General features: G+C 60.5%; 58 protein-coding genes, 1 tRNA gene and 1 pseudogene (1 of these 60 cut by a window edge). 25 read left to right on the forward strand and 35 right to left on the reverse strand.

Going from position 1 to position 55,533, the window contains the following annotated elements:
* The 8 genes and pseudogenes from ACXYMO_RS03215 to fabD all read right to left on the reverse strand — a co-directional run.
* Positions 1-207, reverse strand: a pseudogene (locus ACXYMO_RS03215) (ATP-binding protein); the annotation flags it as partial.
* On the reverse strand, positions 143-487 hold the full coding sequence (locus tag ACXYMO_RS03220) for a hypothetical protein (RefSeq protein ID WP_458877210.1): 345 nt from the start codon (positions 485-487) through the stop codon (positions 143-145). The gene ACXYMO_RS03220 and the pseudogene ACXYMO_RS03215, both read right to left, overlap by 65 nt.
* Positions 488-709: 222 nt before the next feature.
* A complete protein-coding gene (gene mltG / locus ACXYMO_RS03225; protein WP_458877211.1) occupies positions 710-1,861 on the reverse strand; it encodes an endolytic transglycosylase MltG in 1,152 nt (383 codons plus the stop codon).
* Positions 1,861-3,120 (reverse strand): beta-ketoacyl-ACP synthase II, encoded by a 1,260-nt coding sequence (gene fabF, locus ACXYMO_RS03230; protein ID WP_458877212.1) that lies wholly within the window; start codon positions 3,118-3,120, stop codon positions 1,861-1,863. The genes mltG and fabF overlap by 1 nt, the downstream gene beginning before the upstream one ends.
* 192 nt (positions 3,121-3,312) lie before the next feature.
* Complete coding sequence (locus tag ACXYMO_RS03235; protein WP_458877213.1) at positions 3,313-3,852, reverse strand: GNAT family N-acetyltransferase; 540 nt, start codon at positions 3,850-3,852, stop codon at positions 3,313-3,315.
* A 139-nt stretch (positions 3,853-3,991) separates the two neighbouring features.
* Entirely contained in the window at positions 3,992-4,225 is a 234-nt protein-coding gene (locus ACXYMO_RS03240; protein WP_037309926.1) for an acyl carrier protein, read from the reverse strand.
* Positions 4,226-4,431: 206 nt separating this feature from the next.
* Entirely contained in the window at positions 4,432-5,169 is a 738-nt protein-coding gene (fabG, locus tag ACXYMO_RS03245) for a 3-oxoacyl-ACP reductase FabG (RefSeq protein WP_458877214.1), read from the reverse strand.
* Between the two features lie 58 nt (positions 5,170-5,227).
* Positions 5,228-6,166, reverse strand: coding sequence for an ACP S-malonyltransferase (fabD, locus tag ACXYMO_RS03250; RefSeq protein ID WP_458877215.1), 939 nt, complete (start codon positions 6,164-6,166; stop codon positions 5,228-5,230).
* A gap of 165 nt (positions 6,167-6,331) precedes the next feature.
* Here fabD and ACXYMO_RS03255 point away from each other — a divergent pair, with 165 nt between their 5' ends.
* Positions 6,332-7,573 carry a cytochrome b/b6 domain-containing protein gene (locus ACXYMO_RS03255; RefSeq protein WP_458877216.1) on the forward strand — a complete coding sequence of 414 codons (1,242 nt, stop codon included), beginning with the start codon at positions 6,332-6,334 and terminating at the stop codon, positions 7,571-7,573.
* 74 nt (positions 7,574-7,647) lie between these two features.
* Here the strand turns inward: ACXYMO_RS03255 and ACXYMO_RS03260 are convergent, their stop codons facing one another.
* Complete coding sequence (locus ACXYMO_RS03260) at positions 7,648-8,220, reverse strand: YceI family protein (protein WP_458877217.1); 573 nt, start codon at positions 8,218-8,220, stop codon at positions 7,648-7,650.
* Between the two features lie 191 nt (positions 8,221-8,411).
* A complete protein-coding gene (locus ACXYMO_RS03265) occupies positions 8,412-8,930 on the reverse strand; it encodes a hypothetical protein (RefSeq protein WP_458877218.1) in 519 nt (172 codons plus the stop codon).
* Between the two features lie 274 nt (positions 8,931-9,204).
* Between ACXYMO_RS03265 and rpsF the strand changes: the two genes are divergently transcribed.
* From rpsF to rplI, 3 genes are read left to right on the forward strand one after another with little or no spacing between them, the layout of a single operon-like run.
* Complete coding sequence (rpsF, locus tag ACXYMO_RS03270) at positions 9,205-9,558, forward strand: 30S ribosomal protein S6 (protein WP_458877219.1); 354 nt, start codon at positions 9,205-9,207, stop codon at positions 9,556-9,558.
* A 29-nt stretch (positions 9,559-9,587) separates the two neighbouring features.
* Positions 9,588-9,815, forward strand: coding sequence for a 30S ribosomal protein S18 (gene rpsR, locus ACXYMO_RS03275; RefSeq protein WP_005852865.1), 228 nt, complete (start codon positions 9,588-9,590; stop codon positions 9,813-9,815).
* A gap of 12 nt (positions 9,816-9,827) precedes the next feature.
* Positions 9,828-10,472: a 50S ribosomal protein L9 gene (gene rplI, locus ACXYMO_RS03280; protein ID WP_458877220.1), complete on the forward strand. Its 645-nt coding sequence runs from the start codon at positions 9,828-9,830 to the stop codon at positions 10,470-10,472.
* Positions 10,473-10,566: 94 nt separating this feature from the next.
* Here rplI and ACXYMO_RS03285 read toward each other — a convergent pair whose 3' ends face one another.
* Positions 10,567-10,983, reverse strand: a complete 417-nt coding sequence (locus tag ACXYMO_RS03285; RefSeq protein ID WP_458877221.1) for a DUF1330 domain-containing protein — start codon at positions 10,981-10,983, stop codon at positions 10,567-10,569.
* Positions 10,984-11,141: 158 nt separating this feature from the next.
* Here ACXYMO_RS03285 and ACXYMO_RS03290 point away from each other — a divergent pair, with 158 nt between their 5' ends.
* The gene (locus tag ACXYMO_RS03290; protein WP_458877222.1) at positions 11,142-11,624 is read left to right on the forward strand and encodes a transglycosylase SLT domain-containing protein; all 483 of its coding nucleotides are present in this window, start codon (positions 11,142-11,144) and stop codon (positions 11,622-11,624) included.
* Between the two features lie 66 nt (positions 11,625-11,690).
* Here ACXYMO_RS03290 and tig read toward each other — a convergent pair whose 3' ends face one another.
* Both tig and ACXYMO_RS03300 read right to left on the reverse strand, forming a co-directional pair.
* The gene (gene tig / locus ACXYMO_RS03295) at positions 11,691-13,022 is read right to left on the reverse strand and encodes a trigger factor (RefSeq protein WP_458877223.1); all 1,332 of its coding nucleotides are present in this window, start codon (positions 13,020-13,022) and stop codon (positions 11,691-11,693) included.
* A 201-nt stretch (positions 13,023-13,223) separates the two neighbouring features.
* Positions 13,224-13,308 (reverse strand) — tRNA-Leu (locus ACXYMO_RS03300).
* A 198-nt stretch (positions 13,309-13,506) separates the two neighbouring features.
* Between ACXYMO_RS03300 and ACXYMO_RS03305 the strand changes: the two genes are divergently transcribed.
* On the forward strand, positions 13,507-14,019 hold the full coding sequence (locus ACXYMO_RS03305) for a Hint domain-containing protein (RefSeq protein WP_458877224.1): 513 nt from the start codon (positions 13,507-13,509) through the stop codon (positions 14,017-14,019).
* Here the strand turns inward: ACXYMO_RS03305 and ACXYMO_RS03310 are convergent.
* A complete protein-coding gene (locus tag ACXYMO_RS03310) occupies positions 14,016-15,725 on the reverse strand; it encodes an NAD(P)H-hydrate dehydratase (protein ID WP_458877225.1) in 1,710 nt (569 codons plus the stop codon). The two genes, ACXYMO_RS03305 and ACXYMO_RS03310, sit on opposite strands and share 4 nt — an antisense overlap.
* Before the next feature lie 169 nt (positions 15,726-15,894).
* On the opposite strand from ACXYMO_RS03310, the gene ACXYMO_RS03315 reads away from it, so the two are divergent.
* From ACXYMO_RS03315 to ACXYMO_RS03340, 6 genes are all read left to right on the forward strand, one after another.
* On the forward strand, positions 15,895-16,233 hold the full coding sequence (locus ACXYMO_RS03315; RefSeq protein WP_458877226.1) for a P-II family nitrogen regulator: 339 nt from the start codon (positions 15,895-15,897) through the stop codon (positions 16,231-16,233).
* Positions 16,234-16,270: 37 nt separating this feature from the next.
* The gene (gene glnA, locus ACXYMO_RS03320; RefSeq protein ID WP_458877227.1) at positions 16,271-17,674 is read left to right on the forward strand and encodes a type I glutamate--ammonia ligase; all 1,404 of its coding nucleotides are present in this window, start codon (positions 16,271-16,273) and stop codon (positions 17,672-17,674) included.
* 151 nt (positions 17,675-17,825) lie between these two features.
* Entirely contained in the window at positions 17,826-18,266 is a 441-nt protein-coding gene (locus ACXYMO_RS03325) for a hypothetical protein (protein WP_458877228.1), read from the forward strand.
* Between the two features lie 160 nt (positions 18,267-18,426).
* A complete protein-coding gene (locus tag ACXYMO_RS03330; protein ID WP_458877229.1) occupies positions 18,427-19,566 on the forward strand; it encodes a hypothetical protein in 1,140 nt (379 codons plus the stop codon).
* Positions 19,567-19,663: 97 nt separating this feature from the next.
* Positions 19,664-20,464, forward strand: a complete 801-nt coding sequence (locus tag ACXYMO_RS03335) for a lytic murein transglycosylase (protein WP_458877881.1) — start codon at positions 19,664-19,666, stop codon at positions 20,462-20,464.
* A gap of 257 nt (positions 20,465-20,721) precedes the next feature.
* The gene (locus ACXYMO_RS03340) at positions 20,722-21,591 is read left to right on the forward strand and encodes a hypothetical protein (protein ID WP_458877230.1); all 870 of its coding nucleotides are present in this window, start codon (positions 20,722-20,724) and stop codon (positions 21,589-21,591) included.
* A gap of 52 nt (positions 21,592-21,643) precedes the next feature.
* Here ACXYMO_RS03340 and ACXYMO_RS03345 read toward each other — a convergent pair whose 3' ends face one another.
* The gene (locus ACXYMO_RS03345; protein WP_458877231.1) at positions 21,644-22,384 is read right to left on the reverse strand and encodes a heme-dependent oxidative N-demethylase family protein; all 741 of its coding nucleotides are present in this window, start codon (positions 22,382-22,384) and stop codon (positions 21,644-21,646) included.
* A gap of 138 nt (positions 22,385-22,522) precedes the next feature.
* Here ACXYMO_RS03345 and dddP point away from each other — a divergent pair, with 138 nt between their 5' ends.
* On the forward strand, positions 22,523-23,863 hold the full coding sequence (gene dddP / locus ACXYMO_RS03350) for a dimethylsulfonioproprionate lyase DddP (protein ID WP_458877232.1): 1,341 nt from the start codon (positions 22,523-22,525) through the stop codon (positions 23,861-23,863).
* On the opposite strand, the gene ACXYMO_RS03355 is transcribed toward dddP, so the two are convergent.
* A complete protein-coding gene (locus tag ACXYMO_RS03355) occupies positions 23,860-24,651 on the reverse strand; it encodes a GGDEF domain-containing protein (RefSeq protein WP_458877233.1) in 792 nt (263 codons plus the stop codon). The genes dddP and ACXYMO_RS03355 overlap by 4 nt on opposite strands.
* 173 nt (positions 24,652-24,824) lie before the next feature.
* Here ACXYMO_RS03355 and ACXYMO_RS03360 point away from each other — a divergent pair, with 173 nt between their 5' ends.
* Positions 24,825-26,039 (forward strand): bifunctional alpha/beta hydrolase/OsmC family protein, encoded by a 1,215-nt coding sequence (locus ACXYMO_RS03360; protein WP_458877234.1) that lies wholly within the window; start codon positions 24,825-24,827, stop codon positions 26,037-26,039.
* 50 nt (positions 26,040-26,089) lie between these two features.
* Here ACXYMO_RS03360 and ACXYMO_RS03365 read toward each other — a convergent pair whose 3' ends face one another.
* From ACXYMO_RS03365 to ACXYMO_RS03380, 4 genes are all read right to left on the reverse strand, one after another.
* Complete coding sequence (locus ACXYMO_RS03365) at positions 26,090-26,650, reverse strand: adenylate/guanylate cyclase domain-containing protein (RefSeq protein ID WP_458877882.1); 561 nt, start codon at positions 26,648-26,650, stop codon at positions 26,090-26,092.
* Entirely contained in the window at positions 26,560-27,414 is an 855-nt protein-coding gene (locus ACXYMO_RS03370; RefSeq protein ID WP_458877235.1) for a GAF domain-containing protein, read from the reverse strand. The genes ACXYMO_RS03365 and ACXYMO_RS03370 overlap by 91 nt, the downstream gene beginning before the upstream one ends.
* A gap of 191 nt (positions 27,415-27,605) precedes the next feature.
* Complete coding sequence (locus ACXYMO_RS03375) at positions 27,606-28,205, reverse strand: biotin transporter BioY (protein ID WP_458877236.1); 600 nt, start codon at positions 28,203-28,205, stop codon at positions 27,606-27,608.
* Positions 28,206-28,288: 83 nt separating this feature from the next.
* Positions 28,289-28,717: a DUF6314 family protein gene (locus ACXYMO_RS03380; protein WP_458877237.1), complete on the reverse strand. Its 429-nt coding sequence runs from the start codon at positions 28,715-28,717 to the stop codon at positions 28,289-28,291.
* A 132-nt stretch (positions 28,718-28,849) separates the two neighbouring features.
* Here ACXYMO_RS03380 and purB point away from each other — a divergent pair, with 132 nt between their 5' ends.
* From purB to ACXYMO_RS03415, 7 genes are all read left to right on the forward strand, one after another.
* Positions 28,850-30,154: an adenylosuccinate lyase gene (purB, locus tag ACXYMO_RS03385; protein ID WP_458877238.1), complete on the forward strand. Its 1,305-nt coding sequence runs from the start codon at positions 28,850-28,852 to the stop codon at positions 30,152-30,154.
* 261 nt (positions 30,155-30,415) lie between these two features.
* Positions 30,416-30,577, forward strand: a complete 162-nt coding sequence (locus tag ACXYMO_RS03390) for a hypothetical protein (protein WP_458877239.1) — start codon at positions 30,416-30,418, stop codon at positions 30,575-30,577.
* A 102-nt stretch (positions 30,578-30,679) separates the two neighbouring features.
* Positions 30,680-31,213 (forward strand): tetratricopeptide repeat protein, encoded by a 534-nt coding sequence (locus ACXYMO_RS03395; RefSeq protein WP_458877240.1) that lies wholly within the window; start codon positions 30,680-30,682, stop codon positions 31,211-31,213.
* A gap of 113 nt (positions 31,214-31,326) precedes the next feature.
* Entirely contained in the window at positions 31,327-32,388 is a 1,062-nt protein-coding gene (locus ACXYMO_RS03400) for a flagellar motor switch protein FliG (RefSeq protein ID WP_458877241.1), read from the forward strand.
* 30 nt (positions 32,389-32,418) lie between these two features.
* Entirely contained in the window at positions 32,419-33,387 is a 969-nt protein-coding gene (locus tag ACXYMO_RS03405; RefSeq protein WP_458877242.1) for a DMT family transporter, read from the forward strand.
* A gap of 131 nt (positions 33,388-33,518) precedes the next feature.
* Complete coding sequence (locus ACXYMO_RS03410) at positions 33,519-34,334, forward strand: FkbM family methyltransferase (protein WP_458877243.1); 816 nt, start codon at positions 33,519-33,521, stop codon at positions 34,332-34,334.
* 10 nt (positions 34,335-34,344) lie between these two features.
* Positions 34,345-35,232, forward strand: coding sequence for a lysophospholipid acyltransferase family protein (locus ACXYMO_RS03415; protein WP_458877244.1), 888 nt, complete (start codon positions 34,345-34,347; stop codon positions 35,230-35,232).
* A gap of 60 nt (positions 35,233-35,292) precedes the next feature.
* Here the strand turns inward: ACXYMO_RS03415 and ACXYMO_RS03420 are convergent, their stop codons facing one another.
* A complete protein-coding gene (locus ACXYMO_RS03420) occupies positions 35,293-35,994 on the reverse strand; it encodes a DUF1223 domain-containing protein (RefSeq protein WP_458877245.1) in 702 nt (233 codons plus the stop codon).
* A 233-nt stretch (positions 35,995-36,227) separates the two neighbouring features.
* Here ACXYMO_RS03420 and acnA point away from each other — a divergent pair, with 233 nt between their 5' ends.
* On the forward strand, positions 36,228-38,975 hold the full coding sequence (gene acnA / locus ACXYMO_RS03425) for an aconitate hydratase AcnA (protein ID WP_458877246.1): 2,748 nt from the start codon (positions 36,228-36,230) through the stop codon (positions 38,973-38,975).
* Positions 38,976-39,109: 134 nt separating this feature from the next.
* Here the strand turns inward: acnA and ACXYMO_RS03430 are convergent, their stop codons facing one another.
* From ACXYMO_RS03430 to yajC, 10 genes are all read right to left on the reverse strand, one after another.
* Positions 39,110-39,652, reverse strand: coding sequence for a DsbE family thiol:disulfide interchange protein (locus ACXYMO_RS03430; protein ID WP_458877247.1), 543 nt, complete (start codon positions 39,650-39,652; stop codon positions 39,110-39,112).
* Positions 39,645-39,803, reverse strand: a complete 159-nt coding sequence (gene ccmD, locus ACXYMO_RS03435) for a heme exporter protein CcmD (protein ID WP_458877248.1) — start codon at positions 39,801-39,803, stop codon at positions 39,645-39,647. The genes ACXYMO_RS03430 and ccmD overlap by 8 nt, the downstream gene beginning before the upstream one ends.
* Positions 39,800-40,531 (reverse strand): heme ABC transporter permease, encoded by a 732-nt coding sequence (locus ACXYMO_RS03440; protein ID WP_458877249.1) that lies wholly within the window; start codon positions 40,529-40,531, stop codon positions 39,800-39,802. Before ACXYMO_RS03440 ends, ccmD begins: the two co-directional genes overlap by 4 nt.
* A gap of 45 nt (positions 40,532-40,576) precedes the next feature.
* Positions 40,577-41,233, reverse strand: a complete 657-nt coding sequence (ccmB, locus tag ACXYMO_RS03445; RefSeq protein ID WP_458877250.1) for a heme exporter protein CcmB — start codon at positions 41,231-41,233, stop codon at positions 40,577-40,579.
* Complete coding sequence (gene ccmA, locus ACXYMO_RS03450; protein ID WP_458877251.1) at positions 41,230-41,844, reverse strand: heme ABC exporter ATP-binding protein CcmA; 615 nt, start codon at positions 41,842-41,844, stop codon at positions 41,230-41,232. The genes ccmB and ccmA overlap by 4 nt, the downstream gene beginning before the upstream one ends.
* A gap of 94 nt (positions 41,845-41,938) precedes the next feature.
* Positions 41,939-42,292 carry an Mth938-like domain-containing protein gene (locus ACXYMO_RS03455; RefSeq protein ID WP_458877252.1) on the reverse strand — a complete coding sequence of 118 codons (354 nt, stop codon included), beginning with the start codon at positions 42,290-42,292 and terminating at the stop codon, positions 41,939-41,941.
* A 10-nt stretch (positions 42,293-42,302) separates the two neighbouring features.
* Positions 42,303-43,067 (reverse strand): sulfite exporter TauE/SafE family protein, encoded by a 765-nt coding sequence (locus tag ACXYMO_RS03460; protein WP_458877254.1) that lies wholly within the window; start codon positions 43,065-43,067, stop codon positions 42,303-42,305.
* Positions 43,060-44,028 (reverse strand): protein translocase subunit SecF, encoded by a 969-nt coding sequence (secF, locus tag ACXYMO_RS03465; RefSeq protein ID WP_458877255.1) that lies wholly within the window; start codon positions 44,026-44,028, stop codon positions 43,060-43,062. The genes ACXYMO_RS03460 and secF overlap by 8 nt, the downstream gene beginning before the upstream one ends.
* Position 44,029: 1 nt before the next feature.
* Complete coding sequence (gene secD / locus ACXYMO_RS03470) at positions 44,030-45,691, reverse strand: protein translocase subunit SecD (protein WP_458877256.1); 1,662 nt, start codon at positions 45,689-45,691, stop codon at positions 44,030-44,032.
* A gap of 33 nt (positions 45,692-45,724) precedes the next feature.
* Entirely contained in the window at positions 45,725-46,009 is a 285-nt protein-coding gene (gene yajC / locus ACXYMO_RS03475) for a preprotein translocase subunit YajC (RefSeq protein WP_458877257.1), read from the reverse strand.
* A 615-nt stretch (positions 46,010-46,624) separates the two neighbouring features.
* Between yajC and serS the strand changes: the two genes are divergently transcribed.
* Together serS and ACXYMO_RS03485 are read left to right on the forward strand one after the other, a co-directional pair.
* A complete protein-coding gene (gene serS, locus ACXYMO_RS03480; RefSeq protein ID WP_458877258.1) occupies positions 46,625-47,917 on the forward strand; it encodes a serine--tRNA ligase in 1,293 nt (430 codons plus the stop codon).
* Positions 47,918-48,082: 165 nt separating this feature from the next.
* A complete protein-coding gene (locus tag ACXYMO_RS03485) occupies positions 48,083-48,796 on the forward strand; it encodes a hypothetical protein (protein WP_458877259.1) in 714 nt (237 codons plus the stop codon).
* Between the two features lie 9 nt (positions 48,797-48,805).
* Here the strand turns inward: ACXYMO_RS03485 and ACXYMO_RS03490 are convergent, their stop codons facing one another.
* From ACXYMO_RS03490 to ACXYMO_RS03505, 4 genes are all read right to left on the reverse strand, one after another.
* The gene (locus tag ACXYMO_RS03490; protein ID WP_458877260.1) at positions 48,806-49,798 is read right to left on the reverse strand and encodes a fatty acid desaturase; all 993 of its coding nucleotides are present in this window, start codon (positions 49,796-49,798) and stop codon (positions 48,806-48,808) included.
* 1,091 nt (positions 49,799-50,889) lie between these two features.
* Positions 50,890-52,356 (reverse strand): ribosome biogenesis GTPase Der, encoded by a 1,467-nt coding sequence (gene der / locus ACXYMO_RS03495; RefSeq protein ID WP_458877261.1) that lies wholly within the window; start codon positions 52,354-52,356, stop codon positions 50,890-50,892.
* Positions 52,357-52,407: 51 nt separating this feature from the next.
* The gene (locus ACXYMO_RS03500) at positions 52,408-53,751 is read right to left on the reverse strand and encodes a PQQ-like beta-propeller repeat protein (RefSeq protein ID WP_458877262.1); all 1,344 of its coding nucleotides are present in this window, start codon (positions 53,749-53,751) and stop codon (positions 52,408-52,410) included.
* A gap of 74 nt (positions 53,752-53,825) precedes the next feature.
* Positions 53,826-54,500 (reverse strand): tetratricopeptide repeat protein, encoded by a 675-nt coding sequence (locus ACXYMO_RS03505; RefSeq protein WP_458877263.1) that lies wholly within the window; start codon positions 54,498-54,500, stop codon positions 53,826-53,828.
* Between the two features lie 263 nt (positions 54,501-54,763).
* Between ACXYMO_RS03505 and ACXYMO_RS03510 the strand changes: the two genes are divergently transcribed.
* Positions 54,764-55,533 carry the 5' portion of an efflux RND transporter periplasmic adaptor subunit gene (locus ACXYMO_RS03510; protein ID WP_458877264.1) on the forward strand. 478 nt of this gene lie beyond the right edge of the window, so the window shows 770 of its 1,248 coding nt (coding positions 1-770); its start codon is at positions 54,764-54,766; its stop codon lies off the right edge, out of view.

Here is a 55,533-nt window from a genome sequence, read left to right on the forward strand (position 1 = left end):
TCTCTTCCCCCTTTCCCCCCCCCCCCCCCCGCGCCCGCCCAGAATGGCCCATGTGCGCCAATCGCCTTCTGGCGGCAACTGATGCGGCATGGCCCAGAATTCGAACAAAAAAGGGAGAGCGTAAAGCTCTCCCATCTCCAACTCATTCAAGAATGTCTCGCGGATGTTTGCAGGTGCGCAGGCGAGCCAATCTGCACCCGATGTCAGATCGGGCCTGATCAAGGTCGATGGCGAATCCGCCTTGCGCGATTCCTGCTTGCCTTTCTCGCTGTTCAACAAGGCTGGCCTCTACTTTCTGGCAGGTTCTGACCAGCGTATCCACCGCCGCCACCTGCCTGCTACAGTTTGAAAAGTCTGTTTCCTCCCCGGCTTGCATATTTTGACACAGAATTTCCGCCTGCTGCCGCACCTTGCGGACCGTTGCGTGCAACGACCGAAGCAATTCCGCGGTTTGGGACAGTCTGTCTTCCGGGGTTATTAAAGTCATGTTTGCCTGAAACCTCACGTGCTGGGGTTTCCGTTCGAGAGAAACGAAAAACGGCCGTCAGGACGATGTCCCGCAGCCGTTGCCCATTTCTTCTAGCATGTCACAATTTATACTTTGGACCGTCCCGGAAGTCAAGGATTTTCACCCGGACGCCGCCCGCTAAGCGTACGGTGTAATTAACAAAAACCTAATTCGGCTTAGCGAAAATCCGGGCGAGTACACTCAGTTTTTCGCCCGGTCCGCCTCGATCTCGCGCCACTTGGCCACGTTGCGATTATGTTCGTCCAGCGTCGCCGCAAATGCGTGCCCACCCGACCCATCGGCAACAAAGAACACGTATTCGGTCTCGGCCGGGCTCACCGCTGCCTGCAGGCTTGCCAACCCGGGGTTGGCAATCGGTGTCGGCGGCAGACCTTCGATGACATAGGTATTCCAAGGCGTCGCCTTGCGCAGTTCGCTCTGGCGCAGGCCTCGGCCCAGAATGCCCTGGCCTTTGGTCAGCCCGTAAATCACCGTCGGGTCCGTCTGCAGGCGCATGCCCTGGTTCAAACGGTTGACGAACACGCTTGCCACCTCGCGGCGTTCTTCGGGAATGCCGGTTTCCTTTTCGATGATCGACGCCAGGATAAGCATCTCCTCGGGGCTATTCAGCGGCACATCCCGATCCCGCGATTCCCAGGCTTCCGCAATGCGCTGTTCCTGCACCTCGGCCATCTTGGCCAGCACGTCCTGTCGGGCGGTCCCCACAATCACTTCGTAACTGTCAGGCGCCAGCGTCCCCTCGGCCGGAACCTTCACCTCGCCCTCCAGGAGATCCATGGCATTCAAAGCCTGAACCACCTGCCAGCTGGTCACGCCTTCGGCCAAGGCCACACGATAGCGCGTATCGGGTTCTGCGCGTTTTTCGGCAAAGGCTTCGGGGGTCTCGCCAGTCAGCGGATCAAACTCGGCCCGCACGACGAATTCGTTGGTCGCCGGATCCAGTTCGCGCACCTGGGTCTCGATCCGGGTCACGCCGACGCGATAGACGATCTCGGTGCCACAGGTGCTTGCCCCGCCGCGCGTGATCTGGTCGACGATCTTCTCCATCGACGATCCCGGCTGCACCAAAAAACTTCCGGCCTTCAGCTTGCTGGTCTTGTCCGTGTAATCGGCCCCCATCCGAAAGATGGCGGCACTGCTGACCGCATTCTGATCGGCCAGCTTGCGGCTGACCTTGCTGAAATTCGATCCCCGCTCAACCCTCAGACAGATTGGCTCATCAAGCGGGCCTTCGGCGGTATACTGGGACTGCCCCCACAACACCACGCCGCCGGCCAGAAACAGCCCCACCACCAAAAAAGTAAGCATGTTCGAGGCAAGGCTGCGCCACATCAGCTGATCTTTCCGAAAATGACGCTGGCGTTGGTACCGCCAAAGCCAAAGGAATTGGACAGCGCCACGTTGATCTCACGTTCGCGCTTAATGTTTGGGGCCAGATCGATCGGGGTCTCCACCGCCGGGTTTTCCAGGTTGATGGTGGGCGGAGCCACCTGATCCCGAATCGCCAGAATGCTGAAAATCGCCTCGATCGCACCTGCGGCGCCCAAAAGATGCCCCGTGGCCGACTTGGTCGATGACATTGTCGCCTTGCTGGCAGCATTGCCCAGCATCCGTTCGACGGCACCCAGTTCAATGGTGTCGGCCATGGTGCTGGTGCCATGCGCGTTGATGTAATCGACGTCCTTGGGGTCCAGCTTGGCATTGCGCAATGCCGCCCGCATGGACCGTTCGGCGCCGTCGCCATCCTCGGACGGGGCCGTGATGTGATAGGCATCCCCCGACAGACCGTACCCCAGAACCTCGGCATAGATCTTGGCGCCGCGTGCCTTGGCATGTTCGTATTCTTCCAGAACGACCACACCGGCACCTTCGCCCATCACGAATCCGTCCCGATCCGCATCATAGGGGCGCGAGGCCTTGGTCGGCTCATCCGCCCGCTTGGTGCTCAGCGCCTTGCAGGCGTTGAATCCGGCAATGCCGATCCGGCAGATCGCCGCCTCGGCCCCGCCCGCAATCATCACATCCGCATCGCCATATGCTATCAGACGGCTGGCATCACCGATGGCATGCGCACCGGTCGAACAGGCCGTCACAACCGAATGGTTCGGGCCGCGGAACCCGTATTTGATGCTGACCTGACCCGAAATCAGGTTGATCAGCGCGCCGGGCACAAAGAACGGGCTTACCCGCCGGGGGCCCTTTGCTTCCATCATGACTGCCGTGTTTGCAATAGAATTCAATCCACCAATGCCCGACCCGATCAGAACGCCGGTCCGGTCCAGGGATTCGCGATCTTCGGGCATCCACCCGGCATCTTCCACGGCCTGCTGTGCAGCCGCGATCCCGAACATGATGAACGTATCGACCTTGCGCTGTTCCTTGGGCTCCATATAGGCGTCCGCGTTGAACGAACCGTCCGATCCATCACCGCGTGGCACTTCGCAGGCATAGGTCGTGGCCAGACCCTCCGGATCGAACTGCGTAATCGGGCCCGCGCCCGACTGACCATCCAGCAACCGGCTCCAGGACGCCTCGACGCCATCCGCCAACGGTGTCACCAGCCCCAACCCTGTTACGACTACTCTGCGCATGAACTGCCCTCTTGCCTAGTTTTCAACTGTGTTCCCAATCGCGCAACGCTCATACCCCGCACCGGGGGATGGGGGCAAGAGCACAGCGCATTTCCTGATTTGGATCAGATAGGTGCCCAACCCTGCCGATACGACCCCCGCGCCCTGATTTCCGTATCGCCGGATTGCTCAATTTTACGCGCAATTGGCAATTCAATGAGACGTTCCCGGCCCGTCACGGCGCATCAGGACGGTCGGATCCTCCTGATCCGGCGCGTTGCGCATGACATGATATCCCAACCGCTGGGCCAATTGACAGGACCCGGTGTTATCCTCGGCAATGCGCGCAACCAAGGGCCCCGGAATCACCCGGTCAAACCAATCATGCGCGGCGCGCGTCGCCTCCAACGCCAGACCACTGCCCTGCGCTTGGGGAACCAGCGCCCAGCCCGCTTGTGGAAAACCGTCGAAATCCTCGCCCAGTTGCTCACTGCCGTAGAAAAATCCGACCTGCCCAATCATTTCCCGGCTGCGCTGCTCGATGACGGCCCACTGGCCAAATCCGGTCATCTGCCAATGTCCGGCATTGCGCAGAAACGAATCCCACGATTCCGCCCGGCTGCGCGGGCGTCCTGTGATGTGATGCACCACGTCAGGCATCGCCCAGATTTCGCTGAAGCGGTCGAAATCCTCAAGGCGCATGGCGCGCAGGATCACCCGCGATGTATTTATGGTGGGAATGGAACGGTTCATTGTGCCGCTTGATATAAGACTGCCTCACATCATCTGTGACGCGCGCCTTTCCGCCGTGCAAGCACTCATGCACCAAAACAAGAAAAACGGCGCCTCCCCGCTGGAAGACGCCGTTTTGATAGTCATTCTTAACGTCTGATCAGGACGCTTCGTTGATGAATTTGACTGCGTCACCAAAGGTTTGGATGGTTTCGGCCGCGTCGTCGGGGATCTCGATGCCGAACTCTTCTTCAAAGGCCATAACCAGTTCAACGGTGTCCAGGCTGTCTGCGCCCAGATCGTCGATGAACGAAGCGTTCTCGGTCACTTTGTCCTCTTCCACACCCAAGTGTTCCACAACGATCTTTTTCACGCGGTCTGCGACGTCGCTCATGTCAATTCCTCATTCCTTTGCGGGCATTGTGCCCAAGTCTGCCCTTGCCCGCTTGGGGTGGGTTTGGTTTCGCCCCGCAACGGGGCGGCTCTTTCCCGAAGAACGGGACCGACAGGACAAAGCTTCCACTCGCCTGCCGAAATCTGCGCCGCCTATAGCATAGACGACGCAATTGGCAAACGCTTTCGCGACGGCCACCTCATTGCCTAGAACATGGCCATGCCGCCATTCACGTGCAAGGTACTTCCTGTGACATAAGCAGCTTCGGGGCTGGCAAGATAAAGCACAGCCGCCGCAATTTCGCTTGGCTCGCCCATGCGACCGGCCGGAACCTGTGTCAGAATTCCACTTTTCTGGTCATCGGTCAGCTTTTCGGTCATCGCCGTGGTGATGAACCCCGGTGCGACGGCATTCACCGTGATGCCCCGGCTGGCAACTTCATAGGCCAGCGATTTGGACATCCCGATCACACCCGCTTTGGATGCCGCATAGTTTCCTTGCCCGGGGTTGCCGGTGGCGCCGACGACCGAACTGATATTGATGATCCGACCCCAACGCGCCTTCATCATCCCGCGCAACACGCCTTTGCACAGCTTGAAGGTCGCCGTGAGGTTCACGTCGATCACGCTCTGCCATTCCTCGTCCGACATGCGCATGAACAGGTTATCGCGGGTGATTCCAGCGTTGTTGACCAGAATATCGACCGCCCCCATCGCTGCGGCCGCTTGCTTGGGCAACTCTGCCACGGCCTCCGCATCGCTCAGGTTGCACGGCAGAACATGGGCACGGTCCCCCAGTTCGGCGGCCAGCGCTTCCAGCGGCTCAACCCGCGTGCCGGACAGGCCCACGGTTGCGCCCGCCGCATGCAAAGTACGCGCAATGTCCGCACCAATACCGCCAGATGCGCCGGTCACGAGCGCGCATTTTCCCTTCAAATCAAACATTTGCTATCCCTTCTTCACGTCCAGTCGCAGCATTGCCGCGCCAAACCAATTCGTTGCTTTATCCCAGTTCAGCCTTGGCAGCGGCCACATCGTCCGGCGTGCCGATGGCCCGCGTTGCGATGGACCGCTCGATCCGGCGGATCATCCCCGACAGGGCCTTGCCCGCGCCGATCTCCCAGATCTCGCTCACACCGTCCTGTGCCATGCGCAGAACGCTTTCCCGCCAGCGTACCGCGCCGGTGACCTGCTGAATCAGAAGTTTACGGATCTCGTCCGGATCACTGACCGGCCCGGCCAGAACATTGGCAATCACCGGAACCGCAGGCGCCTTGATCTCCACCTCGGCCAATGCGGCCGCCATGACCTCGGCCGCCGGTTCCATCAATTCGCAGTGAAACGGCGCGCTGACGGGCAGCATCACGGCGCGCTTGGCGCCCTTTTCCTTGGCCAGATCCACGGCACGTTCCACCGCGGCCTTGTGGCCCGACACAACCACCTGGGCAGGATCGTTGTCATTGGCCGCCTGGCACACGTCGCCTTCGGCCGCCTGTTCGGCCAGGGCGCGCACTGTGTCGAGGTCAAGCCCCAACAGGGCCGCCATCGCGCCCACGCCCACCGGCACGGCCTCCTGCATGGCCTTGCCGCGTATCCGCAAAAGGCGTGCGGTATCCGCCACGCTCAGCGCACCCGCCGCCGCCAGCGCCGAATATTCGCCCAACGAGTGGCCCGCGACGCAGGCCGCCTGATCGATCGTGATTCCCTCAGCCTCCAAGGCGCGCATTGCCGCCATGGATGTGGCCATCAGCGCGGGCTGCGCGTTCTGGGTCAGGGTCAGGGTCTCAATGTCCCCGTCCCAGATCAGACTGCTCAGGCTTTCGCCCAATGCCCCGTCGACCTCGTCAAAGACGGCTTTCGCCGCCGGATATGCCTCGGCCAGATCACGCCCCATGCCAATGGCCTGCGCACCCTGTCCCGGGAAAACAAATGCTCTGCTCATTACCGCCCTCCGTCAGTGTTTAAACCGGCATAGCCCGCAGTACGGTCCAAGGCAACGCCCCGCCTGCCCGCCTCAGGCAGAGTTTGTGCAGGGATGCGCGACCGTTGTGCGTTGTTCGCGCCCGACATTGCCTTATCGTTTAAATAGAACATTCGGAGTTTTCGCATGAGCCTGACCAACACCGCCACTCGGTATGGCACCGTCACAAAAACGTTTCACTGGCTGATCGCACTGGGCATTTTTACCGTCATCCCCCTGGGCCTGATTGCCAATGACATGGCCCATACCCTGAACAACCCCGCCGCTGATTTCAGCGAATCCTTCGTGCAACGGACTGTTTTCCTGTTTTCGTTGCACAAGACCATCGGCGTGTTGATCTTCCTGACGGCCCTGGCGCGCATTCTCTGGGCCATCAGCCAACCCCGCCCCGGCCTTTTGAATGCCGACAACCGGGTTGAGGCGACACTGGCCCATGCCGTCCACTGGCTGCTCTACGGCTCGCTCGTTCTCGCCCCGCTGACCGGCTGGGTCCACCACGCCGCCACCAGCGGCTTCGCCCCGATCTGGGGGCCATTCGCACAATCGCTCCCACTTGTGCCAAAGGATCCCGGTGTCGCCGCGCTGTTTTCCGGCCTGCATGAGGTGTTTGTCAAAGTTTTGGCCGTCGCTCTCGCGTTGCACATTGTCGGCGCCCTCAAGCATCACGTCATCGACCGCGACGCCACCTTGCGACGCATGTTGCCCGGATCCTCCAATGCCCCGACACCCCCAGAACAAACCCATTCCCTGATGCCAGCGTTTGTCGCCTTGGGTGTCTGGGGCATCGCGCTTGGTATCGGCGGCGCACTGGGGCTCTACGCCAAGCAGGGTCACACAACCGCCTCCACGGCCCAGTCCGCGCCGCTTGAGCAGGTCCAATCCGATTGGCAGGTGCGTGACGGAACCCTCGCCATCGTCGTGACCCAACTCGGCAACCCGGTTGAGGGCCAATTCAACGACTGGACCGCTGTCATCCAGTTCAACGAACGCGCCACCCCCGGTCCCGCCGGACACGTCAGCGTTACAATCGCCATCGGATCACTCACGCTCGGCTCGGTCACCGATCAGTCCATGGGACCGGATTTCTTCGATACGGAAACCTTCCCCACCGCCACTTTCACCGGTCAAATCGAGCGGACCGAGTCAGGCTATGTCGCAACCGGGCCGCTGGCGATCCGTGATCAGTCCATGACCGTCGCCCTGCCCTTTGACCTCAGCATAGAAAACGATGTGGCCACCATGTCTGGGAAGCTGACCTTGAATCGGCTGGACTACGGCGTCGGCGCGTCGATGCCGGACGAAAGTTCGCTCGGTTTTGATGTCGTTGTGACCGTCAGTCTGACCGCCGAACGCAGCCCGGGAAGTTAAAACCCGAACCCCGGATACGAAAAAAGGCCGCCGGTGCATCGCAACCGGCGGCCTTTCGATTAAAGAGGTTCGGATTATTCGGCTTTGACAGCCTCGATCGAAATCATCACCTGTACTTCGTCGCTCACGAACGGAGCGAACTTGTCCAGACCATAGTCCGAGCGCAGAACCGTTGCCGTCGCATCAAACCCGGCCCAAGGCTTCTTGGCCATCGGATGCTCGCCCATCTTGTTCAGCGTTGCGTCCAGAACGACCGGTTTGGTCACGCCATTCATGGTCAGTTCGCCGCTGATCTTGGCGGTGGTGTCACCCGTCACTTCGATCCCGGTCGACGTGAACGTCACCAGATCACCCTCGGCCGCGCCAAAGAAGTCTTCGGTCATGAAGTGATCGAACCGCGCCTCCCAGCCCGTCAGCATCGACCGCACTGGCATGGATACGGTGACGCTCGATGCGGCCGGGTTTTCATCGTCGAACATGATCTCGCCCTCAAAGCCCGAGAACATGTTGTAAGTCGTGGAAAAACCAAGGTGATTATAGCTGAACAGCACCTGGCTGTGGCTGCTGTCCAGCATGTATTTCTCAGGGGCCGCAAAGGCCGAAGTCGCAGCAGTCGCAAGCACGGCGGCCAACAGGGTCGTTTTCATGGGTCAGTACTCCGTTCACAAATAAGGTATCGGTACGGATGAATGTGATACGGGCGCTCCAACTGGCAACTCGCAAAAACCCAACAGACCCTGTGTGCAAATGAACAACGCGATCCACACAAAAAAACGGCCCCGAATGAAGGGGCCGCTTACTGGCCATTTACATGGCGCGCAATATTGCCGGTTCGGCGTCACCCGGTGACGTTGACCACCCCCTGCAACTGAGACCGCAGCCCCTTGCGGACCTCTTCGTCATCAATCAGCAGGCGCATCAAGAGGCTGCCATCGACATCAAACAATTCAACCGAATTTGTGCCGAAATCCACGCTGCCCAGGCTGTCATAGCCGCGGCGCAGGATGGTCTCGGGGCGGCCGCGGTCGTTTTTCTGCAAGACGCGCACTTCGTTGCGGATCGGGTCGAAAAATGCATCGGGCTGATTGTGTTCGTGGTTGCGCATCAAAAGGGCCAGACCACAGAAGAAGAAAAAGACCGAAACACCAAGTTTGATGAACATCAAGCCGCCATCGGCCTGCACGCTGGGCATCAGCCACATGCCGGACGCACACAGGATCATCGCCGTGCCCGCAATTCGGAACAGAACCGTCCGCAGCGGCCAGTTTGGCGCAAAAGTAAGCATCAGCGGCGGGCTGTCTTCGTATCCTGACACCACCTGCCGTTCCATCGTCAGTTCTTGATCGACCATATTCATGTCTGCTGTCCCATTCCCCGAGATCATGGCCGGGCCTTTCCCGGCGTTTGGGCAGGATTTATGGCAAACAAAGCGACAACAATGCGGCGCGGGCGGGGAAATACACGGGCAAGTAGAATCGCCCCGCACAAGAAAGACTTGCCCTACGCCGTTCAAAGTGTATACGGGCCACTCCTTTTGCATGAGTTATGAACCGCGCAGTCTCTCGTGGTGGGGTCGCAAAAGGAAAAGGACCCCTCCTTTGAAATGCGCCTTGATAGAAACAGGAGTCTACATGCCACTCTATGAGCATGTCATGATTGCGCGTCAGGATCTGTCCAACACGCAAGCCGAAGGCCTTATCGAACATTTTGGCTCAGTGCTGTCCGACAACGGCGGCAAACTCGTCGATCACGAGTACTGGGGCGTCAAGACGATGGCCTACAAGATCAACAAGAACCGCAAGGGCCACTATGCCTTCCTGCGCTCGGATTCCCCTTCGGCGGCCGTGCAGGAAATGGAACGCCTGATGCGCCTGCATGACGATGTGATGCGTGTTCTGACCATCAAGGTCGACGAACACAAAGAAGGTCCGTCGGTTCAGATGCAGAAACGCGACGACCGTGGCGACCGCCGCGAACGCCGTTGATCAACAGCTTGAGAAAAGGACACTAAACCATGGCTGCAAAACCATTTTTCCGCCGTCGCAAGGTCTGCCCCTTCTCGGGCGACAACGCACCGGCAATCGACTACAAGGACACGCGCCTGCTGCAACGCTACATCAGCGAACGCGGCAAGATCGTGCCCAGCCGTATCACCGCCGTTTCGGCCAAGAAGCAACGCGAACTGGCGCGCGCCATCAAACGCGCACGTTTTCTTGCCCTGCTTCCCTACGCCGTGAAGTAAGGAGAATACATCATGCAAGTTATCCTTCTTGAACGCGTTGCCAAGCTGGGCCAGATGGGCGACGTCGTCGACGTCAAACCCGGCTATGCCCGCAACTACCTGCTGCTGCAGGGCAAGGCGCTGACCGCCTCCGAGGCGAACATCGCCCAGTTCGAAGCGCAGAAAGCACAGCTGGAAGCACGCAACCTGGAAACCCGCAAGGAAGCCGAAGATCTGGGCAACCGCCTGGACGGTCAGCAGTTCGTCGTGATTCGCCAGGCGTCTGATGGCGGCTCGCTGTACGGCTCGGTCACCACCCGTGACGCCTCCGATGCCGCAACCGAGGCCGGTTTCAGCCTCGATCGCAAGCAGGTCGTCATCGAACGTCCGATCAAGGAACTGGGTCTGCACGACGTCAACGTGACGCTGCACCCCGAAGTTCAGGTCACGATGGTTCTGAACGTCGCCCGCTCGCCCGAAGAGGCCGAGCTGCAGGCATCCGGCAAATCCATTCAGGAGCTGGCCGCCGAAGAGGAAGCCGCCGCTGAATTCGAGATCGCCGAACTGTTCGACGATATCGGCAGCGCCGCGTCCGAAGACGAAGAGCTGGCCGAATCCGCTGGTGTCGAGCCGGCGACCGAGCAAGAGCCCGCCGAGGACGAAGAAACAAACGCCTGATCCCGCATCAGTCGTCGAAAGCTTAAAGCCGCGCAGCCCCTGCGCGGCTTTTTTCTTTGCAGGGCGTTCGTCCTGGCGGGTCGCGGCAATGGCCCTAACCCGCGAATTCTCCCCCTGCAGGCAGCGGCATCAACCGGATCAAGCGTGAATCCAGCACTGCGGCCTGACGGTGCGGCACGGCTTTGGCGTAATCCGGGTCTTTCTGCATCTCCACAAAGGCCGCCGCGCTGGGGTACTCTGCAATGAAACAAAGGTCCCAGGTTTCCTCCTCCGGCCCGATCAGCACCTGCTCGGGCTCTCCGCGCCAGGCAATTCGCCCGCCCACGCGCGCAAAGACATCGGCACTCAGCCGCCCATATTCACCATACGCCTCGGTCCCCGTCGCGCTGTGCTCATCGTCGTAGACGGCCATGTCGCGCAGTTTCACGAGGTTCAGCATCTGCACCGGTCCGGGCCGGGTGTTGTCGCGATACGCCCTGAACCCGTCACGGGTGAACGTGGTGTGATGCATTGTCTTCCCTCCTGCCCTGGCGTTTACGGCACCCTGCCCGCGCATGGACGCAATTGGCAAGCCGCTTGTCGGCAAACCACCGCGCAGCCGCGGCGGGGCGGCTTGTCCCGGCACTACAGGCGTTTAAGCTCCCTCAAACATGAGCATAAAGGTGCCCCATGCACACACGTCGCAACGTTCTGGCCCTTTTGGGTATCGGTCTGATGACCGCCGCTTGCGGCCGCCGCCGCGCCCGCGCTGATGCGCGGCCCGCCGCCCGCACGGAACCGCCGCTCTATCCAAATGAAACACCCCAGTTGCGCAGGCTGATCAACAAATACGCAGACCTGTACGAAGTACCCCGCCCGCTGGTGCACCGTGTCGTTATCCGCGAAAGCACCCACCGCCCCGAAGCGATCAACCGCCCCTATTACGGACTGATGCAGATTCTCCCCGCCACCGCGCGCTCGATGGGGTTTCGGGGTCAACCGCGCAATCTTCTGGATGCGGAAACCAACCTGAAATACGCTGTGAAATATCTGCGCGGGGCATGGCTCCTTGCGGACGGCAGCCACGATGCGGCCATCAAATGGTATTCCCGCGGCTATTATTACGAGGCCAAACGCCGCGGCATGCTGAAAGAAACCGGGCTGATCAACTGACGATCCCAAACGAAAAGAGCCGCCCCAAAGGGACGGCTCCTTGCCTGCGATCCGGGGGATCGGGGCTTATTCGTCTTCCAGCTTCTCAACTGCTTTCTGCAGATCGTCCTTGCTGATGTCCTTGTCCTTGATCGTGGCCAGTTCGAACACGTAATCAACGACCTTGTCCTCGAACAGCGGCGCGCGCAGCTGCTGCTGCATCTGCTGGTTCTGCTGCACGAATTCAAAGAACTGGCGTTCCTGACCCGGGTACTGACGTGCCTGGTTCATGATTGCCTGGCTCATCTCGGCGTCGGTGACTTCGACCTCGGCCTTCTGGCCCAGCTCGGCCAGAAGCAGGCCCAGACGCACGCGGCGCTCAGCCAGTTTCTTGTGCTCGTCGCTGGGTTCGATTTCCGGGTGATCATGGCCCTGAACGTCCGGGTTTTCCTCGTGCCACAGCTGGTGGGCAATCTGGCCTGCCTCTGCATCGACCAAGCTCGGCGGCAGGTCGAATTTGACCAGACCGTCCAGCGCATCCAGCAGGTGACGCTTCATCACGGCGCGCGATGCGCCCGCAAATTCCGCTTCCAGACGCTCACCGATCTGGGTTTTCAGCGCGGCAAGATCCTCGGCGCCGAACTTCTTGGCCAGTTCGTCGTCGATCTTGGCGGCAACCGGTTCCTTCACCTCTTTGACGGTGCAGTCGAACTCGGCTTCTTTGCCGGCCAGATGCTCGGCCTGATAGTCCTCGGGGAAGGACACCTTGACGGTTTTCTCTTCACCGGCTTTCACGCCGACCAGCTGTTCCTCGAAACCGGGGATGAAGCTGTTTGACCCCAGAACCAGCGGATAGTCCTCGGCGCTGCCGCCTTCGAACGCTTCGCCGTCAACCTTGCCGACAAAATCAAACACGACCTGATCGCCGTCCTTGGCCTTGCTGCCCTTCTTGCGCGGATCAAAATCCTGCGCGGTTTCGGCCAGGTTTGCCAGGGCCTCGTCGATGTCGGCATCGCCAGCCTTGACCACCAGTTTTTCAAGCTTGATGGACTTCAGGTCGACTTCGGGGATTTCAGGCAATGCCTCATAGGACATCTCGACATTGACGTCGTCGCCTTCTTTCCAATCTTCGTTGGTCATCTTGACTTCGGGCTGCATCGCCGGACGATCGCCGCTGTCTTCGAAATGCTTGCTCATAGCACCATCGATGGATTCCTGCATCACTTCGCCCATCAGGCGCTGACCAAACTGCTTTTTCAGCAGCGGCATGGGAACCTTGCCCTTGCGAAAGCCCTTCATCTCGATTTCGGGCTGTGCTTCGGCCAGCTTTTCGTTGACCTTTTCTTCCAGCTCGGCGGCGGTGACGGTAATCGCGTATCCGCGTTTCAGACCTTCGTTCAGCGTCTCGGTGACCTGCATCAGTGTTCCCCATGAGGTTTTGCGCGCAGACAGGTGCGCGGCATCCAAATTTGTGGCCTTCTATTGGCCTGCGCCGTGCTGTGCAAGGGGCTTTCCCGCCATCAGCCGCCAGTTGCCCCGATATTTTGGCGCATTTCTGCTTTTGACCGGGAGGCGCCCGGCAACCGCCCAGCCCGCCCTGGTGCTGTCATTGGAAAATAATGGTGCGGGTGAAGGGACTTGAACCCCCACGCCTTGCGGCGCCAGAACCTAAATCTGGTGCGTCTACCAATTCCGCCACACCCGCATACCGGCGCGGGCTGACCCCGCGCACTGGCGCTCAATAACAAAGGTTAAATGCGGATGCGAGAGGAAATAACAACCTCGCGCATTCATCAAATATGAACCCTTGTGCCCAGAAACTTGACCGAAAATGCCGCCGCGCCAGCCCGATTTCGCCACATTCCAAACCCATGCTGGACCCGAGATCAGAATGAGAACCGCTATGAAACCCGACTTTATCGGACGCCCCAAAGACAACAGCGCCGTGCCGCACCCGTTTTCGTCCATCCCGACGGATACCGGTTTTGGCGCGGGGACCGTGGTTTTGGCCCGCAAGGGCGAAATGCTGATCGAAGAGGTGACACCCGGCGATCACCTGATCACCCGTGACGCCGGCATGGCCATGGTCATGCAGATCGCCTCTGTCACCCTGTCCAGCCGCGCAATCTTTTTTGCTGCCGGCTCGCTCGGCGATACCCGCCCGGGACAGGACCTGATCCTGCCAGCGTCGCAACCGGTTCTGATCCGCGACTGGCGCGCTCAGGCCATGTTCGGCGTCGACCACGCAATGGTACGGGCCGATGCACTGATCGACAATGAATTCGTGCGCGACCTCGGTCTGCGCGAGATGATGTTGCACCAGCTCGAATTCGGGGCTCCCCGGGTGGTATATGCCGGCGGTCTGGAACTGGCCAGCACCTGGGTCAACACCCTGGCCCTGCGCAACGCAGCCTAAAGCCCAACGTTCCGAAACACTTTCGGCAATTCTTCCGGCAGGTCCTCGGCAATCAGTCCGGGGCCGAAACTGCGCGCGCATTCCACATGCAGCCAGGCGGCGGTTTCGGCCGCCTGCATCGGATCAAACCCGCGCGCCAGCAACCCGGTAATGAAACCGGCCAGCACATCGCCCGACCCTGCCGTCGCCAGCCACGGTGCGGCCCGGTCATAAAGAGCCGAATTGATACTGCATCGCCCGTCGGGTGCTGCAATGACCGTGTCCGGCCCCTTGAACAGCACCACGCAGCCGGCACGCGCCGCCGCCTCGCGGGTGGCATCGACCTTGGAAAAGGCCGGTCCTTTGATTGGTGTCGCGTTCAGCCGTTCGGCGATGTCGGGAAACAGACGTTTGAATTCGCCCCCATGCGGCGTCAGCACGCAGTTTTCATTCAGCCTAGCGAACAGTGCCTGTGGTTCGTCCGCAAATGCGGTCAGCGCATCCGCATCCAGAACGACAGACCGCACAGGGTATTGGTTCGGATCAATTCCACTTAGGACTGCATCAACCAATCCCAGCGCACGTTTCACCCCCAACCCGGGGCCAAGACACAGCGCATTGATACGTTCGTCCTCAAGTATATTGGCCAACTCCTCGGGCTCCCCTGCCCGGCGCAGCATGATCGACGTGATCTGCCCTGCCACCTCCAACTGCGCCGCGCCCGGCACGCCAAGCGTCACCAGCCCCGCCCCGATCCGCAGCGCCCCCCGCGCAGCAAGGCGCGCCGCGCCGGTTTTGCCGGGACCGCCGGAGAGGATCAGGGCGTGGCCATGAGAATATTTGTGTCCTCCGATCGCCCTGTTTTTTTCCAGATCAAGACCGGGCCAAATCCGCACCGAACGACTCTTGGGAACATCAAAGTCCAATGCAATCACGCGATCCACGGGGCGCGGCATTTTCAGATGGGCCGGGTGCCTGTCTTCGGCCCCCAAACCGATATCCACGACACGCATCTTACCGCAAAGTTCATTCAAGGCATGACCGACCTTGCGACGATGAAATGTAACCGTCAGTTCGGTGTGCAACAGGCGCTTGGAGGCTTCGTCGCTCCACCATTTCCGCCAGGCGTTAAAATTCTCCCCGTCATCAGAAACCTCGCCCGGAGGTTCGGGATAAAGAAACTGCCCACTGTCACAATCAAATCCAGACGGACAATCCACTGCCACCCTATGGTAAGAGACCATCCAAGGATGGGTGTTCCCGACGTCTCGCTTCTGAACCAGAGCATGGGCCAAAGCCAATTCCAGCGGAACCGCCCGCGAAACCCCGGTTCCGAACATGGCATCTATCAGAACGGTCGGCCTCGGCCCCTCTTTGGCCGTCTCAATTGTCAGCGGTTTGATTGCGCCCATCGTCAGCCAGACATCGTGATTTTTTCGCGCATCGGGCCGCAATTTTTCGGGCGTGCCGTAAAACAGCACGTCGACATCCCATCCCTTGTCCCGTAACCGACGCGCCACCACGAACCCGTCGCCGCCGTTGTTGCCCGGCCCGCACAGCACCACCGCCCGGTGGGAAGTCTTGGCCAGCTCCGGCCATTCCTCGAAAACCGCCTCGACGACGCCGCGCCCGGCACGTTCCATCAGTTCAAGGCCGGTCACCTCACCGGAGTCGATCGCAGCCTGTTCAATCGACCGCATCTGCGCGGCCGTCAGCAATTCTGTCACGCTTTGCGCCCTCTCGATTCAAAACTGATTACTTTTTGTGCATGCCGCACAAAAAATCACCTTGGAAACAGGATTCCCCGCCCTGCACGGTTGCGTGTCACCTTAGCCAATTGTAGCTGCGAATGAGAAGTGATCTGACCCGCCAAAACACGCTTGCGAGGAGCCCCCCATGAAAAAGATCGAAGCGATCATCAAACCGTTCAAACTGGACGAAGTGAAAGAGGCGTTGCAAGACGTCGGCGTACAGGGCCTCAGCGTGATCGAGGTCAAGGGGTTTGGTCGCCAGAAAGGTCATACCGAGCTTTATCGCGGGGCGGAATACGTGGTCGATTTCCTGCCCAAGGTGAAAATCGAGGTCGTCCTGGACGACGATCAGGTTGACGGCGCCATCGAGGCGATCATCAGCGCGGCCAAGACAGACAAGATCGGCGATGGCAAAATCTTTGTCAGCACCGTTGAACAGACAATTCGCATCCGGACCGGTGAAACCGGCTCGGACGCACTCTGATTTCCAGCTATTCCAAGGACAGGAAGGACAAGAAAATATGGGAAATAAAGTTCTCGACATGATCAAGGATGAAGACGCCGAATACGTCGACATCCGCTTTACCGACCCGCGCGGTAAACTGCAGCACGTCACCGTGGTGGCCGATCTGGTCGACGAAGACTTCCTCGAGGAAGGCTTCATGTTCGACGGTTCGTCCATCGCAGGCTGGAAATCGATCGAAGCATCGGACATGAAACTGATGCCTGACAGCGACAGCGCCTATGTCGATCCCTTCTATGCCGAAAAAACCGTCTGCATTCATTGCTCGGTTGTCGAGCCCGACACCGGCGAAGCCTACGAGCGTGACCCCCGCGGCACCGCGCAAAAGGCCGAGGCCTACCTGAAGGCGTCCGGCATCGGCGACACGGCCTATATGGGCCCCGAGGCGGAATTCTTCCTGTTTGATGACGTGCGCTTTAGCAACACCATCAACAAGGTTTCTTACGAAGTCGACGCAACCGACGCATCGTGGAACTCCGACACCGAGTACGAAATGGGCAACATGGGCCACCGTCCCGGCGTCAAGGGCGGCTATTTCCCCGTGAACCCGACGGATGAGGCACAGGACCTGCGTTCGGAAATGCTGTCGACGATGAAGCGTCTGGGCATGAAGGTGGACAAGCACCACCACGAGGTGGCGTCCTGTCAGCACGAACTGGGCCTGATCTTCGGGACCCTGACCCACCAGGCCGACGAGCTTCAGAAGTACAAGTACGTCATCCACAACGTTGCCCACGCTTATGGCAAATCGGCGACCTTCATGCCGAAACCCATCGCGGGCGACAACGGCACCGGCATGCACGTGAACATGTCGGTCTGGAAAGACGGCAAGCCCCTGTTCGCCGGCGACAAATACGCCGATCTGAGCCAGGAAGCACTGTATTTCATCGGTGGCATTCTGAAACACGCCAAGGCGCTGAACGCGTTCACCAACCCGTCGACCAACAGCTACAAGCGTCTGATCCCGGGTTTCGAAGCCCCCGTTCTGCGCGCCTACTCGGCCCGCAACCGGTCGGGTTGCGTGCGTATTCCGTGGGCTGAATCGCCCAAGGCCAAGCGCGTCGAAGCCCGCTTCCCGGATCCGTCGGCAAACCCCTACCTGTGCTTTGCCGCACTGCTGATGGCCGGTCTGGACGGCATCAAGAACAAGATCGATCCGGGCGAAGCCATGGACAAGAACCTCTATGATCTGCCCGCCGAAGAACTGGCCGGAATCCCGACCGTTTGCGGCTCGCTGCGCGAAGCGCTCGAAGAGTTGCAGGCCGACATGGACTTCCTGACTGCTGGCGATGTGTTCACCAAGGACCAGATCGACGGCTACATCGAGCTCAAGATGGAAGAGATCGAACTTTACGAACACACTCCGCACCCGGTTGAGTTCGGAATGTACTACAGCTGCTGATCTTTCCCTCGGCAGAGAAAACAAAAGCGCCCGGAAACGGGCGCTTTTTTTGTTGCTTCCAACTTATGCCCGATTTCCTGCATAAAGTTGTCCCCTTCCCAGGCGATAAGACTACAAACCATCACTCGTCACCTAGGGGGGAGACGAAAAAATGTCAGACAAACGTGGATTTGAAGACCGCATCAAGCGTATCGAGGCCAACGCCGGGAAACCGCCCCAATACGCCCCGATTCACGATGAATCGATGCATGGCGTAACCACGCCCACGACCGAAAAACGCAAAGGTGCTTCGGGATTTGTGCGGCTGGTTTTGACGCTCGGCGCGTTTGCGTTCCTGTTTACCGACCTCGGGGACGAATCGATGTCAAATCTTTTGCCTAAACTTGCGGGGCTGGCCGACATCTCGCAGGTGAGCGAAATCGCTGTCCTGACCAAACCTGTTTCGATCCAGACGGCAACCGTACAGGACTTTGCCGCGTCTTCCGAAGCCGCCGTTGCGCAGCAACGCCAGTCCGCGACACAGATCAACGCCGCGTCACAGGCCGCAGAAAAACTGTCTCCGGAACTGCGCAAGATCGCTCTTAAATTCTGATTTCGACCCGACGGTGACCGAAAGGGCGCGCACCTCCCCGCGCCCTTTTTGTTGCGCCAGGTTGAACATTGCACGCTCCCGAAAAGGCCATGCAAAGCGCCCCAAGTTTGCCATTTTCTTGGATTAGATCGCATCAGGAAACAAACAAACGCGATTCAGAATGACCGTTCAAAATTGCATAACACAGGCAGCGCTGCTTTATCACGAAACGCCGTCCCCCGACCTTGCCGCAGTGGCACGGGCGCTGAACGCGCATCTTGAGGGCCGCTCGGATCTGGCGTTGACCGTGGCGCCGAACGGAACCAGTCAATACCTGCTGCTGGTCAACCGCTCCTACCACATCGTTTTTGCAGTACATGCGACGCCGCTGGATGCAAAAGCATTCGAACGCGCGCTCGACGCCCCCTCGACGGGGCCGCGGGACGATGAGTTTGCGACAAAGCTGCGCCAGCACAAGAGCCACATTCTGGTGATGATCGGCGATGGCCCTATGCCCATGCCGTTTGATCAACCCGACGCGTTCGATCCTGCCACCAAGCTTGAGCTGTTGCACCTTGTGGTGCGCCACCTGATTCAGTCGGCCCGCCCTGATGCGGTTCATTTCGCATCCTCGGACATGGTATTTTCGCCCGAACAGGTTGAAAAGGCAGGCGATGCCAGTTTGCCCGTTGCTCTCTGCACGCATCCGGTTCCAACGCCCCTCAAGATCAACGGCGACGGGATCAAGGGAACTGGGCTGCGGTTTGAAAACTCGCAGCTTCTGGTCGGCAAGACAGTCGAAATCGAAGGTCTGCCGCCGCAGGTTCCGCTCGATATCGGGGTGGCGCTTGGCCACACGCTGATCCGTCAGCGCCTCAAGGGAAAGTTACCGCTTGCCGATGGCGATACCGTCAACCCGTCTGGCGGTCTTCCACTGCACGTGCGCCACGAACCGGCGAATGATATCGCCCCTCAGGGCCGCATCATCGCGTCCTTCTGGTCGCCAGACCTCTCGGCCGACTCCACAGCGCAGGCCGATGCCACACCCTTTGTTCCACATCCAGGATATCTTGCCGTGTCACACCCCACAGACACCCCCGAAACGACCGCCTCGGACGACTGGCACCCCGCCGGGACGTCATCCACGCTGTCCGACCCTACACCCCAATCCAGCAACTCGCGCTGGATGGTGTTTGGCGCAATCGCCCTGTTCCTGTGGGTGATCGTGCCCTTCCTCGGTCTGCCCCGCCTGGCGCTTGAGGCAACGTTCAGCGACCAGTTGCTGACAACGGATACTGCCGTTCCCATCGATAACAACTGATCCCCGGGACCTGATCGGGAAAAAACCGGTTCTCACATCGCCTTCCGCGCGCTAGCATTGTGCATGTTTACTTGGTGGGGAGGGTAAAATGACTTTTATGGCAGCTCGGCATCTGGCCGCGGGCGCAGTCTGCGCACTATGCGCGGCAACGCCCGCCCTTACCGCCCCCTGCGGCAATACCAGCCAGGGGTTTGCCCAATGGAAGGCCGATTTCGCCCAAGAGGCCCGCAAGGCTGGCGTCCGCAAACCGGGCCTGCAGGCACTTGCGCAGTCCAAATACGCCAGCCGGACCATTGCCGCTGACCGCAACCAGAAAAGCTTTAAATACTCGCTCGAAAAATTCATGAAACTGCGCGGGGCAGATACGATTGTGGCCCAGGGCCGCAAACGCAAGGCGCGCAACCCCGCCTTTTATGCCGCTCTGGAAAAACAATATGGCGTGCCCGCCGGCATTCTGCTGGCCATCCACGGCATGGAAACCGCCTTTGGCGGGTTCATGGGAGATAGTGAGGTCGTCTCGGCCATCACCACCCTCGCCTATGATTGCCGCCGATCCGATTTTTTCGTGCCCCACGCGATCGCCGCGCTGAAGCTCGTCGATCAGGGCGCCATCACCGCGTCCACGCGCGGGGCCAAGCACGGCGAACTGGGGCACACGCAATTCCTGCCCGGCAATGCCCTGACCTATGGGGTCGATGCCACCGGCGACGGACGTGTGGATTTTTACAATGTGACCGACGCGCTTGCCTCGACCGCGAACTACCTGCGGTTAAAGGGATGGAAAAAAGGCCGCGGATATCAACCGGGTGAACCCAACTTTGCCGTCATCAGGGAATGGAACGCGGCGACCGTCTATCAAAAGGCCATCGCAATTATGGCGGCGCGCATCGACAAGTGACCGCGCGCCACATTTCTGCCGTAAACCAGCCCCCTTTCCGTCAAACTGTCGAATTTTTCCCATAAAACTTTCTGTTTCCACCTAAGCATCAATGCAATGGATTCAGGTCAATTGCCCCTTTGTTTCTCAGATTGAGACACAGTTTTTCCACCCTTCCACCCTAGGCTGACATTCTAGACACAAGAACGGAGGGTTATCGGTTGACCCATCACGGCAGGTATCACGGTGGACTAGTATTTTTTGGGTATGACGACACGTTGCTTGATCAGTTCAGCAGAATTGTTGCCGCAACGCTTGATGACTATGGCCACCTGGTCGAACGCAACAGTATTCAGAACGCGCGCTCGGCCCGCGTCACGGCAAGCCACTATGTGGTGAAATTGACCATGTCGCATGAACTGGAGCATTCCGCACAGCGTCATCGCGCCATCAACATCGATGCCATCGGCGACATCAATCCGCGTCGCGTCCATCTGGCGGAAGACCAGTGGCGCATTCAACTGGATATGTTCCCCGCCGACCCTGATCGCGACGACCAGGACATTTCCGAGCTTTTGCTGGTGGTGATGCTCTATCGCATGTTCGATCAGGTCGATGTGGCGCTGGTCGAATGGCTGGATCCGGCGACCCAATTGGCCGCGCATCAGTTTCTCGAAGCGTTCTCCAACATCGCGCCCAGCCTCGTACGCGGTCAGGCTGACGGATACGGGCTCAACGACCCCCGTTTTGCCCCGATTGACGATACCGAGCAGTTTCTGGCCCGCCAGTATGACGCCCTCGCCACAGAGGAAAACGGGGTCCAACGACGGCACGGATTACCCCCACTGAGCGAGGAACAGGCCCTTGCCATGGCGTTCCGCACCGAAGCCATGCTTGAGGAAGAAAAGCAGGCCCCGGCCATCGCCGCCGATACCGGCCCCAGTGATATCCAGCGCCTGACGGCATGGGGCATGACGGGCATGATGGCCTTTCTGTCCGCCCCGGTCGCGGCCTCGATGGCGGCCGTCAACCTCGCCCGCGGAGAGGATTTTCGCCTCAATACCCACGTCCTGTCGCTGACGGCGTTCCTCGTAACAATGCAAAGTTCCGGCGCATTGGCCAGCGTGGTCACAACTTTCGTACACTGACCCCTCCAGAGTCGTGCACGGGCAAGGCCCCGACAGGTGTGTCGGGGTCTTGCTATTTTGCGGGGATCTGCGTTCTGGTCGCGCAGGCGTCGCTGTGCGACAGGACATAGGTGTGGATCGAAAACACAACTGCCTGTGTTTCCGGAAGGCGCAAGATTACCTGCCGCTCACTGCGCAGAAATGACCCGGTTTCAGACGCCACGTGCTGACGCGGGTCCGTTTCGCGACGCGGATGATATAGGTCCGGCGCGTCATACCAGAACGCGTTGAAACGCCAGATGGGACGTCCGGGCCGAACTCCGTCGAACAACCGTTGCACACGCCGTGCGATGTTAGCGTCATAACTCTCGACCGGTTGATGAATACCCAGCAACGGGCGCATGAATTTTTCGGCCAGCGTCCAGCTGGCCGGAAAGCACAGAACCGCCCCTGTCAGCACATGTTCATCACCGTGTCTTTGCAGAATACACAGATCCTCTTGCACCAACCGGCCAAGCGTTCCCATCGGATCAGTGTGATCGATCGTGACCCTAATCCCATCTGCGCGCTCAACGACCCGCCCGGTCTTCGGTTGGGACAGCGACAACACAAGGTCCAAAAGTTCTTCGGCCGCGGCGCGGGCGCCCTCGTCCAGCGCGAGGACCTCTGGGCGCCGCGTCGATAGCAACTGGTCGCGCAACGCCATTTGTCCGGAAAACGCCTCGTCCCTGACCAGCCAGTCCTCCATGGCAAGGGGCGCCACCCCCGGCAAGGGGCGCGGCGCGAATGGATCATAGGGAAGACTGCGTTGCATCGGGGGTGTCATGGCGGTTCTCTAACATTCCGCCGAACCGCCTGCAGGTAAAAAACGACAGGCGCAACGGTCGCATTCTGGCCAGAAGGACCACCCTGCCCGCTTCAGGATGGGCCCACCCCCTCTGCGAGGTCCGATATGAACAAGCATTTCCGCGATACCCGCAAGATCGATCCGACACGCGGCCCAACCCTGGGCGACGGAACGTCAAACGACGCCAATCGGATCGAGATCGGCCCCACACGGCTGGCGTTCGAGGAATGGGCCGCTGCGGGTCTGGACCTGCCCGATCTGGCCGCCATGCGTGAATATCGCTGGGCCCGCCTGACGCAGCATATCGTCGATCGCGATTACGCCGGCCTGCTGATGTTCGACCCGCTCAATATCCGCTATGCGACCGACAGCACCAACATGCAGCTTTGGAACACCCACAATCCGTTCCGCGCCCTTTTGCTATGCGCGGATGGGTACATGGTGATCTGGGATTATAAGAACGCGCCCTTCCTTTCGAAATTCAACACGCTGGTGCGCGAACAGCGTTCGGGCGCGGACCTGTTCTATTTCGACCGGGGTGACCGGATCGACATCGCCGCCGATGTCTTTGCCAACGAGGTGCGCGCCCTGCTGGCCGAACACGCCCCCGGCCATGCCCGTCTTGCGGTGGACAAGATCATGCTGCACGGGCTGCGCGCGCTTGAGGCGCAAGGTCTGACCATCATGGAAGGGGAAGAAGTCACTGAAAAATCCCGCGCCGTCAAAGGCGTGGATGAGATCAAGGCGATGCGATGTGCGTCCCATGCCTGTGAAACTGCCGTGCGGGCAATGGAGGATTTCGCCCGCATCAACGTCCCCCTCGGACAGACCTCGGAAAACGACATCTGGGCCGTTCTTCATGCGGAAAACATTCGCCGTGGCGGGGAATGGATCGAAACCCGTCTGTTGTCATCCGGCCCCCGCACCAATCCGTGGTTCCAGGAATGCGGGCCGCGCATCGTGCAAAACAATGAAATCGTGAGTTTCGACACCGACCTTGTCGGCGCCTATGGCATCTGTGTCGACATTTCGCGCAGCTGGTGGATTGGCGACGCCAAACCGCCTGCGGACATGGTCTATGCGATGCAGCACGCCCATGACCACATCATGACCAACATGGAAATGTTGCGCCCCGGTGTGACCATTCCTGAACTGAGCGCAAATTGCCATCGGCTGGATGACCAGTTCCAGGCCCAGAAATATGGCTGCATGATGCACGGGGTCGGTTTGTGTGATGAATGGCCGCTGGTGGCCTATCCTGACAAGGCTGTTGCAGGCGCGTTCGACTATGCGCTTGAACCCGGCATGGTTCTTTGTGTCGAGGCCGCAGTCGGCGCAGTGGGCGGTGATTTTACCATCAAGCTGGAAGATCAGGTTCTGATTACCGAGGATGGCCATGAAAACCTGACAACCTATCCGTTCGATCCGGCGTTGATGGGCGGCTAGGCCCTTTTTGCCTGTGATCGGGGCACCGGCAAGGCGCGTTCCACGCAATTGCGCCCGTTGGCCTTTGCCAGGTACAGCGCCGCGTCCGCCTTTTGAATATGCTGGTCGATGGTTTGCCCTCCGGCGGATTCGGCCACGCCAAAACTGGCGGTGACGTCGATCAGGCCCGATTGCGTCTCGACCGGGTCGTGCGCAATCACCTTGCGCAATCGTTCGGCGACGCCCGCGCCATTGTCGAATCTGGTACATGGCAGGTAGACGATGAACTCCTCCCCGCCGAACCGTGCCACCACATCATCGCCCCGGCAGTCGCGCATCAGCCGGCGTGCGAATTCGACCAGAACCTGGTCGCCCACGTTATGCCCGTAGGTGTCATTGATCACCTTGAACCGGTCAATATCCGCCGCGATCACGACGGCCCGGTCAGCCCCCCGCGCCTCGACTGCGCGAAAGAACCCAGAACGCGTGTTCAGCCCGGTCAGTTGATCGTGATTGACCATGTGTTTGAGCTGTTTGGTCAGATTGAACACTTTCAGCATCTGCAATCCCATCAGATAGGTCACCGAACAGGTCACGGCCGAGCCCACGGCGTTATAGACCCAGAACACCTTGGCAAAGGTATCGCTCGCCATCAGAAAGAAGTTTGCGGTGTTACAGATCGTCAGCACCAGAACGGTCGTGACGATGCTGAACCAGAAAACATATTTCCGGTTCTGAAACACCAGGTATCGCTGCAACGACCGCATCAGACTGTTCTCATCCACCACATGAAAGTTCACCTCCAACATCGCATATACCGCACAACCCCCCGTTTTCGCATGAATTACTGCGCACAATTCCGGGCAAGTTTTCGGAAAATCCGGAACACTGGCCGTAACGGCTGCGTTATGCTGTCGGGGTACGGGTTGCGCTTGGGGCCTGCGCTGCCCAAAGTCGGCCCAAATACGTCAGGACGGATTACATGACCACAGAGCGCATCACATTCACCGGCCATGGCGGCCACGACCTGGCCGCCCGGCTGGACATGCCGCCGGGTCCGCATCTGGCCACGGCGCTGTTTGCGCATTGTTTCACCTGTTCCAAGGATATTCCGGCCGCCCGGCGGATCGCAGCGCGGCTTGCGTCGATGGGCATCGCGGTTTTGCGGTTCGATTTCACTGGTCTGGGCCACTCGCAGGGCGAATTTGCCAACACCACCTTTTCCTCGAATGTCGAGGATCTGGTCGCCGCCGCCGACTACCTCAAATCGCGCGACATGGCGCCCTCCCTTCTGATCGGGCATTCGCTGGGTGGGGCGGCGGTGCTGCGCGCCCGCGCCCGGATCGACAGCGCCCGCGCGGTTGTCACTGTGGGCGCGCCCTTCGATCCCGAACATATCACCCGCCATTTCGAGGACGCCCTGCCCGATATCATGTCTCATGGCATTGCCGAGGTGTCACTGGGCGGGCGTCCGTTCCATATTGGCAAGGCATTTCTGGATGACATCGCCGCCGGTCAGTTGACCCCGGCCATTTCCGATCTCAAAGCGGCCCTGCTGGTGCTGCACGCGCCGCGCGACGAAACCGTCAGCATCGACAACGCCAGCGAAATTTTCCTCGCCGCGAAACATCCCAAAAGCTTTGTCACACTGGATGATGCCGATCACCTGATCACCCGGCCCAGCGACGCCGAATACGCCGCCGATGTGATCGCCGCCTGGGTCAAACGCTATATCGACCTCAAGGCCCCCGCGCCGCCCCCCGGTGCGCCCGAAGGCATCGTGCGCGTGTCCGAGGCCGACCCCGACGGGTTCCTGCAGGATGTGCAGTCCGGCCCCGATCATCACATCCGCGCGGACGAACCGGTTGCCTATGGCGGCACCAACAGGGGTCTGACGCCCTATGGCCTGGTTTCCGCGGGGCTTGGCGCCTGTACCTCGATGACCATCCGCATGTATGCGCGGCGCAAAGGCTGGCCGCTGGACCATGTGCGCGTCGATGTCAGCCACGACAAGGTCCACGCGCAGGACGCTGGATCAAACAAGGACGACAAGATAGACGCCTTCCGGCGCGAAATCTTTCTGACCGGAGACCTGAGCAACGATCAACGCACGCGCCTGCTCGAGATCGCCGGCAAATGCCCGGTACATCGAACGTTGGAGCGCAGCTCCAGGATCGAAACCGTTCTAGGGGAGTGAAATCGTAAAACTCGAAAGTCGCAATATGCGCGCGGAAATCGAAAAAACCCCTATTGCAAATGGGCCTTTCCGGCGCCCTGATCAGCCTTACTGTTGTCGGCCAAGCGGAACACTTCCACGGGTTTTCGCATCCCTTTCAGGCTGATCTCACCCCGGGATTCGGTGGCAAAGTCATCTTCCACCGCTATAGACGCCCGCGGACTGAGGAGGATCTCGCCGTCCTCGGCCTCGTCGCACAGGCGCGCAGCCAGGTTGATGGCCGTGCCGGACGCCGTGTAATCGAACCGTCCTTCGAAGCCCACCATGCCAACCGTTGCATACCCCAGGGAAACGCCGACACCAAAGCCAAGACGATGTCCAACACGTTTCCAACCGGCGCAGAGCTCGGCCATGCGCTCGCCCATTGCAATTGCCAGCCTGACGGCACTTCCGGCCGGATCATCACAAGGCAGCGGATCGTTGAACAGAACCATGATGCCATCGCCCATCCGGTGATCGACACCGGCCCCATGTGCATTGATCAGCTTGCCCATTTCCTCATGATAAGTCTGAAGTACTTCGATCGTCTCTTCGGGTTCGGCTGTTTCACAAAACGCCGTGAACCCCCGAATGTCACAGAAAAGTACCCCAAAAGGGCACGATGGCTGGACAACAGTTGTTCAGAGCCGGAAGAAACCACGGCATTCGCAACGGCCGAAGGCAGGAACCGCTTGAGCCGCCCCATGCGCTCGATCTCGCCCACCTGCTCCTCAACGCGATCGCCAAGTTCCGCATTCAGGGCCTCAAGCGCCTTGAACTGGCGCACGTTTTCTATGGCAATGACTGCTTGGGCCGCAAAGGTCTGAACAAGACTGATTTCATCTTCGGAAAATGGCGCGACCTCGTGCTTGTACAAGCAAATAACCCCGATGCTGTCACTTTCGGTTTTCAGGGGCACGAAAAGGGCTGTGCGCATTCCTTCAGCCTTGTCCGCATAGCCTAGTTGGGGCGTGTAGTATTTCGTCCCTTTCAGGCTTTGGATATCTTCGTATTGCATCGGCTCACTGGCTTTCATGCCCTTGACCGAAATCGATCCTTCGTTGTTGTGCAATGGGATCGGGTTGGCTCGCAGAAGATCGAGAAACTTGGATGTCGCAAAATTTTGGGCCGCCACTTCGAGATGGGTGTCGGCCTCGTTGCGTAGCTGCAGGAAAGCATGCGGCGCCTTGCAAAGTTGCGCAGCACTCTCGAGGATCAATTCAAAGACCGGCCCTTCATCATCGCGTGACCGGCTCATGATGTGCAAAACGTTCTGAGTCGCTGCGTTTCGTTCCCGGATGCGGGCGATTTCGATACGCAGTCCGGACAATTCGTCGTTCTTTGCCGGGTTCGTCAAAAACCGGCCCTCCCCATTCCAATAATTACACAGGGATAGTCATTTTTGAGAAGTCTGACCGGTCTCGGTGAACCTCGGTCGTTTTTAAGGAGCCTGCAAAGTCCAGCAACACGGATGAAAACAAGTCATCCCTGACAAAAAATGGCGCAGCCCCGGGGGCCACGCCATCAGCATGTTTAAGTATATCAGGATCAGGTGCGGGCGTTGCCGACCATCTTCCAGATCGCCGGCAGCAGAATCGCCGCCAGACCCAGCTTGATCAAATCGCCCAGAAGGAATGGTGTCAGGCCCCAGTCCAGGATCGGCTTGTCCCAGCCGTATAACTGACCCAGCCAGATCAGGCCCGGCACATAGATCAGCACATTGCCGATCAGCATGGCCAGCGCCATTTTCAGAACGGACCGGTCCCAGCCGCGCGCAGCCAACGCGCCCAGCGTCACGGTCGCCAGAACATAACCAACAAGATAACCGCCGGTGCCGCCCATCATGTAGGTCAGACCGAATTTTTCCGCCGACGATCCGGCAAACACGTCAAAACCCAAGGCGCCAACGATCATGTACCCAAAGATCGTGGCAAGCCCCAGACGCGCGCCATAGGCGGCGCCAATGCTCAGCACGGCAAAGGTGCCCATGGTGATCGGAACGGGCCACATCGGCACCTTGATCTTGGCCGCAACAGCCAGTGCAACGATACCCAGAACAACCAGGGTAACCTGTTTCACACGCAGGGCCAGCCCTTCGCGCGGGCCAAAGGCCTGTGCCAATACGATGTCAGTGGATGCAAGGCTCATAGTCCGAATTCTCCTGTCGGTTTTGGATTTGCGTCCGTGCATGCCCCAATTGCTGCAGTGCCGCAAGCAGGTTTACGCCAATATCAGAGATTGACCCGCGCCGGGCCCGTCCGAGCGTAAGTTGCGGTCATGACATAATCTTTTCGGGGTCCGCGCACCTGCCAGCGGGTGGTAAAGCCGGGCCAGCCGCCAAAGTCATAGGACACGACATAATCGTCCGGGTCGCACCAGTGATGCGCCTCTCCCCCGGCTGCGGGAACCCTGTGAAAGAACCGGCCGTCGTCAAACAGCACGCTCAGATCAGGCAGCCACAGGTATTCGCGTTCGGCCAGAAACGGGGCATGACCCGCGATGATCAATTGCCCGGTTTCGCGATATCGCAACCCTTGCGTGCAGGGCGTCCAATCAGCCTGTCCTGCAAACGTTGCATCGGGGCCTTTTGCGTGGTGGATGACGCGATCCACCCTCCATGCACCCGCAAAATCCGACAAACTGCGCAGGTCAGCAGCCATGCGTCCCTCCGCATGTGGGGGGTAAATGTCGGGCAAACCGTCTCATCCGGTCTCTCCTGCCTTGTCGTATCGCCTTGGCCGGTCTAAGACCCGCCTCGAACGCCTCCCAATCATAAAAAGGTGCTGCTGCCAATGATCCCCCGCTATTCCCGCCCCGAAATGGTCGCCATCTGGAGCCCCGAGACCAAGTTCCGCATCTGGTACGAGATCGAAGCGCACGCCTGCGAAGCCATGGCCGATCTGGGCGTTATCCCGCGCGAAAACGCCGACGCCGTCTGGAAAGCCAAGGATGTCGAATTCGACGTAGCCCGCATTGACGAGATCGAGGCCGTCACCAAACATGACGTTATCGCCTTTCTGACCCATCTCGCCGAACACGTCGGCAGCGACGAGGCCCGGTTTGTGCACCAGGGCATGACCTCTTCGGATGTTCTGGACACCTGTTTCAACGTCCAGCTGGTGCGCGCCGCCGATATCCTGATCGCCGACATGAAGGGCCTGCTCGCCGCGCTCAAGAAACGCGCGTATGAGCACAAGGATACCGTGCGCATCGGGCGCAGCCACGGCATCCACGCAGAACCCACCACCATGGGCCTGACCTTTGCCCGGTTCTATGCGGAAATGGACCGCAACCTGAACCGTCTGGAAAAGGCACGCTATGAAATCGCCACCGGCGCGATTTCGGGTGCGGTCGGCACTTTCGCCAACATCGATCCCCGGGTCGAGGAACATGTCTGCGAGAAACTGGGCCTGGAACCCGAACCGATCAGCACCCAGGTCATCCCGCGCGACCGTCACGCCGCGTTCTTTGCCGCGCTTGGCGTCGTGGCGTCGTCCATTGAAAACGTCGCCATTGAAATTCGCCACATGCAGCGGACCGAGGTTCTGGAGGCGGAAGAGTTCTTTTCCAAGGGCCAGAAGGGCTCCTCGGCGATGCCGCACAAGCGCAACCCGGTGCTGACCGAAAACCTGACCGGTCTGGCCCGCCTCGTGCGCATGGCCGTTGTTCCGGCGATGGAAAACGTGGCCCTCTGGCATGAACGCGACATTTCGCATTCCTCCGTCGAACGCAACATCGGCCCGGACACCACAATCACCCTCGATTTCGCGCTGTCGCGCCTGACCGGTGTGATCGAAAAGCTGGTGATCTATCCGGAAAACATGCTGGCCAACATGAACAAGTTCCGCGGACTGGTCATGTCCCAGCGGGTTCTGCTGGCCCTGACACAGGCCGGTGTCAGCCGCGAAGACAGCTATAAGCTGGTTCAGCGCAACGCGATGAAAGTCTGGGAAGAAGGCAAGGATTTCAAAACAGAACTGCTGGCTGACCCGGATGTTCTGGCCGCGCTGAGCAAGGAAGAAATAGAAGAGAAATTCGACCTCGGCTATCACACCAAACATGTCGACACGATCTTCAAACGGGTGTTCAAGGACTGATCACCGACCAGATTTCGCGCGCGTCGCCACAGGTTTTTGCCTGCAAACCGGTGCCGCGCGCGAAACGCCCCCTTTCCAACCCCTTGATTTTTATGGTCTCGATCTTGGACCAAACCGCCCCGACGCGCCAAATGCCCGCTGTATTGGCGGTTCCCTGCACGTTCCCGTCACCTCGTTCGATTTCATTTTGTCCAGAGCAGATTGAAAGCTATGATCGAAACAGTGATCTATTTTGATTTCAGTAAGCAAAGGATAAACAGGATGACTCTCAAATTCGCCCTGGCCACGCTGGCCCTCTGCATCACGCCCGCCCTTGGATTTGCCGAAGGCTGTTCGGACCACAACGATCAGGTGCAATCCTGTGCCTCGGGGTCGGTCTGGGATGATAATTTAAAGACCTGTGTAAAGCAGATCACAGGCTGATCGCCTGACCTGATCTGTTTTACGTGACGGTGTCTGGTGGGGCCCTCGTCCGGGGGCATTTATTTATGCCAGGGACAACACCATTTTTTTCGGAGTTACCAAATGCGTTTTTTAATGATTCTCGCCCTCCTTTTGCCCGGTTATGCCCTTGCGGCAGGCAGTGGCACGGACAGTTCACCGCCCAAGACGACCAAGACCACGAAGACCTGCAAGGGAATCAAGGTCTGGGACGACAAATCCGGCAAATGCGTCAACCCGCAGGAAACACTGCTGGATGGTGACGTCCTCTATCTTGCGGCGCGCGAACTGGCCTATGCCGGGCGCTATGGCGATGCGCAGGGCGTTCTTCTGGCGATCCCGGATCAGATGGATGACAGGGTGCTGACCTATTGGGGGTTCACCCATCGCAAGATGGGTCATTCCGATCTGGCGCGCGCCTATTACCGTAAGGCCCTGATGCGCAACCCCGACAATATTCTGGCCCGGTCCTACATGGGTCAGGGGTTGATCGAGGATGGAAAGGTCGATGCCGCCATTGTCCAGTGGCGTGAGATCCGCGCGCGCGGTGGTGAAGGCACCTGGCCCGAGGCCTCGCTGCGCGACGCCCTCCGGACCGGTCTCATCTACGACTACTGACCTTCAGGGTTTCTTTACTTCTGCCTGCCTAAGCTGGTGCATCCCTCGGTAGGGGACATACAGGCAAGGGCAGAACTATGCAGGACGACAGGGCAATTGCGCAATTGCCGACCATGGCAACCGCCCCTGGGGGCCCGGCGCCCGGATCGGCGCGGGGCCCCATACCATTGGACAACAGGGCCAAGGCCGCCATCGTGGTGCGCCTGTTGCTGAACGAAGGGGCGGACCTTCCGCTGGAAGAATTGCCCGATGACCTGCAGGCGCGGCTGACACAGCAAATGGGGCAGATGGGTCTTGTGGACCGGGCAACGCTGAATTCGGTGATCGGCGAATTCGCCGGCATTCTTGATGAGGTCGGGTTGTCCTTTCCCAAAGGTATCGCCGGCGCACTGAGCGCCCTGGACGGCAAGATCAGCGTGCAGACGGCCGCACGGCTGAGGAAAGAGGCCGGCGTGCGCGCAGCCGGTGACCCCTGGACACGTCTACGGAGCCTGCCGGTGCAGGATCTCGCCGACATAATCCAGGCCGAAAGCATCGAGGTCGCCGCCGTGCTGTTGTCGAAACTCGACACCGCCAAGGCCGCAGACCTGCTGGGCAAATTGCCCGGTCCACTGGCGCGGCGGATCACATATGCGGTGTCCCAGACCGGTTCCGTCACGCCGCAGGCGGTGGACCGAATCGGCCTGTCGCTGGCCAGCCAGCTGGACGATCGGCCCATTCTTGCCTTTGCCGACGCACCCACCGCACGGGTCGGGGCGATCCTGAACCAGTCTGCAGCGCGCACGCGTGATGACATGCTGTCCGCGCTGGATGAAGCAGACGCCGATTTCGCCGGCGCGGTACGGCGTGAAATCTTTACCTTTGCCCATATCCCCCATCGTCTGAATGCGCGCGATGTACCCGCGATCATTCGCACGGTCCAGGGCGATGTCCTGGTCACAGCAATGGCCGCCGCCACCGATGAGGCGTCAGCCCCGGTGGCCGAATTCATCCTGTCCAACATGTCCACCCGGATGGCGGATAACCTGCGCGAAGAGATTGGCGAAAAAGGCACCGTCAAACCCCGCGATGGCGAGGCGGCAATGAACGCGATCGTGGCAGCGATCCGCCAGTTGGAGCAATCAGGCGAGGTCACTTTGATCACACAAGACGACGAGGATGAAGAAGACGGCTGATTCCACGTTGTGAACAGGTGAACGAACGGCATGGACACGGCCGCCATACGCCCCTATCACCCTGCCAATGATCCGGTTTCCGACCTTATCCGCCACGTCCGTGACCCTGCAACCTCCCTGCGTGCCGCGATGACGGACGCTGCCGCGATATCCGGACGCAACCGGGCGATCCTGCTGATGATCGCGGCGATTTTCTGTTTTTCCCTGATGGACGCCTCGGTCAAATCACTTGCCCCGCGCGTCGGCGTTCTGCCCGCCTTATGGGTGCGCTATGCCGGTCAGATGCTGTTGGTTCTCATACTGGTGATGCCGCGTCTGCGCGCCGTGGCGCGCACGCGCTACCCGGGCCTGCAATTCCTGCGTTCGGTCCTACTGATGAGTGCCACAGGATTTTTCTTTACCGGGATCAGCCTGATACCACTGACCGACGCGGCGGCGTTGATGTCGGTCAATCCGGTTCTCATCACGCTGGGCGCGGCGCTGTTTCTGGGCGAGGCTTTGGGCCCGCGCCGCATTGCCGGAATCGCCGCAGCCCTGATCGGGGCAATGATCATCATCCGACCGGGCAGTGCTGTGTTTTCCCCCAGCGCGCTTCTCCCGCTCGCTGCCGCCGCCTGTTATTCAGGCTACGCGCTTTTGACGCGCAAGGTTGGCCCGGACGAAGACGCCTGGACATCCCTGTTTTACACCGGCCTTGTCGGCACCATCCTGCTGAGTGTGGCAGTGCCGTTCAAATGGCAGACGCCCGACGCCCCGGCCCTTGGGCTGATGACACTGATCGCGGTGTTCGGCACCGTCGGCCAAATGTGCCTGATCCGGGCCTTCAGCCAGGGCGAGGCGGCCATGCTTGCCCCCTATTCCTATGTCGGACTGGTCTTTGCAGCGGTCTGGGGCGCATTGTTTTTCACCGAATTCCCTGACGTCTGGACGGTGGTCGGTGCCCTTGTTATCGCCGGGGCGGGTCTGTATGTCTGGCAGCGTGAAACTTTTCGCCGCTAAAAGCGACGATTTCCCAACCCCGCACTTGCCCGTCCAATCGACAACATGACCGAGACCGCCCTCCACACCATCTATCCGCCAGAAGGGTACCGTTGCCCGATGTCGGGCCGTCCGGCACAAGGGAAAAACCGATGCTGAACGCCGACGATTGGATTGAAGACTCTGCCCTCAAGAACATCTCGTATGGGTTCGATTGGCGGGTGGTCAAATCCATGACCTCTGAAAAAATGTCCTGTCTAGCGCAATCCCTGGCGCCAAAAAAGACGGGTGTCGATCTCATACGGATCGGAGGCCAGGCGGATGGCGGGTACATCATTCCCGACGATCTGGACGGCATCTTGGGGTGCTTTTCCCCCGGCGTGGGATCAACGGCGACTTTCGAAAAGGAAATGCTGGCGCGTGGCATCCCTTGCTATCTGGCGGATGCCTCCGTGGACAAGGCCCCGATCGAGGATGAAAACCTGGTGTTCGACCCGGTGTTCATTGGTCCGAAAACACAAGGCAATTTCATCACTCTGGAAGACTGGGTGCAAAAATACGCCCCCCCTGAAGGCGATCTTGTCCTGCAGATGGACATCGAAGGTGCCGAGTATGACATCCTGACACACGCGCCCCGTGAAACCCTGTCCCGGTTCAGGGTGCTGACGGTCGAATTTCACCGCTTTCACCTTTGTCTGAACGCAAGACATTACAAGCGGATCGCCGACGCGCTGCACCGTTTGTCCGATCTGTTTGTACCGGTCCACGTGCATGCCAATAACGCCCGCCCCTTTGTGCGCTATGGCGATTATGTCGTGCCCCGGACAATCGAAATCAGCTATCTGAGACGCGACCGGATCACCAAGGACCTGTCGCCGGTTTCCAACATGCCGCATCCGCTGGACGAAGCGAATGTGCCGTCCCATCCAAACCCGCCGCTTCCCGAATGGATGTGGCAACAGGGCTAAGATTTCGAAAATGCCAGTTGACCCCAGTACATTGTCACGGTCCCGGCTTGCGGGGTATTTCGTCGGCAACCTGTTTTTGCGCGGCCTGATCGGCTGCGCGAAACTGGCGCCCTATCGCTGGCGCGTACCGGCCATGGGCTGGATCCTATCGCGGGTCATCGCGCCGCTGGTCGGCGCTGACAAACGGGTCCGCGACAACCTGAAACTGACCTGCCCCGACCTGCCCGAGGAGGAGGTAAGCCGCCTTTGCCGGGCCGTCCCCAACAATGCCGGGCGCACCCTGATCGAGCTTTATTCCGGCCGCCCCTTTCTGGAGCGCGCCTGGGCCGCGCCGATATCCGGCCCCGGTCTGAGCGCACTGGAACAGGCCCGCGCCGCCCGGCGACCGGTGATCCTGATGACCGGCCATTTCGGAAATTACGATGCGGCGCGCGCCAACCTGATCCATCGCGGCCACGAAATGGGCGCGCTTTATCGACGGATGGCGAACCCCTACTTCAACGCTCACTACGTGCGCACGATCTCGAACATCGGCGCGCCGATGTTCGAACAGGGGCGGCGCGGGATGATGGAAATGGTGCGCCACCTCAAAGACGGGGGCATCATCGCCATCGTGGGCGATTTGCACGCCCATGGGGGTAAGGTGCTCAACTTTTTCCGCCAGCCTGCGGTGACCTCGATCGTGCCTGCGGAACTGGCTCTGAAATACGATGCGGTGATGATCCCGGTTTATGCCATCCGCCAGCCGAACGGGCTGGATTTCGAGATTGTCATGCATGATCCGATCCCGCACTCGGACGCGGAAACCATGACCCAGGCCATCAATGACGGGCTTGAGGAGCTGGTGCGCGAACACATGGACCAATGGTTCTGGATCCATCGCCGCTGGAAACCTTAGATCGGTCTCGCCCCTCCGGAAACCTAACCTGTTCGCGGGCATGCGTGATGCCGCCTGACCCTAGTCCGCCCGGGCCGCCCCGACAATCTTGCCCGGGCCAGCATGCTGCACAAGAACCACAGCCGGGTGATCGGACTTGAGCGTCGCCTCGACCTCGATCGTGGCCAGACCGTCCCATGTGCCGATCTTTTGCCAGTCATCGACCACGTTTGCGTAATCGATATCGCGACCGGCGTTTTCCCCACGGGTGATATGGGCCATTCGGTTTGGCACATATTGCACCAGGAACAGATTCAGCGGCCCGGCCAGCGGCCCGGATGCGGGGGCCAGACGTATGTGGACCCCCTGCCCCTGACGCTGCGCCAACAGGTTCACCGCCGCCGGGCGCGCCTTGTGCGCATTGATCAGATCGGCCAGTTCCATCGGTTTGGCCCCGACCAGATCCTCCTGCCCGTTGATGACCATCTGGGGGGTATAGATCATGCGCCGTCCGGCCGCGGCGGCATATCCCTTTTGACGCAGGGTATGGTCCGGATTGGCAAATTCGTCTTTCCAGCCGATGTAGTCCCAGTAATCCACATGCAACGCCAGCGGGATCACATCGTCCCGCTGTGCCAGCCGACGCAACAGCGCATCCGCCGGCGGGCATGAGGAGCACCCCTGCGAGGTGAAGAGTTCGACCACGACCGGTTGTGACTGGGCCAGAACCGGGAGCGGGACGCATGTCGACAGAGCGACGGCCAAAGCGGCGATAATCTTCATCGGGGTATCCTCGTGCGGTACGTCCGCTTTTATCGACAGGGTGGGGTCTTGACCAATCAAGGTTTCTTGAGACCGGGTGTTTGGCCGATTGCGGGGGCCTCGGGCCTGTTTTGTGTGCAATGGTATACAAAAATTGACGCACCCCCCCTGATCGCTATTGAATGCGGGGCCGACCTGATGCAGATAGCAGCCAGCTAAATCCCATTTCCACGACTCTTTCGAAGGGAGGCCCCATGCCTATCACCGTTGGACAGGACACCGCCAAGACACGCAAAACCCTGAGCGTGAACGGCAAGACCATCTCGTACTACTCGATCCCCGCCGCTACCGAGGCTGGCCTTGGCGATTTTGCCAAGCTGCCGGCCGCACTCAAGGTGGTGCTGGAAAACATGCTGCGTTTCGAGGACGGCAAGACCGTCAGCGTTGATGACATCAAGGCCTTTGCCGAATGGGGTGCCAAGGGCGGCAAGAACCCCCGCGAAATCGCCTATCGTCCTGCCCGCGTGCTGATGCAGGATTTCACCGGTGTTCCCGCCGTCGTCGACCTGGCCGCGATGCGCGACGGGATCAAGGCGCTTGGCGGCGATCCGGAAAAGATCAACCCGCTGAACCCTGTCGATCTGGTCATCGACCACTCGGTCATGATCGATGAATTCGGCAACCCGCGCGCGTTCCAGATGAACGTTGACCGTGAATACGAACGCAACATCGAACGGTACACCTTTCTCAAATGGGGTCAGAACGCGTTCAACAACTTCCGCGTCGTGCCCCCCGGCACCGGCATCTGCCACCAGGTGAACCTGGAATACCTGGCCCAGACCGTCTGGACCGACACCGATCAGGACGGTCAGGAAGTGGCCTATCCCGATACGCTGGTCGGCACCGACAGCCACACCACCATGGTCAACGGCGCGGCCGTTCTGGGCTGGGGTGTTGGCGGGATCGAGGCCGAGGCCGCCATGCTGGGTCAGCCGATTTCAATGCTAATCCCCGAGGTTGTGGGCTTCAAGCTTACCGGCGCGATGATGGAAGGCACGACCGGCACCGACCTCGTGCTCAAGGTAGTCGAACTGCTGCGCGAAAAGGGCGTGGTCGGCAAGTTCGTGGAATTCTACGGCCCCGGCCTTGACCACCTGCCGCTGGCCGATCGCGCGACCATCGCCAACATGGCGCCTGAATACGGTGCGACCTGTGGTTTCTTCCCGATCGACGACGAAACGCTGCGCTATCTGCGCAACACGGGCCGCGAAGAAGACCGTATTGCCCTGGTCGAGGCCTATGCCAAGGAAAACGGCTTCTGGCGCGGTTCGGACTACAACCCGATCTATACCGATACGCTCGAACTCGACATGGGAACGATCGTTCCGGCGATCTCCGGTCCGAAACGCCCGCAGGATTACACCCCGCTCGATCAGGCGGCGCGCGCCTTCTTTGACGTTGTCGCTGAATATCGGGGCGAAGACGAATCCCAAGACGCGACCGAAATGGCCTCAGAAGGCCCCACGCCAGACGCACTGATCGATCCGCGCAAATCGGTCAAGGTCAAGGGCGAGGATTACGAACTCCGCGATGGGTCGGTCGTGATCGCTTCGATCACCTCCTGCACCAACACGTCGAACCCCTACGTTATGATCGGCGCCGGTCTGGTCGCCCGCAAGGCGCGTGCGCTGGGCCTGACCCGCAAACCCTGGGTCAAGACATCGCTGGCACCGGGGTCGCAGGTCGTTTCGGCCTATCTCGAAGCGGCAAACCTGCAAGAAGACCTCGACGCGCTCGGGTTCAACCTGGTTGGCTATGGCTGCACCACCTGTATCGGCAACTCGGGTCCGATCCAGAAGGAGCTGTCCGACGCCATCGCCGAGGGCGACCTGGTCGCAACCTCGGTCCTGTCCGGCAACCGCAACTTCGAAGGCCGGATCAGCCCCGATGTGCGGGCCAACTACCTTGCCTCCCCGCCGCTTGTCGTGGCCTATGCCATTGCGGGCGACATGAACATCGACCTCACCAACGAGCCGCTGGGCGAGGACAAGGATGGCAATCCGGTCTATCTCAAGGACATCTGGCCGACCACCAAGGAAGTCGCCGATCTGGTTCAGGAAACCGTGACCCGCGAGGCGTTCCAGTCCAAATACGCCGATGTGTTCAAGGGTGACGAGAAATGGCAAAGCGTCGAAACCACGGACAGCCAGACCTATGACTGGCCGTCGGCGTCGACCTATGTCCAGAACCCGCCCTACTTCCAGGGCATGTCATCGGAACCGGGCAAGATCACCAATATCGACGATGCCCGCGTTCTGGCCCTGCTGGGAGACATGATCACGACCGACCACATCTCGCCCGCCGGTTCGTTCAAGAACACCACACCGGCCGGTCAGTATCTGATCGATCGTCAGGTTCCGGTGCGCGAATTCAACTCGTACGGATCGCGGCGCGGTAACCACGAGGTGATGATGCGCGGCACCTTCGCCAACATCCGCATCCGGAACGAGATGCTGGAAGGCGTCGAAGGCGGCTATACCAAAGGCCCCGACGGTCAGCAGACTTCGATCTTCGACGCTGCGATGGACTATCAGGCGTCCGGCACGCCGCTGGTCATCTTCGGCGGTGAACAGTATGGAGCGGGGTCCTCGCGCGACTGGGCGGCCAAGGGCACGGCCCTGCTGGGCGTCAAGGCCGTTATCGCCGAAAGCTTTGAGCGTATCCACCGCTCGAACCTGGTTGGCATGGGCGTGATCCCGTTCGAATTCACCGGCGGCGATACCCGCAAGACGCTGGGTCTGACCGGGGATGAAACCGTGGCGATCCACGGGCTCGATACCATCCAACCCCTGCAAGAGGTGCCCTGCATCATCACCTATGCAGACGGCACCCAGAAAACCATTCAACTCAAGTGCCGGATCGATACCGCCATCGAAATCGAATACATCGAACATGGCGGCGTTCTGCACTACGTGCTGCGCGACCTGGCCAAATCGGCCTGAACTTAGCGCACGAACGAATGCCAAAGGGCGCCCCACGGGGCGCCCTTTTTCGTTTGGCTTCGGATCAGATGCCCGGCCCATTTACGTCGGCCTGACGCTGGCCCCCTATAAAGAATGGCGTGCGCCGAAGGCGCTCAATTGGATTGGGCGGCCTCGATGGCAGGGCGCAGGGTCTCTTCGATCACCCGTTGCGTCACCGGTCCAGCGTGGCGCAACAGGATGGTGCCACTGCCGTCGATCACATAGGTTTCAGGCACACCGTAAACGCCCCAGTCCAGCGCGGTGCGCCCTTGGGCATCTGCCGCCGTGGCGGCATAGGGGTCGCCCAATTCATCCAGAAAAGCCAGCGCCTTGACCGGATCGTCCTTGTAGTTGATCCCGTAGATCGTCACTCCCTCACCCGCCAGTGCCTCGAGGTTGGGATGTTCCACCCGGCAGGGCGCGCACCAGCTGGCCCAGAAGTTGACCAGTTTCACCTGACCATCGCGCAGTGTGGCATCGTCAAACCCCGTCTTGCCCTCCAGCGGCGTCAGCACAAGCGGCGGCGCCGTCTGCCCCTGCCGGGCCGATGGCAGGGACTCAGGATCGTTTCGAAACATGCCGATCGCCGCCAGCAGCACAAAGGCGATGAAGATAATCGGCGGGGCGAGCATCAAGGGCGAAATCTTCTTAGCCATCGCGCTTTTGTCTTTCCTCGATACGGGTCATTTCCGCCCGCGTCTTGCGGCCACGCCACAGCGTGACCCCGACCAGCAGAACCAGCAAAACGATGGAGGCGGCATAAGCCGACAACACCGTATCGGCGTATTTTCCCAGATCCGGCATCATGCTCCTGCCCTGTCCCGTGCCAGCAGCGCCTTGATCCGGCGCGCGCGAATTTCAGTTCCGGTGCGATAAAGCACCAGCGCCAGAAACAGCAGGACAAACCCCCCGATCGAGACCAGCAGCGGATAATAGAAGACGTCGGCCACGTGCTCTTCCTTGTCCAGGCTCAGCGACGCGCCCTGGTGCAGCCCCTGGTTCCAGAAGTTCACCGCATAGCGCGACAGAACCGCAAAGACCGACCCGACAAGGCACAGAACCGAGGTCAGATCTGCAGCGGTGTCAGGATTGTCGATCGCCTCCCACAGGGCGATATATCCAAGATAGAACAGGAACAGGATCAGGAACGAGGTCAGCCGCGGGTCCCAGGCCCACCAGGTTCCCCACATCGGCTGGCCCCAGATTGCGCCGGTCACCAGGGCGATGATGGTCATCACCGCCCCCACAGGCGCCGCGGCGCACGCCGCCAGCGCACTGACATGGTGCCGACGCACCAGCCAGATCAGCGAGGCAATCAGCATCATCATCCAGGCATTGATCGCCATCAGCGCCGAGGGCACGTGCAGATAGATGATCTTGACCGTCGATCCCTGTTTGTAATCGTCCGGTGTAAAGAAGAATCCCCAGATCAGCCCGACTGCAAGACAGCCGAACGCCAACACCCAGATCCCCGGCAGCACCCGTTCCGAGGTGGTCAGGAATTTCTTCGGATTTGCGTATTCCCACAAAGACATATTCAGCTTCTAATCCTTATGTCCGCACACCACAATTCACATCCTCTAGCGCAGATTGACGCGCATGACCGCCGCGCTGGCAAACGGTAACAGGGCGGCCGTTCCCGCGGTGATCCCGGCCAGCATCAACAGCGGGGTGGCCGTGTCCATGCCCACCGCGCCGCGGCGGGCCACTTCGGCCCCAAAGATCAGCGTCGGCACATAGAGCGGCATCACCAGAAGCGACAGCAACAGCCCGCCCCGCTTCAGCCCCACGGTCAGCGCCGCCCCAAAAGTTCCGATCACCGACAGGGCCGGTGTGCCCAGGGCCAGCGACACCACCAGCCAGAAATACCCCGGCCCCGGCAGGTTCAGCAGGACGCCCAGAACCGGCGCCGCCAGAACCAGCGGCAGGCCCGTCGTGATCCAATGGGCCAATGCCTTGATCGTGACGACAGATTCCAATGGCAGCGGCGCGGTGGCCAAAAGATCAAGCGAACCGTCCTCCCAATCCAGCGCCAGCAGCCGGTCCAGCGACAACAGGCAGGCCAGCAGCGCGCCCAGCCACAGCACCCCCGGCGCAATGGTCGAAAGCAGTTGCGACTGCGGCCCGACGCTGAATGGCACCATGACCGTGACGATCAGAAAGAACGCGAGCCCCAGGCCAAACCCGCCCCCGGCGCGCAGCGCCAGTTTCAGATCGCGGATCAACAGCGCCTTCATGCGAAGGCTCCGTCAAAATCATCCAGTTCCGGCAGCTTGGCGCGATAGGGCGACAGCTCCAGAACGTTACCATCCAGCCCAAGGTCGATATGGGTGGCAATCAGGGCGCTGCCGCCCTGCGCCAAATGGCTGCGCACCACATCGGCAAACATCGCGACCGCGTCGCGGTCCAGCGACACGGTCGGTTCATCCAGGATCCAGATCGCCCGCCCCGTGACCAGCAGCCGGGCCAGACCCAACCGGCGTTTCTGCCCCGCCGACAGGGCCCCTGCAGGCCGGTCCGCCAGTGCGTGCAGGTCAAACGCCGTCAGGGCGTACCCGATCCCGCGGGTGCCAAAAACACTGGCCCAGAATTCGAGGTTCTCGGTGACGGTCAGTGTGGATTTGATCCCATCCGCGTGCCCGGCATAGGCGAGCGTCTCATCGGTCCCGTCGATCCGGCCCGACACGGGCGGTTGCAACCCGGCCAGCGTGCGCAGCAGCGTGGTTTTCCCAATCCCGTTGGGGCCGCGCAGGATCAGCGCCTGCCCAGAGTCGAGCGACAGGCTCAACCCCTGGATCACCGGCAGGCCGCCACGGGCAATGGTCAGATCATGAACACTCAGCGTCATGCGCCGCCCTTAACCGATGACATGACCGGGCAAAAGGCCCCAGATGCGCAGGCGGGGCACTGGGCCGCAGCCTGTTGGGAAACGCGCGGCACGCTCAGACCGGCAGCAGCGCAAGCGCAACCCGACGGCCTTCGGACAGAAGGACGTTGTAGGTGCGACAGGCCGCCGGGGAATTCATCGACTCGACCCCGATGCCAGCGGTATCGAGGAGCTGGCGCAGGTCCGCCGGAATATGGGCAATCTCCGCCCCCGTCCCGATAAACAAAACATCGACTTGATCGCCAAGGGCCAGCAAGGCGGCGCCGTCAGAATACCCGCCCCAGGGGCTTGTGCCGGTCGGGCCGGTCAGAACCGGGCCTTCGAACACCTCACCGCCGATACGGAAAAAGCCGGGACCATACCCTTCGACCGGGCGCGCATCGGAAAAGCTGATTTCGTTCAGGCGCATGACAGCTCCTTCAGCGGTAGATCGGCAGGCCCAGCACGATGGCCCACGCGATGATGGCATAAGCCACGTTTCGATAAAGCGCTTGGCGGTCAGGGTCAAACAGGGCCTGCCCGATGCGCGAGGCCACACCATAAGGGATCAGCAGGAACAGGCCCAGCAGGATCGCCTGCAGGGTCACCATGCCTTGCAGCGCCATCAGCGGCGCGGTCAGCAGGCCCGTGGTTGTCAGAAACACCAGCGAATTGGCCCGGCTGCGCGCGACGCTGTCCTGGCCTCCCAACTGGAACAGCACCATAATCGGCCCCACAAGGCCCGTGGCGCCCCCGACCACCCCGGTAGACAGCGCCACGCCGACCCGCGCCCCGCGTGTGGGCTGAGCCGCGTAGCGCCACCCGGCAACCAGCGCGATCAGGGTCAGCGTCGTGACCGCCAGAACCGCCCATCGCATGGTCGTCACATCATTGGTACGAAGAATATAAAGCCCTACCGGCAGGCTGAACAGCGCGCACAGGATCATCAGGCTGACCCCGGGCCGGTCGGCCTGTTTCCAGGCGCGTGGAACCACAGTCACGAACGAGGCAAGGGCCGATACGGAAAAAGCGGCAATCGCGACTTCGACCGGCATGAACGCTGCGGCCACCGGCATGTAAACCAGCGCCGCGCCAAACCCGGCAAAGCCATAGACAAGACCGGCGACGATGGTGATCAGGACAACCCAGACCAGCCCCGGCTGCGCCAGAAACTGCGCGAGGACCAGTGCCAGATCGTCAGGCATCCACGTTGGCAAACTGGTTGCCCGACGTATTGTCCGGTTTCGACCAGTCGCGTTTCACGCCCAGATAAAGCAGGATCGTCGAGGCCACAAAGACAGAACTGTAGGTCCCGACGATCACGCCCCAGATCATCGCAAAGACAAATCCGCGGATCACGTCCCCGCCCAGAACGAACAGCGAAATCAGTGCCAAAAGGGTTGTGACCGAGGTCATGACCGTCCGGCTGAGGGTTTCGTTGATCGACAGGTTCAGCACATCTGCCAGTGATTTCTGTTTGTACTTGCGCAGGTTTTCGCGGACCCGGTCGAACACGACCACGGTATCGTTCAGCGAATAGCCGACAATGGTCAGCAGCGCGGCAATGATCGCGAGGTCAAACCTGATTTCCAGCACCGCAAAAATGCCGATCGTCAACACCACGTCATGCACAAGTGCAGCCACCGCACCCAATGCAAACTGCCACTCAAACCGCAGCCAGATATAGATCAGAACCGCCCCGATCGCGAGGGCGACGGCAATGATCGCGGTCTGGATCAGCTCACCCGACACCTTGGGGCCGACGGATTCCACGGACACGAACTGAATATCCGGCGCGGCGCCCGTCAGGGCCGCCTCCACCGTTTCGATCATGTCGGCTGTCACCGCCTCCTGATCGTCCTGTGCCTGAATGCGGATCATCGCGACATTCTGGTCCGCTTCGAAGGTGGGATCGAACACCTCGGTGATCGTCACGTCGCCCAGCCCGAGCGGATCAATGGCTCCGCGATAGGCAGACACATCCACCGGCGTCGCGCTTTGCGTCCGGATCGTGGTGCCGCCGCGGAAATCGATGCCGTAGTTGAGCCCGTGCAGCGCAAAGCCAATCACGCCCAGGATCATCAGAAGAAACGAAATCCCGAGCCACATCTTCCATTTACTGAAAAAATCGAAATTCGTTTCTGTGGGAACCAGTTTCAGCCGCATCTTACACCTCGATTGTCTTGGGACGGCGGCGTTCGAACCAAAAAACGATCATCAGCCGCGTGACGAAGATCGCTGTAAAGACCGAGGTCAGAATGCCCAAGCCAAGGGTGATGGCGAACCCGCGCACCGGACCCGATCCCATGGCAAACAGGATCACTGCGGTGATGAAGGTCGTAATATTGGCGTCCAGAATGGCCGACAATGCCTTTTCATAACCCAGCTCGATGGCGCGGGCGGGGCCGCGGGCGGTTTTCAGTTCTTCCCGGATGCGTTCGAACACCAGCACATTGGCATCCACCGCCATCCCCACCGTCAGAACGATCCCGGCAATACCGGGCAATGTCAGCGTCGCGCCCATCAGGGACAACAATCCAAAGATCATGCCGATGTTCACAATCAGAGCGATATTCGCGAAGACACCGAACAAACCGTAACTCAGCGCCATGAACACCAGCACTGCGACAAAGGCGATGATCGTGGCGATCTTGCCCGCGTCGATACTGTCCTGCCCCAGTTCGGGACCGATGGTGCGTTCCTCAAGGAACGTTAGTTCCGCGGGCAAGGCGCCAGCGCGCAGCAGGATGGCCAGATTGGTGCTTTCCTCGACCGTGAAGTTGCCGGTGATGATGCCGGACCCGCCTGGAATATGGCTCTGGATACGGGGGGCGCTGATCACCTCGTCATCCAGAACGATGGCAAAGGGCGCGCCGATATTGTCGCGGGTGTAATCCCCGAATTTGCGGGCCCCGGTCGTGTTGAACCGGAAGGTGACCGCCGGGCGGCCGTTCTGGTCGAAACTGGGCTGTGCATCGGTCAACTGTTCGCCTGTCACGACGGGCGCGGATTCGATGGTGTAATAGACCCCCTCTTCGTCGATCGACGGGACAACTTCGTTGCCCACACCGGCCGTTGCATTGGGGTTGCTGCCGGTGCCGACGACCGGGTTGAACGTCAGCTTGGCGGTGGTGCCGATGATCTTTTTCAACTCGGACGCGCTGCCGATGCCCGGTACCTGGATCAGGATACGGTCGGCGCCCTGGCGCTGGATCGTGGGTTCGCGTGTGCCAACCGCGTCGATACGTCTGCGAATAATTTCAAGGGATTGACGGACAGTCCGGTCATCCGTGGCCAGTTTTTCCTGTTCCGACAGGGTGACGACGATCACCCCGTCTTCGCCCTGCACCTCCAGATCGGTCGCGCCCATTCCGCTGAGCGTCTGGATCGGCCGGGCCAACCCGCGCACAACCTCAAGCGCGCGGGCCATGCCCTCGGGCTGGCTGATGCGCACGCGGATTTCGGTGGGATCAGAGGGCTGCAGGCGGATGGTGCCCACGGTGGCGCGTTCCGGGCGCAGGGCATCGCGCACATCGGGCCAGAGCGCCTGCATCCGGCTTTCGTAGACATCCTCGACCTGAACCTCGGCCAGCAGATGCGCACCGCCGCGCAGATCAAGGCCCAGGTTGACCAGAGAGGACGGCATCCATCCCGGCCACTGCCCGGCCTGTTCAAGAAGTTCGGGCGTCTCGCCCGTCGCCTCGATCGCGGTCAGGGCGTCGTTGTGATTTTCGACGCGGGTGTAAAAGCCGTTGGGCAATGCCAGCACCAGTCCGGCCACACAGGCCAGGATGATCAGCACGCGTTTCCACAGATCAATATGCAGCATTACCCTGCCTTTTCCGAATGTTACAGGGCGATCTTACTTCGCCGGTTCGGTCTTGCTCATCACTGTGGCAATGGTCGCCTTGACCACGCGCACCTTGACGCCATCGGCGATTTCGACCTCGACCTCACCATCATCCTTGACCTTGACGACCTTGCCGATCATGCCGCCCTGGGTGATCACCTGATCGCCGCGGCGCAGGGCATCGACCATGGCCTGATGTTCCTTGACCTTCTTTTGCTGCGGACGGATCAGCAGGAAATACATGATCCCGAAGATCAGGATCAGCGGAACGAATTGGGTGAAAGCACCACCTTCCATGAGGTTTTCCTTTTGTCTGGCGCGGGCCGGAAATGGCCCTCAGGATTTTGGCGGAACCTATGCCGTGACAGGGGGCTTTGCAAGGCAGCGCGGGATTGTTTGTTGGGTATATGTTTCGCGGGGGCCAATCTCGGAGGCGCTCTGATATGATCTCCAACTTTCTTGAGCGGTTCTGTCCTTCAAGGTGCGCTGCTTGAGCCGGTGAATCGAAGACATGTCATCGTCACCTGGGTTCCAATTGATTACATTTTTGGTGACGCCTCGATATCCTTGCCAGACGGGATCACCGCGCCGGAGTTTGTAGCCGAAAAACACGAGCGCCCTCCTGCTCATGCAAAAGTTGGCGCACATGGCAGGTATAGAATGGGTTTGCGCTCGAAAGCCCGGGTTGGCGAAGACGAGTAAGAAAAGCGCAACCTCTCACGTTGGATTTTCCGTACTGAGGGCCGCGCCTGACTGGGCTGGCGCGAACGCGCCTGCCGAGGGGCAGGCAGGCACTGCCCGGCGGTGCCGCCGGGCAGTGGGTTTTCGGCAACCGGGCTTTGCCACCCTACCCTTGCGCAAAATGTTGGGGCATAAGGCTGCAAACGACTCAGAATCCCGAGGACCAGTGCCATGCATGATATCCGTGCCATTCGCGAAAACCCCGATGCCTTTGACGCCGCCCTTGCGCGCCGCGGGGATGCGGCGATGTCGGCGGAATTGCTGGCCGTGGACAGCGAACGCCGGGCCAAGATCCAGGCCGCCGAGGCGGCGCAGGCCGAACAGAACAAGGCCAGCAAACTGGTTGGGGCAGCCAAGGCCAAGGGCGACGAGGCCGAATTTGAACGGCTGCGCGCGCTGGTGGCCAGCAAAAAGGCCGAAGTGGCCGCCATGCAGAATGAGGCAAAAGAGTTGGACGCCAAGCTGACCGACATGCTGGCGTGGATTGCCAACCTTCCGGCGGACGATGTGCCCGATGGCGAAGACGAGAATGACAATGTCGAGGTCGGCCGCTGGGGCGATATCCCCAGCTTTGACTTTACCCCGAAAGAGCATTTCGAAATCGGCGCCGTTGTATCGCGCATGGATTTTGAGCGGGGGGCCAAAATCTCGGGGAGCCGGTTTGTGGTGCTGCTGGGCGCGCTGGCGCGGATTCACCGGGCGCTGTCGCAGTTCATGCTGGACACCCATGTGGACCAAAACGGGCTGATCGAAGTGAACAGCCCCGTTCTGGTGCGCGATGAGGCGATGTATGGGACGGACAAGTTGCCGAAATTCGCCGAGGACAGTTACCAGACCACGGATGGCTGGTGGCTGGTCCCGACCTCTGAGGTGCCGCTGACCTATTCCATGGCCGGAGATGTTCTGGAGGAAAGCGCTCTGCCCGTTCGCATGACGGCGCATACCTTGTGTTTCCGCAGCGAGGCGGGCAGCGCGGGCAAGGATACATCCGGAATGCTGCGCCAGCATCAGTTCGAAAAGGTCGAAATGGTGTCGGTTACCCACCCGGATGAGAGCGACGCCGAGCAAAAGCGCATGCTGCGCTGTGCCGAGGCTCTGCTTGAGGCTTTGGGCATTCCCTATCGCACCGTGATCCTGTGCACGGGCGACATGGGGTTCGGCGCGCGGCGGACCTATGACATCGAGGCCTGGCTGCCGGGGCAGAACACCTATCGCGAAATCAGCTCGGTCTCGACCACGGGGGATTTCCAGGCGCGGCGCATGAATGCGCGGTTCCGACCCGAGGGCGGCGGCAAGCCCGAATTCGTGCATACGCTGAACGGGTCCGGTCTCGCCGTGGGGCGCTGCCTGATTGCGGTGCTGGAAAACGGGCAGCAGGCGGACGGATCGGTGATCCTGCCAGAGGTGCTGAAACCCTATCTGGGTGGCAAGACGACTCTCGGCGCAGATGGCACACTGATCTGAGCGATTTTCCGGCCCGACAATCGGGCCGGATCACCCTGATTGTTGCCGATTGATACACGCCAAAGTGGCGTAGTCGTCAAGATATTCCCCTTTCCCACAGACGCCGCAATGGCGCCATATTTCGACGACAGGAGAGGCGTTCTGTCTGAAGGAGATTCGTGTCTGATGCAAAGCCGGCTTTCGCCCCTGCCCGCTTATCTGGTGCTTGTTACCGCCCTTGGGTTCGCCGCATCACCAATGCTGGTGCCCGGCTTCGGTGGGTTTGAACCCACGCAGTTTCCGGTGCCGCAAGTCGATCCGCCGGTGCAGCCTGCGGGCTATGCCTTTGCGATCTGGGCGCCGATCTATGCCTGGCTGGTTCTGAGCGCGGCCTTTGGTGTCTGGTCCCGCCCCCGCGCCGCCGACTGGCAGGACATGCGCCCGCCACTGGCGCTGGCGCAGGGCCTTGGCATTCTTTGGCTGCCGGTGGCCGAAATCAGCCCGCTTGGGGCCTTTGTCCTGATCTGGGCGATGCTGGCATCGGCTCTGGTGGCGCTGAAGCGGGCGCCGGTGCTGGACCGGTGGCTTGCCCGGGCACCTGTCGGATTATTCGCAGGCTGGCTGATGGCGGCGAGCAGCGTTTCGGTCGGATTGATGCTGGGCGGGTATGCCGGGGTCGACGGGCGCGTTGCGGCTATAATCGGTCTGGCGCTGGCCTTTGGCGGGTCGGCAATCGTTCTGAGCCTGGTGTCCCGCATTCCGGAATTCGCGTTGGCCGTGACATGGGCGCTGGCGGCGGTCGTGGTGGCGAATTGGGGTCAGGCCCCGCTGGTGGCCTATACGGCGGCCACCTGCGGGTTGCTGATGATCATGTTCGCGGTCCGCTCGGCCCTGCGCTAGACGCTTGGTTCAGCTTGCGCCCGGCATTGCGACGGACGCGGCGGAAGACGATTTGGGAAACGGCACCAGCCGGCCCTTGTCCTCATCCCATAGCTTGAGGTTCAGTGCTGCCAGCGCCTCGGGGAACTTGATCCGGCGGGGCGCATATTCGTCCGGCAGGCCATAGTGGCACCGGCGCAGGCGATAGCTGGGGATGCGCGCGTTGAAATGGTGGATGTCATGCAACGTGATATTGGCCACGATAAAATCGAAGAACCAGCCAAAGTCGAGACAGGATGACCCCTGAATCGCCGCCAGTTGCGGGTCGAGATCGGGGCGGCGGTCCCAATAGGTGTCTTCGAAATTGTGCTGAAGATAGACCAGAAACACGCCGATCATGCCGCCCAGGAAACTGGCGCCAAGCCAGACCAGAACACCGGTTGTTCCAGCCAGCGCATAGATCAGCCCGACATAGGCCAGCACCGCCACGTTGTGCAGCAGCACCCCCTTGGCCCCGAACCGGGTGGTGTTCTTGGGCCAGCGGTAGCGGATGAAATAGGTGAACAGCGACCCCAGCGGAACCAGCACGAAGGGGTTGCGATAAAGACGATAGGTCAGGCGTTGCCAGAACCCTGCCTGTTCCCATTCGCGCAGGGTCATCGTGTGGATTTCGCCGGTTTCGCGGTGTTCGAGGTTGCCAATGTTGGAATGATGCAGGTTGTGATTCTGCTTCATCACCTCGAACGGGGCAAAGGTGAACGGCGACAGGCCATGGCCCGCCAGTTCGTTCTGCAACCGGGTTTCAAACAGTGAATGGTGCCCCGTGTCATGTTGCAGGACATAGAGGCGCACGGCCGAGAATGCGTGGATAATGACCGCAGGGACCAGAACATACCACAGGTGCACATAGATGATCGCCAGCCAGAGCGAGGTGAAATAGACGGCGAAGGTGCCAAAATAGCTCAGGCTCGCCAGCCGATTGTCTTTTTCGCAATATTGGCGCGTGTATTCCCGAAGGTTCATAATCAAGCCCCGTACAAATCACCCGGTAAGTCAGCTAAACCTAACCACAAAATAACTACACTGAATGTGACACGATACAACGCGGGGTTTCAATGCGTCACTCAAACGCGCGCGGAAACCCATGTGGATCGTCAAAAAATGGGCGGTTTCTTGCGCAGTGCGGGGGCTGATCAGGACGGCAAGAGAGCGACCTGAAACAAGGATGTCCTGTGGAAGGTCGCGCAATGTTGTCTCAACCAAGCATGTATATCTGAGAAACAGCCAAGACCCTGTTTACAGTTTTGGCGCGAACGACATGCAGTTCGGTCCCAAGCCGGATATCGAGGCCGTCCTTCCCAAACGGAAGCTGTGCGGACATACCTGCCTTAGCGACGGCCCAATCATAAGACAGCTTCAATGGGCCAAGATTGTTTCAAGGCGTCCCAGCCGGAAGTATCTTTGGATCAAGCACAAACTGTTGCCTGTCGGTTCAAGACCGCAGATCGAACTTTCGTCTCTATCGCTCATTCACATCACCTACGGAAAATTTTCAATAAATCTTCTAGTGCCCGGAATACCGCAATAGCTGCGACGGTGATATTTACGTACCAATACTTCTGAAGTGCAGGGTGTTCACCGAAATTCAGCAACACAAAAAAGGCAGACGCAATCAGCATATTTACGAGCAATGATGGCCACGTACCTCGCCTGGGCCACTTGCTGTCTTCCAACTTCTCTTTTTTCAACCGACAGGTTCGCTACTATTGTGGTGCTCACGGGGATATCTAGAGGTCCCTGCTTGCCATTGGCAATTTACTTTGCGTCTAAGGTAAGGCTGGAGGATAAACATGCGATGGTCAATTCTTTATGCAAAAGGTTCCAGGCATCCACGAGAGACGATCGGCCATGCTGAGCACGGCTGAGGTCAAGCATGCGCTGGAAGAGCGGCCCTCCTGAGGACGGAACGACCGGCAAGTAAGGGCTCGTTCCAGACCTTAACCGCGCTATGACCGAAGATCGGCTTCTTTTGCGCAAGTGTGGACTGCGCTTGGCCATTTTGTCGGCTGGACTACTGTTGTGGCCCACCCGACAAATAGTCCTGGCGGATAACATCACCGGTCGCGGCGGCGACCGTCGGTGTGTTTGCGCAGCTTGGAGGGCGCGTTTTTCTTGCGGCCCTTGTACGGGTTCTTGTCGTTCTGCGAGCGGAAATACAGCCGGATCGGCGTGCCCGGCATGTCAAAATCGGCGCGCAACCCATTGACCAGATAGCGTGAATAGCTGTCTGGCATCTTGTCAGGATGTGAGCACATGACCACGAATCCCGGCGGTCGGGTCTTGGCCTGTGTCATATACCGCAGCTTGATCCGCTTGCCCTGCGGTGCGGGGGGCGGGTGCTGTTCCAGCATGCCGGTCAGCCAGCGGTTCAATTGCGCGGTGCTGATACGGCGGTTCCAGACCTCATAGGCGCGCATGATGGCCGCGTGCAGACGATCAAGCCCCCTGCCCGTCTTGGCCGAAACCGTGACCAGCGGTGCGCCGCGCAGCTGGGGCAGAAGCCGTTCAAAGGCTTCCTTGAGGTCGCGCAGTTTTTCCTGCTTGTCCTCTTCCACGTCCCATTTGTTGACGGCGATGACCACGGCCCGGCCTTCGCGTTCGGCCAGATCGGCGATGCGCAGATCCTGTTGTTCGAACGGGATTGCCGCATCAAGCAGAACCACCACAACCTCGGCGAATTTCACCGCGCGCAGGCCATCCCCGACCGAGAGTTTTTCCAGCTTTTCCTGTACCTTGGCCTTGCGACGCATGCCGGCGGTGTCAAAGATCCGCATCGGGACGTCTTCCCAGTCGATGCGCAGGCTGATGGCATCGCGGGTGATCCCGGCCTCGGGGCCGGTCAGCAGGCGTTCCTCGCCCAGGATTCGGTTGATCAGGGTCGACTTGCCCGCATTCGGGCGCCCGACCACGGCCACCTGAAGCGGTTTTGCGTTGGTGGGCTGGGGAATTGCCGCGTCGTCATCGTCATCATCCTCGGACAGAGTGACATCGATTTCGGGCGCGTCCTTTTCGGCCTGGGCCTCGAACTGATCGGCCAGCGGCATCAGTTGCGTATAAAGGTCGTTCAGACCCTCGCCATGTTCAGCGGACATGCGGATCGGCTCACCCAGACCCAGCGAATAGGCCTCGATCACGCCGGCATCGGCGGCGGCCCCTTCGGCCTTGTTGGCGGCAACGATCACATGGGCCGAGCGTTTACGCAGGATTTCGGCGAACATCTGGTCGGACGGCGTGATCCCGACACGGGCATCGATCATGAACAGGCAGATGTCGGCCATGTCCACCGCGCGCTCGGTCAGGCGGCGCATGCGCCCCTGAAGGCTGTCATCGGTGACTTCCTCCAACCCGGCGGTGTCGATCACGGTAAAGCGGAGATCCCCCAGCCGCGCGGCCCCTTCGCGCAGGTCGCGTGTCACGCCGGGCTGGTCATCGACCAGCGCAAGGCGTTTACCAACCAGACGGTTGAAAAGGGTGGATTTGCCCACATTGGGCCGGCCCACGATGGCAAGGGTGAAAGACATGGTTACAGCTTTTATTGAGACTCAAGATGCGCCCTTTAACGCATCTTTGCGTCAACGGAAAGCGTGCAGTTCCCCGGTGGTGCTGACGACGTAGAGCGTATTGCCCGCCACGACAGGTGCGGTCGTCGCCCCGTTCGGCACCGCAACCGAGGCGGTCAGGCTGCCGTCTTCGGGTGAGAAAAAGCGCAACAGGCCATCGTTTGAGGCCACGATGATGCGCCCGCCCGCAAGGATCGGGCCGTAATGGGCAAAGACCTCGGCCCGTTTGCGGGGCTTTTCCTTGACGTATCCGGGCAGGTTCACAACCCAGACCGGGCTGCCCTCGCGCGCATCCAGGCGCACCAGCTGGCTAAGATCGGTAACCGCGAACACGCTGTCACCGGCGGGCCAGACCGGCCCCAGGGCGCCCTGCGCCGTGGTCCACAGGCGTCCGCCGCTGACAGTGGACAGGGCGGCGGTGCGCCCCGAATGGTTGCCCGCGAAAAGGGTGCTGCCCGCGATAACCGGGCTGCCGGTGATGTCGCCGATCCGCGACGCTGCGCGCCCGACGCGCTGGCCGGCCAGAGAAGCGTTCCAGCGGCGCAGACCGCCTTTGCGGAAGGCGGCCATGAGTTCGCCCGAGCCAAAGGCAAAGACCACAAAGTCGCCCGCGATCACGGGCGCCGGGGCGCCCAGCACGTTGGCGACACTGGGCGTGGCCTGAACCCGCCATGCCACGCGGCCCGTGTCGGTATGGATGGCCCAGCCGGTATCGTCCCCGGCTACGAGATAGATCAGCCCGTCATGAATGAGAGGCGTGCCGCTGCCGGTCGCCTCAAGCCGCTGTGTCCAGCGCACGGCACCGTTGGCGGCATCGAGCGCGGTCAGGCGGCCATAGCCGGTCGAGACATAGAGCACGCCCTTGTCATAAGCCATGCCACCGCCGGTGGCCTGTTCCTCGTCATCGGTGACCGGGATCAGGTCGGTGCTCCATGCCACGGCACCGGCCGGCGTCACGCCGGAAACGCGCGCGCCACTGTCGAGCGTGTAGATCAGCCCGCCCGCGACAACCGGATCGGCGGTGATGCGCACACGGCGGCCATCGCCGTTACCGATCTTCGCGGACCAGACATGTTGCGGCGCGACGCGCAGGGCGGCGTGATCCACCCGGTTTGACGGGGTGCCGATGCTTTGCGCCCATTCGGCGTTGCTGCGCTGCGCCGGCAGGCGAATGGCGCGGCTTTGATTGGCCGCGGGATCGGGGATGTAATCGGGCGCGTTTTCATACCCGGTGGGGCGCAGATCCTCACGTTCGCCGGGCAGGATAATTTCCTTTTCGGCACAGGCTGTCAGAACCGCCAGCGCACCGATCAGAAGGACCAGCTGCGCGCGCGAGGGGATAAACGATGCAATCATGTAACTTTGCCTGTCATACCGTGTGTTTTTGGCACGTCCGTCCGTGCCCGCGCCGGTGAGGCCGGTTGCCCGCCCTACCCGTTCGTGTTGCCGGGCTGAGGTTGCGGTTCCCCACCCAAGGCCACAATTGCCTGCGCCGCGCGTTGTTTCAAGTCCATGCTTGCCTCGGCATCCTGAAGAATGGCCTGAAACCGGTCAATCGCGGCCTCGGCCTGGCCTTCGGACACAGCGACCAGCGCCAATTGTTCCTCGGCCAGCAGGCGCAGCGGCGCGCCGGGTTGCGCCAGCGCTTCGAACTGGAGACGCAGATCGGCGGCAGGCAGCGTGTCCGCCTGCAGGGTCAGCGCCTTGAAGGCGGCGATCTGGCGATAGATTTCAGGCAGCTCGCCGTTGCTGGCGATATTGTTCAGCGCGGCCACGGCGGCGTCGATGTCGCCCGCCTCGGCCTGAGCGGCGGCAAGGGTGAATTCGATAACCGCGTTGCCGCCCGGTGTCTCAGCACTGAGTGTCGCCAGTTCGGCGGCGCGATCTGCCGGTTCATTCTTTTCCAGCGCGGCGAGAAGCTGATCGCCCAGGTCCTGGGACGCGGCACGTTCGCGGGATTTGTTGTATTCGTTCCAGGCGGCGCCGCCGACGATAAGAACAATCAAAAGCCCGGCAATCCAGCCATAGCGCTTGAACATCTTGAACAGCTGGTCGCGGCGGACCTCTTCGGTCACCTCTTCGATGAAACTGTCTGTGTCACTCATGTCTGACCTCTGCTCCCGGCGCGATAATTCCCGGCGGCGTGCCGGTTTCCGCCCGATTTTTGGGCGCAATCGCATCCTATTAACGTGCAAGTGAGGCCAAGCCAAGGCCGCGCAGGCGCCCAATGCGTCACCGTCTTGCGCCGCCGGGCGAAAATATTTATTCTGAACTGGTTAGTTTAGCGCGAAAATGCACTATATCGCGGGACATGGCAGGCTCATTCCGGATCCGCCTGCAAAACAACCCGAGTTGAGAAAGGCCGAAAATGCGATTGATCCCTGTCCTCACCGCCATTCTGGTGATGCTTGGTCTCTATGCGATCGTTTTCGAACGCGACGCCCTTTTGGCGTTCGCGCGCGGAGACGAGACGGCCAAAACCACACCGGAAAGCGCTGACACGGACGCCGGTCAGGTGGCTCAGCCAGACAAGGAAGACGTCCCCGGAATCGGTGTTGTCGTCAAACGCAGCCAGGCGCAGACCATCAATAACGCGGTTTTGCTGCGCGGCCAGACCAAGGCGGCGCGCCAGGTCGAGGTGCGCGCCGAGACGACCGCAACCGTGATCTCGGAGCCCCGCCGCAAGGGCGCCAGCGTGCAAGCGGGCGATCTGTTGTGCGAACTGGACCCCGGCACCCGCATGGCGAGCCTGGCCGAGGCGCGCGCGCGCCTGTCCGAAGCGAAAAGCCGCGTGCCCGAAACCGAGGCCAAGCTGGAAGAGGCAAAGGCGCGGCTGGACGAGGCGATGATCAATTTCAACGCCGCCAGCAAGCTGAAACAGGACGGGTATGCCAGCGAAACGCGGCTTGTCTCGGCCCAGGCGGCCGTCCGCTCGGCCGAAGCCGGGATTGCCAGCGCCAAATCCGGCCTTGAAACGACACAATCGGGAATCGAGGGCGCCGCCGCCGCCGTGGCCGCGGCCGAACGCGAGATCGAGCGCCTGCGGATCGTCGCGCCCTTTGCCGGGTTGCTGGAATCAGACACCGCCGAACTGGGCAGCCTGTTGCAGCCCGGCGCCCTGTGCGCCACCGTTATTCA

The sequence above is a fragment of the Arenibacterium sp. CAU 1754 genome (assembly GCF_054482635.1).

Bases quoted from the DNA above. Each gene is read 5' to 3' on its own strand.
- ACXYMO_RS03220 (WP_458877210.1), bottom strand. From the start codon at position 487: ATGACTTTAATAACCCCGGAAGACAGACTGTCCCAAACCGCGGAATTG.
- mltG (WP_458877211.1), bottom strand. From the start codon at position 1,861: ATGTGGCGCAGCCTTGCCTCGAACATGCTTACTTTTTTGGTGGTGGGG.
- fabF (WP_458877212.1), bottom strand. From the start codon at position 3,120: ATGCGCAGAGTAGTCGTAACAGGGTTGGGGCTGGTGACACCGTTGGCG.
- ACXYMO_RS03235 (WP_458877213.1), bottom strand. From the start codon at position 3,852: ATGAACCGTTCCATTCCCACCATAAATACATCGCGGGTGATCCTGCGC.
- ACXYMO_RS03240 (WP_037309926.1), bottom strand. From the start codon at position 4,225: ATGAGCGACGTCGCAGACCGCGTGAAAAAGATCGTTGTGGAACACTTG.
- fabG (WP_458877214.1), bottom strand. From the start codon at position 5,169: ATGTTTGATTTGAAGGGAAAATGCGCGCTCGTGACCGGCGCATCTGGC.
- fabD (WP_458877215.1), bottom strand. From the start codon at position 6,166: ATGAGCAGAGCATTTGTTTTCCCGGGACAGGGTGCGCAGGCCATTGGC.
- ACXYMO_RS03255 (WP_458877216.1), top strand. From the start codon at position 6,332: ATGAGCCTGACCAACACCGCCACTCGGTATGGCACCGTCACAAAAACG.
- ACXYMO_RS03260 (WP_458877217.1), bottom strand. From the start codon at position 8,220: ATGAAAACGACCCTGTTGGCCGCCGTGCTTGCGACTGCTGCGACTTCG.
- ACXYMO_RS03265 (WP_458877218.1), bottom strand. From the start codon at position 8,930: ATGAATATGGTCGATCAAGAACTGACGATGGAACGGCAGGTGGTGTCA.
- rpsF (WP_458877219.1), top strand. From the start codon at position 9,205: ATGCCACTCTATGAGCATGTCATGATTGCGCGTCAGGATCTGTCCAAC.
- rpsR (WP_005852865.1), top strand. From the start codon at position 9,588: ATGGCTGCAAAACCATTTTTCCGCCGTCGCAAGGTCTGCCCCTTCTCG.
- rplI (WP_458877220.1), top strand. From the start codon at position 9,828: ATGCAAGTTATCCTTCTTGAACGCGTTGCCAAGCTGGGCCAGATGGGC.
- ACXYMO_RS03285 (WP_458877221.1), bottom strand. From the start codon at position 10,983: ATGCATCACACCACGTTCACCCGTGACGGGTTCAGGGCGTATCGCGAC.
- ACXYMO_RS03290 (WP_458877222.1), top strand. From the start codon at position 11,142: ATGCACACACGTCGCAACGTTCTGGCCCTTTTGGGTATCGGTCTGATG.
- tig (WP_458877223.1), bottom strand. From the start codon at position 13,022: ATGCAGGTCACCGAGACGCTGAACGAAGGTCTGAAACGCGGATACGCG.
- ACXYMO_RS03305 (WP_458877224.1), top strand. From the start codon at position 13,507: ATGAAACCCGACTTTATCGGACGCCCCAAAGACAACAGCGCCGTGCCG.
- ACXYMO_RS03315 (WP_458877226.1), top strand. From the start codon at position 15,895: ATGAAAAAGATCGAAGCGATCATCAAACCGTTCAAACTGGACGAAGTG.
- glnA (WP_458877227.1), top strand. From the start codon at position 16,271: ATGGGAAATAAAGTTCTCGACATGATCAAGGATGAAGACGCCGAATAC.
- ACXYMO_RS03325 (WP_458877228.1), top strand. From the start codon at position 17,826: ATGTCAGACAAACGTGGATTTGAAGACCGCATCAAGCGTATCGAGGCC.
- ACXYMO_RS03330 (WP_458877229.1), top strand. From the start codon at position 18,427: ATGACCGTTCAAAATTGCATAACACAGGCAGCGCTGCTTTATCACGAA.
- ACXYMO_RS03335 (WP_458877881.1), top strand. From the start codon at position 19,664: ATGGCAGCTCGGCATCTGGCCGCGGGCGCAGTCTGCGCACTATGCGCG.
- ACXYMO_RS03345 (WP_458877231.1), bottom strand. From the start codon at position 22,384: ATGCAACGCAGTCTTCCCTATGATCCATTCGCGCCGCGCCCCTTGCCG.
- dddP (WP_458877232.1), top strand. From the start codon at position 22,523: ATGAACAAGCATTTCCGCGATACCCGCAAGATCGATCCGACACGCGGC.
- ACXYMO_RS03355 (WP_458877233.1), bottom strand. From the start codon at position 24,651: ATGTTGGAGGTGAACTTTCATGTGGTGGATGAGAACAGTCTGATGCGG.
- ACXYMO_RS03360 (WP_458877234.1), top strand. From the start codon at position 24,825: ATGACCACAGAGCGCATCACATTCACCGGCCATGGCGGCCACGACCTG.
- ACXYMO_RS03375 (WP_458877236.1), bottom strand. From the start codon at position 28,205: ATGAGCCTTGCATCCACTGACATCGTATTGGCACAGGCCTTTGGCCCG.
- ACXYMO_RS03380 (WP_458877237.1), bottom strand. From the start codon at position 28,717: ATGGCTGCTGACCTGCGCAGTTTGTCGGATTTTGCGGGTGCATGGAGG.
- purB (WP_458877238.1), top strand. From the start codon at position 28,850: ATGATCCCCCGCTATTCCCGCCCCGAAATGGTCGCCATCTGGAGCCCC.
- ACXYMO_RS03390 (WP_458877239.1), top strand. From the start codon at position 30,416: ATGACTCTCAAATTCGCCCTGGCCACGCTGGCCCTCTGCATCACGCCC.
- ACXYMO_RS03395 (WP_458877240.1), top strand. From the start codon at position 30,680: ATGCGTTTTTTAATGATTCTCGCCCTCCTTTTGCCCGGTTATGCCCTT.
- ACXYMO_RS03400 (WP_458877241.1), top strand. From the start codon at position 31,327: ATGGCAACCGCCCCTGGGGGCCCGGCGCCCGGATCGGCGCGGGGCCCC.
- ACXYMO_RS03405 (WP_458877242.1), top strand. From the start codon at position 32,419: ATGGACACGGCCGCCATACGCCCCTATCACCCTGCCAATGATCCGGTT.
- ACXYMO_RS03410 (WP_458877243.1), top strand. From the start codon at position 33,519: ATGCTGAACGCCGACGATTGGATTGAAGACTCTGCCCTCAAGAACATC.
- ACXYMO_RS03415 (WP_458877244.1), top strand. From the start codon at position 34,345: ATGCCAGTTGACCCCAGTACATTGTCACGGTCCCGGCTTGCGGGGTAT.
- ACXYMO_RS03420 (WP_458877245.1), bottom strand. From the start codon at position 35,994: ATGAAGATTATCGCCGCTTTGGCCGTCGCTCTGTCGACATGCGTCCCG.
- acnA (WP_458877246.1), top strand. From the start codon at position 36,228: ATGCCTATCACCGTTGGACAGGACACCGCCAAGACACGCAAAACCCTG.
- ACXYMO_RS03430 (WP_458877247.1), bottom strand. From the start codon at position 39,652: ATGGCTAAGAAGATTTCGCCCTTGATGCTCGCCCCGCCGATTATCTTC.
- ccmD (WP_458877248.1), bottom strand. From the start codon at position 39,803: ATGATGCCGGATCTGGGAAAATACGCCGATACGGTGTTGTCGGCTTAT.
- ACXYMO_RS03440 (WP_458877249.1), bottom strand. From the start codon at position 40,531: ATGTCTTTGTGGGAATACGCAAATCCGAAGAAATTCCTGACCACCTCG.
- ccmB (WP_458877250.1), bottom strand. From the start codon at position 41,233: ATGAAGGCGCTGTTGATCCGCGATCTGAAACTGGCGCTGCGCGCCGGG.
- ccmA (WP_458877251.1), bottom strand. From the start codon at position 41,844: ATGACGCTGAGTGTTCATGATCTGACCATTGCCCGTGGCGGCCTGCCG.
- ACXYMO_RS03455 (WP_458877252.1), bottom strand. From the start codon at position 42,292: ATGCGCCTGAACGAAATCAGCTTTTCCGATGCGCGCCCGGTCGAAGGG.
- ACXYMO_RS03460 (WP_458877254.1), bottom strand. From the start codon at position 43,067: ATGCCTGACGATCTGGCACTGGTCCTCGCGCAGTTTCTGGCGCAGCCG.
- secF (WP_458877255.1), bottom strand. From the start codon at position 44,028: ATGCGGCTGAAACTGGTTCCCACAGAAACGAATTTCGATTTTTTCAGT.
- secD (WP_458877256.1), bottom strand. From the start codon at position 45,691: ATGCTGCATATTGATCTGTGGAAACGCGTGCTGATCATCCTGGCCTGT.
- yajC (WP_458877257.1), bottom strand. From the start codon at position 46,009: ATGGAAGGTGGTGCTTTCACCCAATTCGTTCCGCTGATCCTGATCTTC.
- serS (WP_458877258.1), top strand. From the start codon at position 46,625: ATGCATGATATCCGTGCCATTCGCGAAAACCCCGATGCCTTTGACGCC.
- ACXYMO_RS03485 (WP_458877259.1), top strand. From the start codon at position 48,083: ATGCAAAGCCGGCTTTCGCCCCTGCCCGCTTATCTGGTGCTTGTTACC.
- ACXYMO_RS03490 (WP_458877260.1), bottom strand. From the start codon at position 49,798: ATGAACCTTCGGGAATACACGCGCCAATATTGCGAAAAAGACAATCGG.
- der (WP_458877261.1), bottom strand. From the start codon at position 52,356: ATGTCTTTCACCCTTGCCATCGTGGGCCGGCCCAATGTGGGCAAATCC.
- ACXYMO_RS03500 (WP_458877262.1), bottom strand. From the start codon at position 53,751: ATGATTGCATCGTTTATCCCCTCGCGCGCGCAGCTGGTCCTTCTGATC.
- ACXYMO_RS03505 (WP_458877263.1), bottom strand. From the start codon at position 54,500: ATGAGTGACACAGACAGTTTCATCGAAGAGGTGACCGAAGAGGTCCGC.